Annotated in this window: 55 protein-coding genes and 5 tRNA genes (2 of these 60 running past the window's edge); 30 read left to right on the top strand and 30 right to left on the bottom strand. The window is 65.0% G+C overall.

Annotated features, from left to right (window positions below; all coding sequences use genetic code 11):
• Nucleotides 1-1082: the 5' portion of an asparagine synthase B gene (asnB, locus tag WAS25_RS06745; RefSeq protein ID WP_422310752.1), read on the bottom strand. Its footprint begins 631 nt before the window's first position; 1082 of the gene's 1713 nt are visible here — the first part of the coding sequence; its start codon is at nucleotides 1080-1082; the stop codon falls past the left edge of the window.
• Nucleotides 1083-1347: 265 nt separating this feature from the next.
• Here asnB and tdh point away from each other — a divergent pair, with 265 nt between their 5' ends.
• Nucleotides 1348-2379: an L-threonine 3-dehydrogenase gene (tdh, locus tag WAS25_RS06740; protein ID WP_422310751.1), complete on the top strand. Its 1032-nt coding sequence runs from the start codon at nucleotides 1348-1350 to the stop codon at nucleotides 2377-2379.
• 86 nt (nucleotides 2380-2465) lie between these two features.
• On the opposite strand, the gene WAS25_RS06735 is transcribed toward tdh, so the two are convergent.
• Complete coding sequence (locus tag WAS25_RS06735) at nucleotides 2466-3089, bottom strand: hypothetical protein (RefSeq protein ID WP_422310750.1); 624 nt, start codon at nucleotides 3087-3089, stop codon at nucleotides 2466-2468.
• Nucleotides 3090-3152: 63 nt separating this feature from the next.
• Here WAS25_RS06735 and udk point away from each other — a divergent pair, with 63 nt between their 5' ends.
• From udk to WAS25_RS06705, 6 genes are read left to right on the top strand one after another with little or no spacing between them, the layout of a single operon-like run.
• Complete coding sequence (gene udk / locus WAS25_RS06730; RefSeq protein ID WP_422310749.1) at nucleotides 3153-3806, top strand: uridine kinase; 654 nt, start codon at nucleotides 3153-3155, stop codon at nucleotides 3804-3806.
• On the top strand, nucleotides 3799-4119 hold the full coding sequence (locus WAS25_RS06725; RefSeq protein ID WP_422310748.1) for a rhodanese-like domain-containing protein: 321 nt from the start codon (nucleotides 3799-3801) through the stop codon (nucleotides 4117-4119). Before udk ends, WAS25_RS06725 begins: the two co-directional genes overlap by 8 nt.
• Nucleotides 4119-4724, top strand: a complete 606-nt coding sequence (locus tag WAS25_RS06720) for an NUDIX hydrolase (protein ID WP_422310747.1) — start codon at nucleotides 4119-4121, stop codon at nucleotides 4722-4724. The genes WAS25_RS06725 and WAS25_RS06720 overlap by 1 nt, the downstream gene beginning before the upstream one ends.
• Before the next feature lies 1 nt (nucleotide 4725).
• Nucleotides 4726-5793, top strand: a complete 1068-nt coding sequence (locus WAS25_RS06715; protein ID WP_422310746.1) for a hypothetical protein — start codon at nucleotides 4726-4728, stop codon at nucleotides 5791-5793.
• Between the two features lie 55 nt (nucleotides 5794-5848).
• A complete protein-coding gene (locus tag WAS25_RS06710; RefSeq protein WP_422310745.1) occupies nucleotides 5849-6346 on the top strand; it encodes a YajQ family cyclic di-GMP-binding protein in 498 nt (165 codons plus the stop codon).
• Between the two features lies 1 nt (nucleotide 6347).
• Nucleotides 6348-7343 carry a polyprenyl synthetase family protein gene (locus tag WAS25_RS06705; protein WP_422310744.1) on the top strand — a complete coding sequence of 332 codons (996 nt, stop codon included), beginning with the start codon at nucleotides 6348-6350 and terminating at the stop codon, nucleotides 7341-7343.
• 4 nt (nucleotides 7344-7347) lie between these two features.
• On the opposite strand, the gene WAS25_RS06700 is transcribed toward WAS25_RS06705, so the two are convergent.
• Nucleotides 7348-8913, bottom strand: coding sequence for a type IV pilus twitching motility protein PilT (locus WAS25_RS06700; protein WP_422310743.1), 1566 nt, complete (start codon nucleotides 8911-8913; stop codon nucleotides 7348-7350).
• A 105-nt stretch (nucleotides 8914-9018) separates the two neighbouring features.
• Between WAS25_RS06700 and sucC the strand changes: the two genes are divergently transcribed.
• The 5 genes from sucC to WAS25_RS06675 all read left to right on the top strand — a co-directional run bounded on the left by sucC (nucleotide 9019) and on the right by WAS25_RS06675 (nucleotide 13746).
• Complete coding sequence (gene sucC, locus WAS25_RS06695; protein ID WP_422310742.1) at nucleotides 9019-10176, top strand: ADP-forming succinate--CoA ligase subunit beta; 1158 nt, start codon at nucleotides 9019-9021, stop codon at nucleotides 10174-10176.
• Nucleotides 10177-10220: 44 nt separating this feature from the next.
• A complete protein-coding gene (sucD, locus tag WAS25_RS06690; RefSeq protein ID WP_422310741.1) occupies nucleotides 10221-11093 on the top strand; it encodes a succinate--CoA ligase subunit alpha in 873 nt (290 codons plus the stop codon).
• Between the two features lie 104 nt (nucleotides 11094-11197).
• Nucleotides 11198-11626, top strand: a complete 429-nt coding sequence (locus WAS25_RS06685; RefSeq protein ID WP_422310740.1) for an acyl-CoA thioesterase — start codon at nucleotides 11198-11200, stop codon at nucleotides 11624-11626.
• Between the two features lie 18 nt (nucleotides 11627-11644).
• A complete protein-coding gene (locus WAS25_RS06680; protein ID WP_422310739.1) occupies nucleotides 11645-12523 on the top strand; it encodes a radical SAM protein in 879 nt (292 codons plus the stop codon).
• Entirely contained in the window at nucleotides 12523-13746 is a 1224-nt protein-coding gene (locus WAS25_RS06675) for a CapA family protein (RefSeq protein ID WP_422310738.1), read from the top strand. The genes WAS25_RS06680 and WAS25_RS06675 overlap by 1 nt, the downstream gene beginning before the upstream one ends.
• Here the strand turns inward: WAS25_RS06675 and WAS25_RS06670 are convergent.
• From WAS25_RS06670 to WAS25_RS06645, 6 genes are read right to left on the bottom strand one after another with little or no spacing between them, the layout of a single operon-like run.
• Nucleotides 13743-14300 carry an HD domain-containing protein gene (locus WAS25_RS06670; RefSeq protein ID WP_422310737.1) on the bottom strand — a complete coding sequence of 186 codons (558 nt, stop codon included), beginning with the start codon at nucleotides 14298-14300 and terminating at the stop codon, nucleotides 13743-13745. The genes WAS25_RS06675 and WAS25_RS06670 overlap by 4 nt on opposite strands.
• Nucleotides 14301-14310: 10 nt before the next feature.
• Nucleotides 14311-15141 carry a tRNA pseudouridine synthase A gene (locus tag WAS25_RS06665; RefSeq protein WP_422310736.1) on the bottom strand — a complete coding sequence of 277 codons (831 nt, stop codon included), beginning with the start codon at nucleotides 15139-15141 and terminating at the stop codon, nucleotides 14311-14313.
• Between the two features lies 1 nt (nucleotide 15142).
• A complete protein-coding gene (locus WAS25_RS06660) occupies nucleotides 15143-15541 on the bottom strand; it encodes a response regulator (RefSeq protein ID WP_422310735.1) in 399 nt (132 codons plus the stop codon).
• A 31-nt stretch (nucleotides 15542-15572) separates the two neighbouring features.
• A complete protein-coding gene (locus tag WAS25_RS06655) occupies nucleotides 15573-16424 on the bottom strand; it encodes a PHP domain-containing protein (protein WP_422310734.1) in 852 nt (283 codons plus the stop codon).
• A 5-nt stretch (nucleotides 16425-16429) separates the two neighbouring features.
• Complete coding sequence (locus WAS25_RS06650; RefSeq protein WP_422310733.1) at nucleotides 16430-16738, bottom strand: EscU/YscU/HrcU family type III secretion system export apparatus switch protein; 309 nt, start codon at nucleotides 16736-16738, stop codon at nucleotides 16430-16432.
• Between the two features lie 22 nt (nucleotides 16739-16760).
• Entirely contained in the window at nucleotides 16761-18284 is a 1524-nt protein-coding gene (locus WAS25_RS06645) for a cellulose synthase family protein (protein ID WP_422310732.1), read from the bottom strand.
• Nucleotides 18285-18409: 125 nt separating this feature from the next.
• On the opposite strand from WAS25_RS06645, the gene WAS25_RS06640 reads away from it, so the two are divergent.
• On the top strand, nucleotides 18410-20314 hold the full coding sequence (locus tag WAS25_RS06640) for a serine/threonine-protein kinase (protein ID WP_422310731.1): 1905 nt from the start codon (nucleotides 18410-18412) through the stop codon (nucleotides 20312-20314).
• Nucleotides 20315-20401: 87 nt separating this feature from the next.
• Here the strand turns inward: WAS25_RS06640 and WAS25_RS06635 are convergent.
• From WAS25_RS06635 to WAS25_RS06570, 14 genes are all read right to left on the bottom strand, one after another.
• Nucleotides 20402-20473, bottom strand: a tRNA-Gln gene (locus WAS25_RS06635).
• A gap of 57 nt (nucleotides 20474-20530) precedes the next feature.
• Nucleotides 20531-20890: a septation protein SpoVG family protein gene (locus WAS25_RS06630; protein ID WP_422310730.1), complete on the bottom strand. Its 360-nt coding sequence runs from the start codon at nucleotides 20888-20890 to the stop codon at nucleotides 20531-20533.
• A gap of 52 nt (nucleotides 20891-20942) precedes the next feature.
• A complete protein-coding gene (locus WAS25_RS06625) occupies nucleotides 20943-21608 on the bottom strand; it encodes a polyphenol oxidase family protein (RefSeq protein WP_422310729.1) in 666 nt (221 codons plus the stop codon).
• A 7-nt stretch (nucleotides 21609-21615) separates the two neighbouring features.
• Nucleotides 21616-22455 (bottom strand): serine hydrolase, encoded by an 840-nt coding sequence (locus WAS25_RS06620; RefSeq protein ID WP_422310728.1) that lies wholly within the window; start codon nucleotides 22453-22455, stop codon nucleotides 21616-21618.
• Between the two features lie 74 nt (nucleotides 22456-22529).
• A complete protein-coding gene (locus WAS25_RS06615) occupies nucleotides 22530-23426 on the bottom strand; it encodes a UbiA family prenyltransferase (protein ID WP_422310727.1) in 897 nt (298 codons plus the stop codon).
• Entirely contained in the window at nucleotides 23423-24211 is a 789-nt protein-coding gene (locus tag WAS25_RS06610; protein ID WP_422310726.1) for a DUF116 domain-containing protein, read from the bottom strand. Before WAS25_RS06610 ends, WAS25_RS06615 begins: the two co-directional genes overlap by 4 nt.
• Complete coding sequence (locus WAS25_RS06605) at nucleotides 24208-25674, bottom strand: MlaD family protein (protein ID WP_422310725.1); 1467 nt, start codon at nucleotides 25672-25674, stop codon at nucleotides 24208-24210. The genes WAS25_RS06610 and WAS25_RS06605 overlap by 4 nt, the downstream gene beginning before the upstream one ends.
• Complete coding sequence (locus WAS25_RS06600) at nucleotides 25671-26462, bottom strand: ABC transporter ATP-binding protein (protein WP_422310724.1); 792 nt, start codon at nucleotides 26460-26462, stop codon at nucleotides 25671-25673. The genes WAS25_RS06605 and WAS25_RS06600 overlap by 4 nt, the downstream gene beginning before the upstream one ends.
• A gap of 4 nt (nucleotides 26463-26466) precedes the next feature.
• The gene (locus WAS25_RS06595) at nucleotides 26467-27243 is read right to left on the bottom strand and encodes an MlaE family ABC transporter permease (protein WP_422310723.1); all 777 of its coding nucleotides are present in this window, start codon (nucleotides 27241-27243) and stop codon (nucleotides 26467-26469) included.
• A 20-nt stretch (nucleotides 27244-27263) separates the two neighbouring features.
• Nucleotides 27264-28661, bottom strand: a complete 1398-nt coding sequence (gene glmU / locus WAS25_RS06590) for a bifunctional UDP-N-acetylglucosamine diphosphorylase/glucosamine-1-phosphate N-acetyltransferase GlmU (RefSeq protein WP_422310722.1) — start codon at nucleotides 28659-28661, stop codon at nucleotides 27264-27266.
• 58 nt (nucleotides 28662-28719) lie between these two features.
• Complete coding sequence (locus WAS25_RS06585; protein WP_422310721.1) at nucleotides 28720-29340, bottom strand: aminotransferase class IV; 621 nt, start codon at nucleotides 29338-29340, stop codon at nucleotides 28720-28722.
• 83 nt (nucleotides 29341-29423) lie between these two features.
• The gene (locus WAS25_RS06580) at nucleotides 29424-30635 is read right to left on the bottom strand and encodes a PdxA family dehydrogenase (RefSeq protein WP_422310720.1); all 1212 of its coding nucleotides are present in this window, start codon (nucleotides 30633-30635) and stop codon (nucleotides 29424-29426) included.
• A gap of 28 nt (nucleotides 30636-30663) precedes the next feature.
• The gene (locus tag WAS25_RS06575) at nucleotides 30664-31146 is read right to left on the bottom strand and encodes an LSm family protein (protein ID WP_422310719.1); all 483 of its coding nucleotides are present in this window, start codon (nucleotides 31144-31146) and stop codon (nucleotides 30664-30666) included.
• Nucleotides 31147-31340: 194 nt separating this feature from the next.
• Nucleotides 31341-33026: a two-component system sensor histidine kinase NtrB gene (locus WAS25_RS06570; protein WP_422310718.1), complete on the bottom strand. Its 1686-nt coding sequence runs from the start codon at nucleotides 33024-33026 to the stop codon at nucleotides 31341-31343.
• Nucleotides 33027-33062: 36 nt separating this feature from the next.
• On the opposite strand from WAS25_RS06570, the gene WAS25_RS06565 reads away from it, so the two are divergent.
• The 3 genes from WAS25_RS06565 to WAS25_RS06555 all read left to right on the top strand — a co-directional run bounded on the left by WAS25_RS06565 (nucleotide 33063) and on the right by WAS25_RS06555 (nucleotide 33740).
• Nucleotides 33063-33497 carry a Fur family transcriptional regulator gene (locus WAS25_RS06565; RefSeq protein WP_422310717.1) on the top strand — a complete coding sequence of 145 codons (435 nt, stop codon included), beginning with the start codon at nucleotides 33063-33065 and terminating at the stop codon, nucleotides 33495-33497.
• Between the two features lie 36 nt (nucleotides 33498-33533).
• A tRNA-Gly gene (locus tag WAS25_RS06560) sits at nucleotides 33534-33608 on the top strand.
• A 57-nt stretch (nucleotides 33609-33665) separates the two neighbouring features.
• Nucleotides 33666-33740: transfer RNA gene (locus tag WAS25_RS06555), tRNA-Cys, on the top strand.
• A 45-nt stretch (nucleotides 33741-33785) separates the two neighbouring features.
• Here the strand turns inward: WAS25_RS06555 and WAS25_RS06550 are convergent.
• From WAS25_RS06550 to WAS25_RS06535, 4 genes are all read right to left on the bottom strand, one after another.
• On the bottom strand, nucleotides 33786-34316 hold the full coding sequence (locus WAS25_RS06550) for a hypothetical protein (protein WP_422310716.1): 531 nt from the start codon (nucleotides 34314-34316) through the stop codon (nucleotides 33786-33788).
• A gap of 35 nt (nucleotides 34317-34351) precedes the next feature.
• Nucleotides 34352-35464 carry a tRNA 2-thiouridine(34) synthase MnmA gene (gene mnmA, locus WAS25_RS06545; RefSeq protein WP_422310767.1) on the bottom strand — a complete coding sequence of 371 codons (1113 nt, stop codon included), beginning with the start codon at nucleotides 35462-35464 and terminating at the stop codon, nucleotides 34352-34354.
• A 35-nt stretch (nucleotides 35465-35499) separates the two neighbouring features.
• Complete coding sequence (locus tag WAS25_RS06540; protein WP_422310715.1) at nucleotides 35500-37740, bottom strand: LptF/LptG family permease; 2241 nt, start codon at nucleotides 37738-37740, stop codon at nucleotides 35500-35502.
• Between the two features lie 74 nt (nucleotides 37741-37814).
• Nucleotides 37815-38693, bottom strand: coding sequence for a KpsF/GutQ family sugar-phosphate isomerase (locus WAS25_RS06535; protein ID WP_422310714.1), 879 nt, complete (start codon nucleotides 38691-38693; stop codon nucleotides 37815-37817).
• Here WAS25_RS06535 and WAS25_RS06530 point away from each other — a divergent pair.
• The gene (locus WAS25_RS06530) at nucleotides 38676-39461 is read left to right on the top strand and encodes an LON peptidase substrate-binding domain-containing protein (RefSeq protein WP_422310713.1); all 786 of its coding nucleotides are present in this window, start codon (nucleotides 38676-38678) and stop codon (nucleotides 39459-39461) included. The genes WAS25_RS06535 and WAS25_RS06530 overlap by 18 nt on opposite strands.
• Nucleotides 39462-39497: 36 nt before the next feature.
• Nucleotides 39498-39573 (top strand) — tRNA-Ile (locus WAS25_RS06525).
• Between the two features lie 107 nt (nucleotides 39574-39680).
• Here WAS25_RS06525 and WAS25_RS06520 read toward each other — a convergent pair.
• The gene (locus tag WAS25_RS06520) at nucleotides 39681-40397 is read right to left on the bottom strand and encodes a FadR/GntR family transcriptional regulator (RefSeq protein WP_422310712.1); all 717 of its coding nucleotides are present in this window, start codon (nucleotides 40395-40397) and stop codon (nucleotides 39681-39683) included.
• A 178-nt stretch (nucleotides 40398-40575) separates the two neighbouring features.
• On the opposite strand from WAS25_RS06520, the gene WAS25_RS06515 reads away from it, so the two are divergent.
• From WAS25_RS06515 to WAS25_RS06480, 8 genes are all read left to right on the top strand, one after another.
• Nucleotides 40576-42339 (top strand): L-lactate permease, encoded by a 1764-nt coding sequence (locus WAS25_RS06515; protein ID WP_422310711.1) that lies wholly within the window; start codon nucleotides 40576-40578, stop codon nucleotides 42337-42339.
• A gap of 99 nt (nucleotides 42340-42438) precedes the next feature.
• Complete coding sequence (locus WAS25_RS06510) at nucleotides 42439-45279, top strand: FAD-binding and (Fe-S)-binding domain-containing protein (protein ID WP_422310710.1); 2841 nt, start codon at nucleotides 42439-42441, stop codon at nucleotides 45277-45279.
• A gap of 11 nt (nucleotides 45280-45290) precedes the next feature.
• Nucleotides 45291-45854 carry a LutC/YkgG family protein gene (locus tag WAS25_RS06505; protein ID WP_422310709.1) on the top strand — a complete coding sequence of 188 codons (564 nt, stop codon included), beginning with the start codon at nucleotides 45291-45293 and terminating at the stop codon, nucleotides 45852-45854.
• The gene (gene ldhH / locus WAS25_RS06500) at nucleotides 45851-47983 is read left to right on the top strand and encodes an L-lactate dehydrogenase (quinone) large subunit LdhH (RefSeq protein ID WP_422310708.1); all 2133 of its coding nucleotides are present in this window, start codon (nucleotides 45851-45853) and stop codon (nucleotides 47981-47983) included. The genes WAS25_RS06505 and ldhH overlap by 4 nt, the downstream gene beginning before the upstream one ends.
• On the top strand, nucleotides 47892-48755 hold the full coding sequence (locus WAS25_RS06495; RefSeq protein WP_422310707.1) for a (Fe-S)-binding protein: 864 nt from the start codon (nucleotides 47892-47894) through the stop codon (nucleotides 48753-48755). The genes ldhH and WAS25_RS06495 overlap by 92 nt, the downstream gene beginning before the upstream one ends.
• On the top strand, nucleotides 48745-50178 hold the full coding sequence (locus tag WAS25_RS06490) for a LutB/LldF family L-lactate oxidation iron-sulfur protein (protein ID WP_422310706.1): 1434 nt from the start codon (nucleotides 48745-48747) through the stop codon (nucleotides 50176-50178). Before WAS25_RS06495 ends, WAS25_RS06490 begins: the two co-directional genes overlap by 11 nt.
• Nucleotides 50171-50833 (top strand): LutC/YkgG family protein, encoded by a 663-nt coding sequence (locus WAS25_RS06485; RefSeq protein ID WP_422310705.1) that lies wholly within the window; start codon nucleotides 50171-50173, stop codon nucleotides 50831-50833. The genes WAS25_RS06490 and WAS25_RS06485 overlap by 8 nt, the downstream gene beginning before the upstream one ends.
• Nucleotides 50834-50869: 36 nt before the next feature.
• Nucleotides 50870-50946 (top strand) — tRNA-Met (locus tag WAS25_RS06480).
• Between the two features lie 154 nt (nucleotides 50947-51100).
• Here WAS25_RS06480 and WAS25_RS06475 read toward each other — a convergent pair.
• Entirely contained in the window at nucleotides 51101-52006 is a 906-nt protein-coding gene (locus WAS25_RS06475) for an abortive infection family protein (protein ID WP_422310704.1), read from the bottom strand.
• On the opposite strand from WAS25_RS06475, the gene WAS25_RS06470 reads away from it, so the two are divergent.
• On the top strand, nucleotides 51998-52216 hold the full coding sequence (locus tag WAS25_RS06470; RefSeq protein ID WP_422310703.1) for a hypothetical protein: 219 nt from the start codon (nucleotides 51998-52000) through the stop codon (nucleotides 52214-52216). The genes WAS25_RS06475 and WAS25_RS06470 overlap by 9 nt on opposite strands.
• Here WAS25_RS06470 and WAS25_RS06465 read toward each other — a convergent pair.
• The gene (locus WAS25_RS06465; protein WP_422310702.1) at nucleotides 52206-52502 is read right to left on the bottom strand and encodes a hypothetical protein; all 297 of its coding nucleotides are present in this window, start codon (nucleotides 52500-52502) and stop codon (nucleotides 52206-52208) included. The two genes, WAS25_RS06470 and WAS25_RS06465, sit on opposite strands and share 11 nt — an antisense overlap.
• A 405-nt stretch (nucleotides 52503-52907) precedes the next feature.
• Between WAS25_RS06465 and WAS25_RS06460 the strand changes: the two genes are divergently transcribed.
• The 3 genes from WAS25_RS06460 to WAS25_RS06450 form a co-directional block, all read left to right on the top strand.
• Entirely contained in the window at nucleotides 52908-53288 is a 381-nt protein-coding gene (locus WAS25_RS06460; RefSeq protein WP_422310701.1) for an ArsR/SmtB family transcription factor, read from the top strand.
• On the top strand, nucleotides 53285-53554 hold the full coding sequence (locus WAS25_RS06455; protein ID WP_422310700.1) for a hypothetical protein: 270 nt from the start codon (nucleotides 53285-53287) through the stop codon (nucleotides 53552-53554). The genes WAS25_RS06460 and WAS25_RS06455 overlap by 4 nt, the downstream gene beginning before the upstream one ends.
• Before the next feature lie 72 nt (nucleotides 53555-53626).
• Nucleotides 53627-54756 carry the 5' portion of a TolC family protein gene (locus WAS25_RS06450; RefSeq protein WP_422310699.1) on the top strand. 46 nt of this gene lie beyond the right edge of the window, so 1130 of the gene's 1176 nt are visible here — the first part of the coding sequence; its start codon is at nucleotides 53627-53629; its stop codon lies beyond the right edge, outside the window.

Raw genomic sequence — 54756 nt, 5'->3', positions numbered from 1 at the left:
AAGATCTCGTCCGCGCCCTCGCCGGACAGCACCATCTTGATGCCCATGGCCCGGATCTTCCGCATGAGGAGGTACATAGGCGTCGAGGCCCGGATGGTGGTCACGTCGAAGCTCTCGATGTGGTGGATCACATCGGAGAGGGCATCCAGGCCCTCCTGAACGGTGAAGTGGATCTCATGGTGGATGGCGCCGATGTGCTCGGCGACCAGGCGGGCCGGCGCTAGGTCCGGCGCGCCTTTCAGGCCGATGGCGAAGGAGTGGATGCGGGGCCACCAAGCCGGGGCCGAGCCGCCCTCTTCTACGCGCCCTTCCCGGTATTGGGCGGCGATGGCCGAGATGAGCGACGAGTCCACGCCGCCTGAGATCAGCACGCCGTAGGGCACGTCGCACATGAGTTGGCGCCGCACGGCGGCCTCCAACGCCGCGCGAAGCTTCACGGGATCGTAGGGGTCCGAGGGGACATGGCCCGGGGCGGCCCAGTCAGGCTCGTAGTAGCGCTGGAACCCTTTGTCGGCCTCGTGGCCCAGGAAGTAGTGGCCTGGCGGCACTTCGCGGATGCGCTCACAGTGGCCTACCAGGGCCTTCATCTCGGAGGCCACATACAGGTGGTCGTGGCGGTCCCAGCCCACGTAGAGGGGGATGACGCCGATGGGATCCCGGGCGATGAGGTAGGTCTCGCGCTTGGGATCGTAGAGCACGAAGGCGAAGATCCCGTTCATGCGGTTGAGGAAGTCGCGGGGCTGGAGTTCGTCGTAGAGGTAGAGGATCACTTCGCAGTCCGAGAGGGTCTGAAAGTCGTGGCTCTCCCGCAGGCCGTGGCGCAGTTCCTGGTGATTGTAGATCTCGCCGTTCACCGCCAGCACCGTGCCCTTGAGGGTGTCGATCAGCGGCTGGGCCCCGTGCTCCACGTCCACGATGGAGAGGCGCTCGTGGACGAGGATCGCGCGGTCATCGCTGAAGATGCCGCTCCAGTCCGGGCCCCGGTGGCGGATCTTGCGGGCCATGGCCAGCGCCTGTCGGCGCAGGTCGGCCAGGGGGGACTTGACCGGATCCAGGTTGAGGATGCTGACGATGCCGCACATGGAAACTCCAAAAAGAAAGAACCCCGATCCGCCTTCGCGAATCGGGGTGGTCCGGGGTGTCAGGAATCTTAGGAGAGACCCTTGCCGGCCCACGCGCGATTCGCGCGAGGGAGCCGATTGGTATTGCGGTTGGGCCGCAGGGGGGAAAGGGTCATGGGTTACCTGGTAGAACCTTATCGGTCCTCTTCACGAATCGTCAAGGCTGGAACGGCAAAAGTTGGTCCGGCTTGCTCTTGATGATGAAATGATCCGGTTGGAGGAACCGATGAAAGCCCTGTTGAAGACCAAGCGCGAGGAAGGCATCTGGATGGGGGAGGTCCCCATGCCGGAGGTGGGACCCAACGATGTGCTGATCCGGGTCCACAAGAGTGCCATCTGCGGCACCGACGTCCACATCTACAACTGGGACGAGTGGGCACAGAAGACCATCCCCGTGCCCATGGTGGTGGGCCACGAGTATGTCGGCGTCATCGAGCGGGTGGGCACCGAGGTGGAGGGCTACCAGCCGGGGGATCGCGTCAGCGGCGAAGGGCACATCACCTGCGGGCATTGTCGCAACTGCCGCGCGGGCAAGCGCCACCTCTGCCGCAACACCTTCGGCGTGGGCGTGAATCGCACCGGTTCCTTCGCGGAGTATCTCTCTCTTCCCGCCTTCAATGTCTTCAAGGTGCCCGACAACGTGCCCGATGACGTGGCCGCCATCTTCGATCCCTACGGCAACGCCACCCACACAGCCCTCAGCTTCGATCTGGTGGGCGAGGATGTGCTGATCACCGGCGCCGGTCCCATCGGCATCATGGCCGTGGCCATCGCCAAGCACGTGGGGGCCCGGCACGTGGTCATCACGGACGTGAACGAGTACCGGCTCGACCTGGCCCGGAAGATGGGCGCCACCGTGGCCGTGAACCCCATGACGAAGAGGCTCCCCGAGGTCATGAAGGACCTGGGCATGACCGAGGGCTTCGACGTGGGCCTGGAGATGAGCGGCAACCGCAACGCCTTCGAATCCATGCTGGAGGCCATGCACCACGGGGGCCGCATCGCCCTACTGGGTATCCTGCCCGGTGACTGCGCGGTGGACTGGAGCCAGGTGATCTTCAAGGGGCTCATCCTGAAGGGGATCTACGGCCGGGAGATGTTCGAGACCTGGTACAAGATGGCCGCCATGGTCCAGAGCGGTCTGGACATCACCCCCGTCATTACTCACCACTTCGGCATCGACGACTTCCAGAAGGGCTTTGACGCCATGCGGAGCGGGCAGAGCGGGAAGGTCATCCTGGATTGGAGAGTGAAGTAGGCTTCTGTCCTGAGTCCTCTGTAAGGGCGCCCAAGGCGCCCTTATATTTTGCGCCGGTGAAGCCGAGCGCCACTGAGGCCTGAGGATTATCGGATCGGTTGCGGCTGCGGGATGGGCGGGAAGGCGCTCTCATTCAAGGGGACCCCATCCTTTATGAGGACATCGGCGGCCATGCCCTCGCCCCCGGGCTGTAGGTCCGTGCCCAGGCAGAGCAGGTAGTAGCCGTCGAACTTGGTGTTGAACTTCTGCCGCGCGGGTCCCCGCTTGACCTGGAGGTCCTCGATGGGGCGGGTGACGAAGGGGCGGTAGAGGAAGGGGTGGCCCCATGGCGCCTCGGGCACCTGGTCGAGGTATTCCGGAACCAGCTCCCCCATGGTCAGGGGATACTCGCTGCGCTTGGTCCGGTAGCGGATCAGCGCGTCGGTGATGCGCTTCATGGCAGCGCGAACCTGCTTCTGGCGGTCGGCGATGTCCCGGTTCACGAAGGCCTCGATGAGGTAGAGGTCCCGCTTCGCCTGCTGGGCGGCCTCGGATTCGGGATAGCGGGCGGTCAGCTGGTTCATCATTGCGCGGGCTTCGAGGCTCCGGCCCTCCACATTGAGCTTCCGTGCCTCCTCGTAGAGGTTGGCCGGCAGCCTGGGGTCCTCGGAGCTGCAGCCGGCGGCCAGCAGCAGGAGGGCCAGGGCAGGGGCGAAGCGACGATGGCGCATGGTCCGAACCATAGCAGAGGCGAGGCCCGGCTTGAAGTAGCATAGGACCCAAGGGAGGTCGTCATGACGGACAGGCCGATGCTGGTGGGCATCGTGGGGGGGTCCGGCAGCGGCAAGACCTCCGTGGCGGCCGAGCTGGTCAAGCGGCTGCGGGAGCAGGGGGTCGCCGCGATGTTGCTGGACATGGATGCCTATTACGCCCCGCTGGAGGTGGTGAAGGGACGGTTCGACGGGAGGCCCGTCAACTGGGACCACCCCCATGCCTTCGACCTTGAGCTGATGGCCGCCCATCTATCGGCACTGCACCGGGGGGAATCCATCCGCAAGCCCCGGTACGATTTCACCCTCTCGGATCGCACCGGCTGGGAGGAACCGATCCCCCCCGGCCAGGTAGTCATTCTGGAAGGTCTCCTCCTCTTTGCTCTGCAGGAGCTCCGGGACTTGCTGGACGTGAAGGTCTTCGTGGACACCGACGCCGACATCCGGATCATGCGACGCATCCGGCGGGACACCCGCGAGCGGGGGCGGAGCCTGGAGAGCGTCATGGATCAGTACGAGAATAGCGTCCGGCCCATGCACCTGGAGTTCGTCGAACCGAGCAAGCGCTGGGCCGACCTGATCGTCCCCACCGGGGTGGAGAACCGCACGGCGCTTGACATCATCACGCACCACATCTGCAGCCGGGTCATGAACCGGGAGGGGTTGTCCCATGTTTGAGGCCGGCCCCCACCTCGACGCGGCCGCTTTCCGGTCCCTGGATCCCGCCCTTGTGCAGATCCTCGATGTCCGGGAGCCATGGGAGTATGACCGGGCCCACCTGTCCGGGGCGCTGCTCATCCCTCTGGGCGACCTGGCAGACCGCGTTGGAGAGCTTGACCCGAACCGCCCCCTGGCTGCCTACTGCCACCACGGCATGCGCAGCCTGCAGGCCCTGAGGTTCCTGAAGGGAGCGGGCTTCACAGATCTGGCGCACCTCGCGGGCGGCATCGATGCCTACAGCCGGCTGGACCCATCGGTGCCGAGGTACTGATGAGGCTCCTCCATCGCCATCCCGAGGGGTTCGATCCGGCTGTCCCCTGGGTGCAGGAGTCGGAGAGCGTGCGGCAGGATTCCAGGCTCTTCCGCCAGATCGTCGCCCAGCGGCGGAGCCCGCACACAGGCCGGGAGCATGCCTTCTACCGCCTCCAGGGCCCCGACTGGGTCAATGTGGTGGCCTTCACCCGGACCGGAGAGCTGCTCGTGGTCGAACAGTTCCGGCATGGCATCGACGCGGCCACCCTGGAGATCCCCGGGGGCGGCTGCGACGCGGGTGAGACCCCAGCCGAGGCGGCCCAGCGCGAACTGCGGGAGGAGACGGGCTTCGTGTCCGAGCACTGGGTGCCCCTGGGTGCCTGCACCCCCAACCCCGCCACCCAGAACAACCGCTGCCACACCTTCCTGGCGATGGATTGTGACCCGGCCGGGGACCTCGAGCTGGATCCGGCGGAGGAACTCCAGGTCTGGGCCTATTCCTGGCCGGAATGGCATGGCCTCATGCAGCGTGGTTCGATCCACCATGCCCTGGTCCTGGCGGCCTTCCAGTTCCTGAGCCTCTGGGATGGCTGGCCCGACCTGCTTCGCCGCCTGGAGGCCTGAGGTGATCCGCCCCTACTGCTTGATCCTCGTGGCGTCCTTCCTGGTGGCGGAAGCCCCCGTGCCGACCATCCCCGCCTGCCAGATCGCCGGGGCTCCCAATGCCCACTTCGAAGCCGAGCTGGACGCCGCAGTCCGCGCCCTGGCTCCTCCAGACCGGAACCCATTCTTCAAGGCCCTGCGCACCAAGCAGCGGGAGCTCCAGGTGCGCATCTTCGAAGTGGAGCGGGGCCTTCTACAGGCCCAGTCCCTGCGGAATACGCTGGAACGGGAGGGCTCCGCGAACCTACCCCAGGCCCAGGCTCTGGTCGATGGTCAGGCCCGGATGCTGGCCGAGTTCCGCGAGATGGACAAGGTCATTGCCCGGAGGCGCTGGGAGGATGACCCCCTGAAGCTGGATGCGGATGAGCTCAAGGTGGACCTGTATGGCGGCTTCCAGTTCTCCAGCCTGTTCAGCGAGCAGGACCAGAAGGGCTCCTTCTTCTCCAAGTCCCGCCCCTTCGTGGCCCTGGACATCCGGCAGACCTTTCGGCGTCCGGCCCAGGACACCTGGTGGGAGGTGTTCAGCACCCTGGCCTTCCAGTCCTCCAGCTTCGAGACTTCGGAGACCCTCAACGTCATCACCTCGAGCGGCCATTTCCGGGGGGAGGTGGGGCTCTGGTGGATGAAGACCCTGACCGAACGGGTGAGCTGGGGTGTGGTGGGGTCGGCCGGGGTGGTGGGCTTCAGCCAGCCTGTGAACCAGTCGGATCTCACCACCACCTCCCGGGACGAGTTCCGGAACCGGTTCAAGGTGGGGGTCACCACGCGCCAGGAGGAAGGGGCCTTCAAGGGATCTTTCGCAGAGTGGTCATACCTCCGGGATCCCCTGTTCCGCTATCAGGACCGGATCTACATGCGGGGCCGGGTGGTGCTCACGCAGTTCGGCTCCCAGGGGGCCAGCGGCGATTTCTACATGGAGGGCTCCGTCAATAAGGGGGCCCACGGCAAGGACGAGGCTGTAATGCTGGTGGGCTTCCGCCTCAGCACTGTGGCCTTCTTCAGGAGCCTTGGCGGTGGCGCCAAGCCTTGATTCCATGCGGATTTAGGCGTTAGTCTGAACGACGGATTCCAATGAGGAGCGCCCCATGGCCAGCGAATGTTCCTTCGACGTCGTGTGCAAGGTGGACTTGGACGAAGTCAAGAACGCCGTCTCCCAGGCCATGAAGGAGATCGGCCAGCGCTTTGACTTCAAGGGCTCGGTCTCGAAGATCGAGCTGAAGGATGACAAGGTGCTCGTCCTCAGCAGCGACGACGAGGTGAAGCTCAAGGCTGTCATCGACGTGCTGCAGACCAAGCTGCACAAGCGCGGCGTCAGCATCCGCAGCATGACCTACGGCAAGCTCGAGCCTGCGGCGAAGGGCAGCGTCCGCCAGGAGGTCACCATCCAGCAGGGCATTCCGGTGGAGAAGGCGAAGGGGCTCATCAAGGCCATCAAGGATTCGAAGATCAAGGTGCAGGCCAGCATCCAGGGCGACCAGCTGCGCGTCAGCGGCAAGAGCCGGGACGACCTCCAGGAGGTCATCGCCCTGTTCAAGAAGGATGACCAGGGGCTGGACCTGCAGTTCACGAATTACAGAGGCTGATTTGTCGCGTCTGGACCTCTCCCGCTACTTCCTCCCCATTGCCCCCAAGCTGGCGGGGGTGGAGGCAGAGCTGCAGCGCATCCTGCAGAGCGATGTGGAGGTCGTCCAGAAGCTGGCGGATCACGTCCGGGGCGGGCAGGGCAAGCGCCTCCGTCCGGCCCTGGTGCTGCTCTCCTCCCGCTTCTGCGGCGTGCAGAACGAGGATGACGTCCGCTTCGGGGCGGTGTTCGAGCTGATCCACACGGCCACCCTGGTGCACGACGATGTCATCGACCACGCCCAGTTGCGGCGGGGGATGCCCACGCTCAACCGCCTCTGGGGCAATACGCTCACCGTGCTCTTCGGTGACGTTCTCTACCTGGTGGCCATGGGCGAGGCCATCGCCTGCCGCAGCTGGCGGATGATGGAGATCTTCGCCGAGGTCACCACCCGCATGATCGAGGGCGAACTCATCCAGAACGACGTCCTCTTCAAGCTGGACACCAGCCGCAAGGACTACTTCGACATCCAGGAACGGAAGACGGCCCTCCTCTTCAGTGGCTGCACTGAAACCGGCGCGGTCCTCACCGGCCGGAGCGAATCCGACTGCCTGGCCATGCGGGCCTACGGCCTGGAGGTGGGCCGGGCCTTCCAGCTCGTCGACGACCTGCTGGACTACACCGCCACCAGCGCCCAGTTGGGCAAGCCCGCCTTCAGCGACCTGCGCGAGGGGAAGCTGACGTTGCCCATGCTCACGCTGCTGGAGAAGGCGCCGGACGAGGTGCGGCCCCTGATCCGGACCATCTGGGACCGGGGTGAGGAGGTGCCCATTCCCGAGGCGGAGGAGGTCAAGCTCCGCGCCCTCATCGACAGGCACGATGCGCTTGCCGAGACCCGGGACCTGGCCACGCGGGCCTCGGCAAACGCCGTGGCCCACGTGGTGGGGCTGCAGGGTGACTCCACCACCGGGGAGCTGCTGCGAGAGATTCCCGAGGCTCTGCTGTCGCGGAGCATGTAGAAGCTCAGGCGTCCGCTTCCCCCAGCCGCAGGTCGAAGGGGATGCCAGCCCGCTTGCAGGAGGCGATGAAGCTCTCCTTGTCGGGGCACTTGAGGTAGGCCTCCATGGGCTCCACCTTGCGTCCCTGGATCAGCTCGACCAGGGCGTCGTTCATTAGGCGCTGGCCATAGCTGCGGCCGGTCTGCATGGCGCTGGGGATCTGGAAGTTCTTTCCTTCGCGCATGAGATTCGCGATGGCCGGGGTCACGAAGAGGGTCTCCAGGGCCGCCACCCGACCGCCTCCGATCCGCTTCAGCAGCACCTGGCTGACTACGCACTTGAGCGCGTCCGCCAGCATCACGCGGATCTGCTGCTGCCGGTCAGAAGGGAACTGGTCCACGATGCGATCGATGGTGCCGATGGCGCTGCTGGTGTGCAGGGTGCCGAAGACGAGATGCCCCGTCGCGGCCGTCTCCAGGGCGATGGCGATGGTCTCCAGGTCGCGCATCTCGCCCACCAGGACCACGTCGGGGTCCTCGCGGAGGGCCGCACGCAGGCCGCTCTTGAAGCTGTCTGTGTGGGTGCCCACCTCCCGCTGGTTCACCAGGCAGCCCTTGCGGGGATGCACGAACTCGATGGGATCCTCGATGGTCAGGATGTGGTCCCGCCGCTTCTGATTGGCGAGGTCTACGATGGCCGCGAGGGTGGTGGACTTGCCGCTGCCGGTGGGGCCGGTGACCAGGACCAGTCCCTTGGACAGGGTGGCCAGCCGGCGAACGGGATCGGACAGGCCCAGCCGGTCGGGGTCGGGCAGCTGGTTGGGAATGACCCGGCACACCAGCCCCGGGCCGACCCGGTCGTGGAAGTAGTTGACCCGGAGCCGGCAGCCGCCGGCTTCGTAGCTGTAGGCGAAGTCGGCGTCGTGGTGCTCTTCGAAGCGCTGCCAGATGGCGGGGGTGGCCAGGGCCTCCATCATCTCTAGGAGGGTGGCCGGGTCCAGGCTGTCGAAGCCTTCCAGCTCCTTCATGTCGCCATGGATGCGCACCAATGGGGGTTCGTGGGTGGTGCAGTGCAGGTCGGAGCCCTGCCGCTCCACCAGGGCGGCGAAGAGCCTCTCGGCCAAGGGGTGGGTCTGGGCCTTGCGGGTCATGGGTACGGTCCTGGGAGTCTCTGGCCGGGGCGGCGTCGAAGGGGCGGGGGCGGCTGCCGCCCCTGGCCCTTTCGGGGCGGGTGCCACCTCCACGGCTGCGGCGGGTTTGGGGGTGGGAACGGCCGACGCACGCGAGGGACCCTGGTGCTCCGCCTGGATCTGGGGCAGGTCCATATACCGGCTGAGGCGGATGCGGAAGGATTGCCCGGCCAGGTCGTAGTCGAACTCGGCCTGGCCATCCTTCTGCCAAGTGGCCTTCAGTTCCGGAGGGACCACGTCCCCGGCCAGCACGTCCACCATCACGGTCGGCAGTGGATTTGGCAGCAGGTCGATGGCTTCGCCCGATTTCATTTCGAGGCGGGGTTTCTTGTCGGCCTTCACCTCCAGGCGGCTGCCTGCCTTGGTGATGACCTGGGTGAGCAGACGATCCAGTTGGGCCATGGCGGTATTTCCCCAGCTTCAAAGGATGCCACGGGTCACAGCCTTCAGGGTTCGGGCTTGGGCACGCAGCTTGTAGACTGTTGATCGACCCTACCTGGAGCGAGCATGAACATCCACGAATACCAAGCCAAGGAACTCCTTCGGCTCTACAAGGTGGCCACGCCGGACGGCAAGGTCGCCCAGGACGCGGAAGAGGCCCGCATGATCACCAAGGAATACGGTGGCGCCAGTGTGGTGAAGGCCCAGATCCATGCCGGTGGCCGCGGCAAGGGCGGGGGCGTGAAGTTCGCGAACGATCCCGACAAGGCGGCCGACCTGTTCAAGGCCATCTTCGGCATGCAGCTGATCACCAAGCAGACCGGGGCCGAGGGACGCAAGGTTCACACGGTGTTCATTTCCAAGCCCGTGGACATCGCCCGGGAGCTCTACCTGAGCTTCCTGGTGGATCGCGGCTCCAGCCGGGTGACCATCCTCGCTTCCACCGAGGGCGGCGTCGAGATCGAGGAGGTCGCGGAGAAGACCCCCGAGAAGATCGTCAAGGTGGCCGTGGATCCGGCCCTGGGCCTCTGCGGCTTCCAGGCCCGCCAGGTGGCTTTCGCCCTGGGCCTCGAAGGCGATACCTTCAAGCAGGGCGTGGTCTTCCTCCAGAACCTCTACCGGCTCTTCATGGAGAAGGACTGCTCCATGGTGGAGATCAACCCCCTGGTGATCACCAAGACGGGTGAGGTCACCGCCCTGGACGCGAAGATCGGCTTTGACGACAACGCACTGTTTCGCCACCCGGACGTGCTGGCCTTCCGCGACCTCAACGAGGAAGCCGAGGAGGAGATCGCCGCCAGCAAGTTCAACCTGAACTTCATCAAGCTGGATGGCCAGATCGGCTGCATGGTGAACGGCGCGGGCCTGGCCATGGGCACCATGGACATCATCAAGTACCACGGCGGTTCCCCGGCCAACTTCCTGGATGTCGGCGGTGGAGCCACCGAGGATGCCGTGAAGAACGCTTTCCGGATCATCCTCCAGGATCCCGCCGTGAAGGCCGTGCTGGTGAACATCTTCGGCGGCATCATGCGCTGTGATGTGGTCGCCGCGGGCATCGTCAACGCCGCGAAGGAAATCGGCATCAAAGTGCCGGTGGTCGTGCGGCTGGAAGGCACCAACGTCGAAGAGGGCAAGAAGATCCTGGCCGAGAGCGGCCTGAACCTCATCGTCGCCGCCGACCTGAAGGATGCCGCCGAAAAGGTGGTCGCCTCCATCAAATAGCCCATCCACGGAACCCGACAGAGACCATTTTTGCGAGGTATGACATGGCTGTTCTCGTGGGCAACCACACCAAATTGATTGTTCAGGGCATCACCGGTCGCGAAGGCCTCTTCCACGCCAAGGGCTCCCGCGACTACGGCACCAACGTGGTCGGCGGCGTCACCCCCGGCAAGGGCGGCACCGAGATCGAAGGCTTCCCGGTCTTCAACACCGTCCAGGATGCCGTCGCCAAGACCGGCGCCAACGCCACCATGATCTTCGTGCCCCCCGTGGGCGCGGCGGACGCCATCCTCGAGGCCCTGGAAGCAGGCATCGAGCTCATCGTCTGCATCACCGAGGGCATCCCCGTCCTCGACATGGTGAAGGTCAAGCGCGTCCTCCCAGACTACCCCAAGAGCCGGCTCATCGGCCCCAACTGCCCGGGCATCATCAGCCCCGGCCTGGCCAAGATCGGCATCATGCCTGGCCGCATCCACAAGCAGGGTCACGTGGGCGTGGTCAGCCGCTCTGGCACGCTCACCTATGAAGCTGTGGGGCAGCTCACGGCGCTCGGCATCGGCCAGAGCACCTGCATCGGCATCGGCGGCGATCCCGTCAATGGCACCAGCCACATCGATGCCCTGCGGCTCTTCCAGGATGATCCGGACACCCACGCCATCATCATGATCGGCGAGATCGGCGGCAGCGCCGAGGAGGAGGCTGCGGAGTTCGTGAAGCAGTACGTCACGAAGCCCGTGGTGGCCTTCATCGCCGGCCAGACGGCCCCTCCAGGCCGCCGGATGGGCCACGCGGGCGCCATCATCTCGGGTGGCAAGGGCACCGCCGCCGAGAAGATGAAGGCCCTTACCGCCGCGGGCATCACCGTGGTGCAGAGCCCCGCCGACATGGGCAAGGCCCTTGCCGAGCGGCTGAAATAAATGAGATAAAACTCTAACCACGAAGATAGGAAGACCACGAAGGGGAGCGGTAATCACCTCCTTTCTTCGTGGTCTTTGTGGTCTTCGTGGTTCATGATTTTGAAATGCTCATATCCCGCGAAATGGTCCTGAACATGGACATCGCCCTGAACGAGGCGATGTTCGGCGGGGACATGATGGCCCGCATGGACAAGGTGGCCGGCATCACGGCGTCGCTCATGTCCCGCAACCGGCGTTTCCTCACGCTGAAGGTGTCCGAGCTCCGTTTCCACAGCCCCGTGCGGGCCGGGGAGATCATCGAATTCTTCGCGGCCATCGCCCATCAGGGAACCTCGAGCATGACCCTCCGGATCAACGTGCAGGTCTATGAGCCCGTGTCCGATCGCCGGCGGGATGTTACCAGCGGAGAATTCGTAATGGTGGCGGTGGACGAAGTCCTCCGACCGGAGCCCATTCTCTGGAAGCCGGACATGGTCCAGGCCTCGGCTGGGACTCACGATGGGCCTTCTGGGTTGCGGGCGGACTGGTCCTGAATCGCGTATGCTGGTGGCATGACCGATCTCATCAAGGCCCACCTGGATCATCGGCGCGTGTGGCGGGACTTCGACTTCTGCTACCCCGTGATCTCCCGCCGGAGCAGAGGGGTCAGCCTGGGGGTCAACCTGAACCCGGACAAAGTCTGCAATTTCGATTGCGTCTATTGCGAGGTGGATCGGGTCATTCCCCCCAAGCGGAGGGATCTGGACCTGCAACTTCTGGAACAAGAGCTGGGATTGCTTCTCGACCTGACCACCAGCGGCGAGATCTACCAGATCCCGCCCTTCGACTCCGCGCGGCCGGAGCAGCGCCGCCTCAACGACATCGCCTTCAGCGGGGATGGTGAGCCCACGACTGCGCTGGAGTTTGCAGAGGTGGTGCAGCGGGTGGCCCGACTGAAGGTGCAGCGGGGTCTAGAACTTGTGAAGCTGGTGCTGATCACCGATTCCAGCCGGCTCCAAGCACCGAATGTGGTGGCGGGCCTGGAGACCCTCATGGCCCACCATGGCGAGGTGTGGGCCAAACTGGATGCGGGAACAGAGACCTATTACCAGGAGATCTGCCGGAGCCAAGTCCCCTTCCAGCGCATCCTCGACAACCTGCTGGCCACAGCCCGCCGCTGGCCCATCGTGATCCAGACCCTGTTCCTCGACTGGAAAGGGCAGGGCCCGAGCGAGGCCGAGCTCGAGGCCTACTGCGAGCGGCTGGAGCACATCCTCGCCAATGGTGGGCAGCTACAGGCTGTCCAGCTCTACACGGTGGCCCGCCCGACTCCGGAGCCGGATGCCAGGCCCCTCTGGCACCTGGAGATGGATGCCATCGCGGCGAGCCTGCGCGGCCGACTGCCGGGGCTGCCCGTCGAGGTCTACTACGGTCCGGAGGAATGGGCCTGATGCGTCAGCTCCACCTCGGTACCGCGCTCCTGGTGGGGCTCGGCCTGGTCGGTTGCCGCTCGCGGAAAGTGGAAGCACCAGCCCCGCCCCCGGCGAGCCTCACGGTGGTGGCCGTGGGCGACATCCTGATGCACCAGGACGTGAAGCGGTCCGCCGAGCTGGACCCCGAGGGGCTCCCCTCCCTCTGGAGCGACCTGATCCCTCTGTTCAAGGAGGCGGATCTGGCCTTCGGCAACCTGGAAACGCCTATCGCCCCGCGAACTGGCAGGCCGGGGGTGCCCTTCCAGTTCAATGCACCCGAGGCGCTGCCCGCGGCGCTGCGGGCCAGCGGCTTCACGATCCTGTCCACGGCGAACAACCATGCCTTCGACCAGGGAGCCACGGGTGTGCGAGAGACCCTGGAGCGGCTCAGGGCTGAGCGGCTGGTGGCCGTCGGGAGCGGCGAGGACCGGGCCCGGGCAGAACATCTTCAGGTCCTGGAACGCCATGGCATCAAAGTGGCGTTTCTCGGCTTCACGGACCTCTTCAACCTCGACCTGAACCGTCGCGCCTCGGAGCCCTGGGTGCGTCCCCTCGACCTCGAACCCGCCCTGCAGGCAGTCCGGGAAGCCAAGGGGCAGGCCGACCTGGTGGTGGTGAGCCTCCACTGGGGCAATGAATACCAGCACGCACCCACCCGACGCCAGAAGGACATCGCCCGGGCCCTGGTGGCTGCGGGCTGCGATCTCCTCCTGGGGCACCATCCCCATGTGCTCCAGCCGCTGGAGCTGCTGGAATCAGGTGGCCGGAAGGCCCTGGTGGCCTATTCGCTGGGGAACTTCATCAGCAACCAGGACCGCATGTACCGGGCGGACCTCTTTCCCGTGGCCGGGGGGGACAATCGCGATGGGGCGGCGCTGAAGGTCCGCTTTGAACGCCGGCCTGAGCTGGATGGCCGGGACCGAGTGGTGGTGGCCGAATGCTCGGTCGAACCGCTCTGGACCGAGAACAACTGGGGTGCCCCCGCCCCCCGCAGGGAGATCCGAGTGATCCGGGTGGCGGCCGCAGAGGCACGGGTCCGCGCCGACCTGGAAAAGCTTTCCGATGCGATCGAAGGCCCCAGACTCCAGCCGGACGAGGCCCAGCGCCGAAGGGCCATCCTGGACAAGCAGGAGTACCTCCGCACCCTGATCCTGCGCCGGAAGCGGGTCGCCGAGGTCGTGGGTGAGGCCTTCGTACCCTAGGCCAGGCCCAGCTCTGCCCCGTGTTCGTGCAGCACCCCGATGATGCGGGCCAGGTGCTCATCTTCGGTACCGCCCACGGCCCCGATCAGCATCCGCAGGCCTTCAGCCACTTCATGGCGGTCCACGCCGGCGGCGAAGGCCTTGTCCTTGAGCTTCTTCTTCACGCTCCTGGGTTCCAGGCCCTCGGTGCGGGTGGGACGCACCAGGGCACAGGCCATGATGAAGCCGGTGATCTCGTCCGAGGCCAACAGGGCCTTGTCCAGCAGGCTCTCGTAGGGGACGTTCCACCGGGTGTAGTGGGCGCTGATCGCGTGGGCCAGGTCCTCGTCGCCCCGTTCCCGTAGCCAGGCGACAATGCGGATGGGATGCTCGGCCGGCCACGAGTCGTAGTCCGCATCATGCAGCAGCCCCGCCAGGCCGAACCGTTCCACGTCCTGGCCCAGGCCCGTGGCAAGGTCCCGCATCACCAGCTCCACGGCCCGGGCGTGGGTGCGCAGCTTTTCGGAGGGCGTCCAGTCGCAGAGCAGCTGCCAGGCTTCGTCGCGGGTGAGCATGTGGGCGACCTCAGGGGATGAAGAGGGTGGGCCTCGGCGGTCCGGGCTCAGGGTCTCCGGAGTAGCGCACGGCTTCCAGGAACAGGCCCGAGGAAGGCGCGGCCTTCGCGCCCCAGTAGAGGTTGGCGGCTTCGGTGGGATTCCGGAGGTCCTCCAGCACCCGTCGGGGTTCCTCCTCGCCCAGGGCACAGGCCACGGAGGCGCCGACCATGCGGCGCACCTGGCGGCGATAGAAGTGCGTGGCACGGACCCGGAGCAGGACGAGTGAACCGGATTCAGCGACTTCGCAGCGGAGCATGCGGGCCCGGCCATCCTCTTCTGCATCCAGGTCGGCGAAGGCGGCCACATCCTGGTCGCCCTCGAAGGCGGACCAGGCATGCCTGAGCCGGTCGAGATCCAGGTTGCGTTTCACCCACCAGATCCAGGGTTTGCCAAAGGCGCTGCGCCTGGGGCTGATCTGGTAGAGATACGTGCGATCCACGGCGTCATGGCGGGCGTGGAAGCGGGGGGGGCAGGTGCGCACATCGCGGACGGCGATGTCCTGGGGCAATGCACCGTCCATGAGGCGCCTCAATTCCCCGGGGCGAGGGGCTCCCTTGGCCTCCAGATGGAGGTGGGCGACCTGACCGAGCGCATGGACGCCGGCATCCGTCCGGCCCGCCCCACCGAGATACACCAGGTGGAGGCCGGCCTCGTGGAGGGCGTGCTCGAGGCTGCCCGCCACGGTGCGCACGCCTTCCCGCGATTGCTTGGGACCCTGCCGCTGCCAGCCCTGGAAGCGGCTGCCATCGTATTCAAGCAGCAGCCGGAAGGCGGCGATGGGCGGCGCTTTTAGGACCATATCAGGGCTCGATGACGGCTCTGACGGCCGCGATCAAGGTGGCGGGGTCATGGATCGGCTTGGCGATGTAGCCTTCGGCCCCGGTGAGCTCGAGATACTTCTCGCGGTCACCGAACATGGCGTGGGCCGTGGCCAACAGGACCGGAATGTCACGCGTGGCTGGGTCCTTCTTCAAAAGCTGGGTGATGAAGATGCCGTCCACCTTGTGGCCCTCGTAGCTGGAGCGGGAAAGGCTCACATCCATGATGATGGCCGCCAGGTCAGCCTCCTGGGCCAGGCGGAGGATCTCATCCACTTCTTCCGATACCAGCACCTCGTATCCGCCCTTCTTGGCGAGCACGGTCTGGATGAATTTCACATTGATGGGGTCGTCCTCCACCAGGAGGATCCGTTTGGACATGAACGCCTCGGCCTTCCCAGCCTATCGGCAGTCAGTGGTAACGGCCAATTCTTTGTTGGGTTTCCAGTCGATCGAGGAGGTCATCGGGGACCTGGAGGCCCCCTCGGCCGCGACCCAGGCGCAGGCCGGGCTTGTTGGCCCCGTGGTAGTCGCTGCCGCCGGTGACCACCATGCCGAGCCGGGCGGCCAGGGTCACGAAATACTTCTGCTCGGAGGCGCGATACTCGCCGTAATACGCTTCCAGACCTTCGAGTCCCTGCCGTTGCAGGTCCGCCATGGCATCGTCCCAGCGGAAGCCACCGCCGATGAAGCGGCCGGGGTGCGCGACCACGGGCACGCCGCCGGCCTCGCGGATCCAGCGGGCAGCCTCTGTGGGGCTCAGTTCATCCCGGGGCACGAAACCGGGGCAGTCATCACCGATGAGGCGCTCGAAGGCTTCCGGAGCACGCCTGACAAAGCCCCGGGCAGCCAGGGCCATGGCGAAATGGACCCGGGAGAGCAGGGGCGTATCCGCCTGGGCCTGGACATCTTGCTGTGTGATGGGACACCCCAGTTCCGCTAGGCGCAGGAGCATGCGCTGGTTCCGGTCCTCCCGGCGCCCGCGCAGATCCTCAAGCCTGGACTGGAACACGGCATCATCCGGATCCACCAGCAGCCCGAGAACGTGCAGCGATTGCCCCAGGAAGCGGCAGCTTAGCTCGGTACCCACCAGGAGCCGCACCTTTACCTGGGGCTGCATGGCGAGAAACTGGGGGATTCCCCCGAGGGTGTCGTGGTCCGTGAGGCAGAGGGCCGACAGGTGGGCGGCCTCGCCGAGCAGGGCGAGCCTCTCGGGCGTATCCGTGCCGTCGGAATGCAGGGTGTGGCAGTGCAGATCGATCATTCGGGTCAGGGCGCCGGAGGGGCAAGGGACTTGTTGGCCCGGTAGAGGGCGGCAAGGAGGATGGCCACGGCCTGGAACAGGTCAGGTGGGATGAGTCGGTCCAGGTCCAGAGGTTCCAGGGCGGCCAGCAGGTCCGGATCCTTGGTGATCGACACGCCGTGCTGCTTGGCCAGTTCAAGGATGCGCTCGGCCAGGAGCCCCTGCCCCTTGGCAATGAGCCTGGGCGCCGCATCCTGGAACGGAGCCTCCGGCCGATACCGCAGCGCGGCAGCGCGGGGCCGGGAGGAACCAGGACGGGACGCAGGACGAGCCATGGTCCCGTATCGGACGATTCGGCTACTGAACGAAGTTCGAGGCGCTCTGTGCGTCGTCGGCGGGCTCATCCATGGCCAGGCGGCGGAACAGCTTCACGTCGGCCAGGGACAGGATGCTCATGTAGGAGAAGCCGCTGAAGAACAGCCAGAGGAAGGGCACGGAGGCCCACTTGCGGATGTAGATGGCCACCAGCACCGCACCGAAGTAATAGATGGCGAAGCCCAACTCCAGGAAGGTCATGAGGCTCTTGGGCACCTTGTAGGCCCGCTTGGTGACGGAGTTGCCGTTGGCGTCCACACCATACTTGGGGGTGCGCTTGAACTCCTTGTCGTCGGTGAAGAAGCCTTCCAGCACGGCTTTGGCCTGGTTCAAGGCAAGGCCGATGCCCAGACCCATGAGGCCGGGGATGTATTTCAGGCGTTTGGTCCAGCCGGTGTTATCCGTCAGTTCCTTCTGGGAGAGACCGAAGTAGAGGCCCACGCTGACGGCATTCAGCAGGAAGAAGGGGCCGTCGGTCAGTAGCAGGATGTGCACGGGCGTGCCGGCCCGGAAGACCATGGCGGGCACCATGATGACGGAGAGCACCACCATCAGCATGTAGTTGCAGTTGGCCGTGAGGTGGAACCAGCACTCCAGCTTGGTGTGCAGGCTCTCATTGGACTTCCAGATGGTCACCATGAGCTTGCGGATGACCTGGGCGTTGCCCTTGGCCCAGCGGTGCTGCTGGCTCTTGAAGGCATTTACCTCCACGGGCAACTCGGCAGGGACGACGAGATCCTTGAGGTAGACGCCCTTCCAGCCCTTGAGCTGGGCCCGGTAGGACAGGTCGGCATCCTCGGTGATGGTGTCGTGCTCCCAGCCCCCGGCATCGGCGATGGCGGCCACACGCCACATGCCGGCGGTACCGCTGAAATTGAAGAAGGCCTTGGAGCGGTTACGGGCGGTGTGTTCGAAGACGAAGTGCCCGTCGAGCAGGATGGCCTGCACTTGGGTCAGCAGAGAGAACTCGCGGTTGAGGTGCGCCCAGCATCCCTGGACGAAGGCGACCTTGCCATCGGCGAAGTGGGGTACGGCCTTGCGAAGGAAGTCCACGGTGGGCAGGAAGTCGGCGTCGAACATGGCCACCAGCTCGCCCTTGGCGACCTTGAGGCCTTCGGACAGTGCGCCGGCCTTGAAGCCCGTGCGATCGGTCCGATGCAGGTAGTGGATGTCAAAGCCCAACGCCTTGTAGCGGTCCACCACGGCACTGGCGACCTTCACGGTGTCGTCCGTGGAATCGTCCAGAACCTGGATCTCAAGCTTCTCCTTGGGCCAGTCCATCTTCACGACGTAGTCCATGAGCCGCTCGATGACGTTCATCTCGTTGAACACGGCCAGCTGCACCGTGACCATCGGGAGGTAGCTCGCATCGCCCACGGGCTGGGGCACATCCTTCTTGTGACGGTAGTAGAGCAGCAGCATCCAGAGGCGGTGCGCCCCATAGATGCTCAAGATGGTGAGCAGCGTGAAGTAGGTGACAAGTACGACAGATTTGACAACTTCCATCACGGAACAGACCCTCCACAGCCCAGGTCAAGGGCTTGCTTTATTGTGTCACAAGTTCTTGGAAAATCCATGAAAAACATAACAATCTACCGCTTCATCTCCGATGGGTTCGGTAGGATGCTGACATGGGCGACCTCGACAACTCCAACTTCCCCAGAATGATCGGCCGCTACCAGGTTCTTCGTCTGCTTGGCTCGGGGGCCATGGGGAGCGTTGTCCTGGCCGAGGATCCACGGATCAAGCGCAAGGTGGCCATCAAACTCATGAAGCTGGATGCGGTTCGGACCGAGGCCGACCAGCACGAATACCTGGCCAGGTTCCAGCGCGAGGCTGAAATTTCCGGCCTCCTGAACCATCCGGGCATCGTGGCCATCTACGACGTCGGCGAGGTCGAGGGCCACGGGCCCTTCCTGGCCATGGAGTACGTGGCGGGCCGGCCCCTGGACGGGATCATGAAGTCCGGGCCACCTCCGACCATGAAGGACAAATTCAGGATCATCGTCGGGTTGGCCGAGGCCCTGGACCACGCGCACGCCAAGGCCATCGTCCACCGGGATGTGAAACCCGGGAACGTGATGGTCAGCGAGGACGGCCGGCCCAAGCTCATGGACTTCGGGATCGCCAAGCGGGAGGATGCCAGCCTCACGCAGACGGGGACCTTCCTCGGCACCCCGAGCTATGCCAGCCCCGAGCAGATCAAGGAGGGCACGGTCGACAACCGTTCCGACATCTTCAGCTTCGGAGTGCTGGTCTTCGAGTTGATGAGTGGGCAGTCGCCGTTTCCCGGATCCTCCATCAACACCATCCTCTACCGCATCGTCAACGAGCCGCCCGTCGAGGTCCAACCCCCGGTGGTGGGCATGCTGCAGGAAGGCTGGCGGCGGGTTTTCGATCGAGTGCTGGCCAAGCGGCCCGAGGATCGGTACCCCACCTGCACAGCCTTTGTCCGGGAGCTGCTTGATGTGGTGGTAGAACTGGGCAAGGAGGACCGGCGGGAGGTCCTGAGCCTGATGCGGATGAGCGGCGAAGCCCCTCTGCCGGAGATCGTCTCCACCTCCTTCGACGAGACCATGGTTGTGGCCCGGTCCAAATCGAGGTCGCAGGGATGGCCATGGATCGGTGCCCTGACGCTGGTGGCCGTCCTCGGGCTGGGCTGGTTCCTCTTCCGGGGGCCCAAGGGCACGCGCCTTCAGATCGACTCCCAGCCCGCCGGGGCGAAGGTCTTTGTGAACGATCTGGCCGTGGGCACCACGCCCATGAACCAGGCACTGGAAGCCGGCGACAAACTGCGGCTCGAGCTCAAAGGACACCGACCCGTTACTTACGAAATCAAGCCCGGGGAAGCCCCACGGACCTTCCCCCTCCCGCCCGTCATCAGCGAGGAGCTCATCGACTCGATGCCCAAGGGGGCGACGGTGGTCATGGATGAGAAGCCACTGGAGGGAGTGACGCCGCTCACCGTCCGCTGGAACCAGGGGCAATCCCACCGCCTGACCCTGACCAAGGAGAAGTTGGGGCATGCCTCGGACTTTGGACTGGGCGAGGTGCCCGGGGGCCGGGTCTTTGAACTCAAGGAGGCCACCACGGCCGAAACCCGGCAGGAGCCGGCCCTGAATCCCCATGAACCAGGGGCTCTCAAGCTTTCAGGGGGCTTCAGCGTGCGCGTCAAGGCCGATGGCAAGGACCTGGGCGAGCTCAGCCCGGGTGGCAGGCTGCCGCTGCCCCCCGGGACGCATCAACTGGAGTTGCTCAGCGCCCGTCACTTCTATAAGGACACCCGGGCCGTCACCGTGGGGGCCGGCCAGACGTCGACCCTCACGGTGCCCGGACTGGCCTCCCTCACCGTCAACACCTTCCCCGGGTCCGGAAAGGTCTTCGTGGATGGTATGGACACAGGGACCGAAAGCGATGGCAGCAGCCCCATCCGGGTTGCCCTGGGTCGCCACACGATCACTGTCCGTGGACCCAAGGGCAGCAAGACCGAGACCGTGGACGTAACGGATGACAAGCTGTTGAGCTTCCAGCTCTGAGGCCTTGCCCTACCTGGGCGCCATCCCTGACTTCGAATCCTTCAAGCCTCCCCAACGCAAACGGCCGCCTGACGGCGGCCCTTTGCGTTGGGGAGGAAGGATTCGAACCCTCGGTACGCAGGATCAAAACCTGCTGCCTTACCACTTGGCTACTCCCCAGGCGGAAAGGCAAGCATAGCGCGGGTCCACGTCCTGCCCAAGCCCCGGGATCCGGCCTCAGGGATTGGCCTTCGGCGTGAAGCCGAACTCCTCGACGCCCAGCAGGTCGGGGCGCACCTGGGCGGCCTCGCCCCGCTCGATGCGGCTCAGGGCGCGATGCCCGGTGGCCGCCTCATAGGCGAGCAGGACCTTCTCCTCGATCACTTCGCGCAGCGTGTTGTTCAAGGGATAGGCGATGTCCTTGAAGCTGCCGTCGCGCTTGCGGCGGCTGGGCATGGCCACGAAGTAGCCGTCCTCCCCCTCCACCACCCGGAGGTCCCCCACCAGGAAACAGTCCTCGATCACCAGGGCGGCGAAGGCCTTCAGCTTGTCGTCGCCTTCCACCTTGGTGATCCGGATGTCGGTGATGTTGAGCATGGCCGTCCTCGTGCGTTGATCCTCGGTCTTCAGGAGCGAGGCAGCATCCAGATTAGCCGATCTCGATCCAGCCCCACTGGCGGCCGGTGGCATCGCCCCGGCGGTAGGAGTAAAGCAGATCCGGCCGGCACATGGTGCAGAGGCCGACGCTGCCGTCCTTCGCGGGATCCATGCCCAGGTCCAGGGCCTGCGCCTTCAGGAAGCCGCGCAGGTCCAGGTGGGCCTTACCGCTGGGTCCCGTGGACCGCAGGCCTTCCCGCCAGGCGGGGTCCTGGCGCGCGGCCTCGATGACCTCGGAGCCCACCTCGAAATGGCAGAGCTGGATGGCGGGTCCGCAGGCCCAGGCCAGGTCCCGGGGATTGCCGCCCACGGCTAGAAACCTAGCCACGCCCCGGCGCAGGATTCCGCCCCCGGGCTCAGGATCCCCGTGGCCAGTGGCCCCACGCCATCCGGCATGCAGGGCCGCGACCCAGGGGGTGCCGTCGATCAACGGCCCGGCCAGCAGCACTGGCACACAGTCCGCCACCCTCACGCCGATGCGGACGCCTGGCCGGCTTGTCCAGAGGCCGTCTGCCTCGACCACGGCGTCGTGGGCCTCCACCACGCCACAGCGGTGCACCTGGCGCAGGCGCGGTTCCGGCAGGGATTCCGGTGCATCCAGGCGCGTGGAGAAACCCCAGCGGAGCGGGAAGGGGGGTGGGACATCAGGAGTCAGCACTGCCGGATCAGCCCTTCGACCCCGAGCGGGTTTCCAGCCACTGCTTGATGCGATTGGCGTCCCCCAAGCGGGTGTACTTGCCCCAGGAATCCAGGAGAATGACCAGCACGGGCCGGTTGCCCAGCATCGCCTGCATTACGAGGCAGCGGCCGGCTTCCTCGATGTAGCCGGTCTTGGACAGCCCGATGGTCCACCTGGGGTTGCGCACGAGGGCGTTGGTGTTCGGGAACTGGATGGTGCGCCGCCCCGCCTGGATCGAGGTTTCGGGCCGGGTGCTGAAGTCCCGGATCTCGGGATAGCGGTAGGCAGCCTGGATGATTCGGGCCAAATCCCAGGCGGTGGCCACATTGCCGCTGGAAAGGCCGGAAGGATCCTCGAAGTGGGCCCCACTGAGACCAAGCTCCCGGGCTTTGGCATTCATGGCCAGGACAAAGCTGGCCAGGCCGCCCGGATAGGTGCGCCCAAGGGCATGGGCCGCGCGGTTCTCCGAGGCCACCAGGGCCAACAGGAGCGCCTGTTCCCGGGGGAGGCGGGTGCCCACGGGCAACCGCGAGCGGCTATGGCGGAGGGAGTCCTTGTCATCGCTCGTGATGGTGAGCAGTTCGGCCGGATCGAGGTGCGCGTCGAGCAGCACCATGGCCGTCATCAGCTTGGTCAGGGAGGCGATGGGCACCACGGCCGCGGCCTGCTTCTCCACCAGTGCTTGGCCCGTGTTCTGGTCGAGGACCAGGGCCGAGGCAGATTTCAGGGAAAGCCGCGTGGACGCCTGTGGCGAGGCCGCGCCCAGCGCCACACCCAGCGCCGCCAGTGCGCCTACCGTCCATCCCTTACCCCAGCTCAGCACCATGCCGACTCCAGAAGATTTCGACTGTCATCACTTCTTCCCAGTCTATCGGATCTGGAGGTCCAATACTCAAGGGATCATGGCCACAACAGGGCCAGCAGGGTCAGATCGGTGATGGCCCAGGCGCCCAGGCCCCAATACATTCCTGTTTCATGCTGCTGGTCGGTCCAGGTGCGCCAGCCGCGCAGCCAGGGCAGTAGGACGGCCAGCCAGGCCAGAAGCGAGGGAACGAGGAACCGTGGCTCGCGCCCCAGGGCCAGGACACCAGCCAGGAAGAACCCATGGGCGACCAGGGCGGCGAGAAGCGCCAGGCCCAGGCTGCGGCCCACGCCCACTTGGATCACCAGGGTCCGGTCGCCCCGGCGACTGTCCTCGGCGACCTGGTAGATCTGGGTCATGGGATAGAGGGTGGCGAACAGGAAGGCGAAGCCGACGGATGCCAGCAGGATGGGGCGGCTGAAGGTCCGCCCGGTGAGGGCCCAGCCGGCCAGGGGGGTCAGCATGCCGAACCCGATGCAGTTGATGAGCAGATCCCAGCCGGCCCTGGCCTTCAGACGAGGCGGGGGCACCGAATACAGCACACTCATCACGACGCAGGCCAGATTGATGAGGGCGAAGGGCAGGGGGAGCAGGAAGCCGAGGAGTGCCGAAAGGCCCAGGAGTATCGAAGAGAAGGTCGCCAGATGCCTCGGCGGCTTTGGCGGCGCCTTCAGGTAGCCTATGTCCCCCTCATCCTGGTCGAAGGCGCTGTTGATGGCCAGCGTTCCGCCGTTCATGAGCGCCACGAAGATGAACCAGCCCAGGAGGGTGGGCCGGGCACTCAGAGCCCAGCCCGTGGCCTGGAGGGTGCCCAGCAGGAAGTGGGCGGACATGATCGGCCACTCCAGGGGGCGGAGGTGCAGCAAGTAGGGCATAGCCCTTGGGCCGATGATCGTTTCGAAGAAGCGCCGGACGGGGAAGCGGCTCTCCGTCATGCGATGCCCTCATGGCGCAACGCCTGGATCTCCCCGGGGGGACGGCGGGGTTCCACCAGCGTCTCCATGGCCGAAAAGAGATGGGGCACGCTGAAGTCCGTGTCGACGCACATGCCGTGGGGCAGGACGAGTGGAATCACGTAGCAGGGGATCTCAGGCATTTTCGTGAGCCCCTTCAGCAGGCGGTCGGTGCAGCTCACGGCCACCACCAGGTCGGGGCGGTATTCTCGGGCTTCACGGTAGGCCTTGTGGCTGCGGTTGGTGATGCGCCCCTCCCACCTGTTCAGCAGGGCCGCGTTCATGTAGTCACCCACGGGGCACAGGCCACAGTCGTAGCAGGCTTGCAGATCATCGAGGATGCCCGCCTTGCAGCGGGACATCTGGATGCAGTGCGGCAGGAGGATCAGGGCGCGTTTGGCCCGCCGACCCGCAAAGGCTGCGCGGACGCGCTGGTTGTTGTAGCCGCAGAAGGCGAGAATCCAGGCGTCCTCCAGGCCCATTCGCCGGGCCACGGGCAAGAGGGCATTGGCCCACCGGCTGTCCTGGCGCATGATCGCGGCCCGGTTCCGCAGGAAGGCCGGACCGCTGAGGAAACTGGGCCAGGCGGCGGCCAGGGCGCCGACGCCCGCCAGCATCCACCAGCCCCGGCCTGTGGCGTGCAGGGTCGCGGCCACGAATGAGATCCCGGCGAAGGCGAGCGGGACTCCCCGGCGGACCAGGAGGAAGGCCAAGCCCCGCTCATCCGGCAGGGGACCGGTGAGGGCGGGGAGACGGGGGGCCTTCACTTGGCGACTCCGGCGAGGCCCACCATCTTCTTCAAGTCATCGTCCTTCCAGCGCAGGCCACCTCCGAAGAAGATGGTGCGCAGGTCCTTGTTGCCGATGTCCTGGACGCCAGCCTGGATGTAGGCACCCTTCCAGAACTGGTAACTGCTGGTGAAGCGGTACCGGGGGTTCGGCTTGTCGTCACGCTTGGTGAAGTCATAGGCCAGGAAGCCGAGCCGAAGCCGGTCCTCATCCAGCAGGCGGAGTTCCAGGCCACCGCCCCCCTTGTTCTCCACGATGCCTGCCGAGAAGATCGCAGGGCCGAGGCGCTTGGCGAACTGGGCAGAGGCCGTGAAGGCCTGGTCCGTGGTCACAGTCTTGGTCCGCTCCAGGACACTCACGGGCTGGCCTGTCACGGGATCAAGGGTGGTGACGATGCGCGAGCTCTCGGCGAGCTTGCCATCAGGTGTGGAGGCGAAGCCCAGTGAATACCAGTAATCAGGTCGGGGGGCGATCTCGAGTCCCAGTCCAACGCGGCTGTCCTTGCGCTTCTCCCACTGGGCTGCGTTCATGTCGAGGCGGAAGTCCATCTTGTTGAAGCCGCCGAGCATGTTGTTCACGTTGTCCACGGCCTCGTTGATCTTCTTGACCGTCGACTCATCGTTCAGCAGCTTCCCGATGGTGCCTTCGCCCTTGTTGATGCGGTCGGTGAGGGTTTTGAGGTTGTCGGCCGAGCCCTGGAAGCTCTGGGCCAGCTTGCGCACATCGCCCACAACGCCCTTCAGCTCAGGACGGTTCTCCTCGAGGATGGCATTGAGGTTCTTGCCCACGGCCTCGAACTGTTGGGCCAGCTTGGGCAGCTTGTCCCGCAGGTCCAGGGAGAGGGCTTCAACGTTGGCAAGGGTGTGGTTGATGGCCCCGTGGTTCTCTTGGGCCATGGACCGGAACTCGGCGGTCAAGACCCGGATGTTGTCCACGATCTCGTCGAGTTTCTGTCGGCCCTGCTCGCCGCCGATGGACTGATTGAGGGCCTGGGTAACACCCTTCACGTTGGTGCCGATCTCGGACAGGGTCTCCATGAGGTTATCAAGGCTCACCCCGGCCTTGCTGGGGATCGGGCTGCCTTCCGGGAAGGGACCCTTGGCGCTGTGGCCAGGGTCCAGGTCGATGAACTTCTCGCCAAGGATGCCGATGGACCCCAGCGAGACCACTGCGTCGGCATAGACGGGGACCTCGTTGGAGAGGCCCACCACCACGCGAGCCTTGCCGTTCTCGAGGGCGATGGTCCGGACGTCGCCGACCTTGACGCCGGCGATGCGCACGGCGCTCTGCAGGTTCAGGCCCGCGACCTGTTGGAAGTAAGTGAACCGCTCGGTCTGGTTGCGCTTGCCGCCGAATTCCAGCTTTTCTGTCCGGAAGATGAGCACTGCCATCAGGACGATGCCGCCGGTGAAGAAGAGGCCGACCTTGGTTTCGAGCTTCATGAATGGGCCTCCTGAATCTTGCGCTTGGGGGGGGGAGGGTCCTGAAGGAAGGGACCATCGGCATCCCCCCGGAGGAACTGCTGGATGACGGGGTGCGGATTGACCTTGAAGTCTGCAGGGGCTTGGCAGGCGATGCACTCGCCCCGGAAGATCAGGGCGATGCGGTCGGCGATCTCGAAGGCGGACTTGAGGTCATGGGTGATGGTGATGCTGGTGATGCCGAGCTCGTGCTTGAGGTCGAGGATGATGCGCCCGATGACGTCGGTCATCACAGGGTCGAGGCCCGTGGTGGGTTCGTCGAAGAGCAGGATCTTGGGCTTGAGGGCGATGGCCCGGGCAAAGCCTACGCGCCGTTTCATGCCGCCCGAGAGCTCCGCCGGCTTCAGTTTCTCCGTCTCCTTCATGCCGACCATGGACAGGCACTCTTCCACCCGGGCGCGGATCTCTGTTTCGGACATCTTGTGGTGGCGGCGGAGGCCGAAGGCCACGTTCTCGAAGACCGTCATGGAATCGAACAGGGCCGCCATCTGGAAGCACATGCCGATGCTCTGGCGGACGGAGAAGAGGTCGTCCCGCGAGAGCTGCGCGATGATCTTGCCTTCGACGGCCACATGGCCCGAGTCGGGCGTGAGCAGGCCCATGATGTTGCGGAGCAGGACCGTCTTGCCCGTGCCGGAACCGCCCAGCACCACGAGGCTTTCCCCCTCCTCCACCTGCAGGTTCACATTGGACAACACGACTTTTGGCCCGAAGGCCTTGGAAAGGTTGACGACGTCGATCACGGCCATGTCGTCAGACCAACAAAAGCTTAGTCAAAAAGAAGTCGGAGACGAGGATCCACAGCGAGCTGGTCACCACGCTGCTGGTGGGAGCGTTCCCCACGCCCTCGGCGCCGCCGTGGGTTCGGTAGCCCTTCCAGCAACCGACCAGAGCGATGATCATGCCGAAGACGAAGGCCTTGTACAGGGCGATGCGGAGGTCCCGGAAGGCCAGGAGCTTGTAGAACTCGTTGCCGTAGACGTAGGCGCTCTGGCCCTCAACGCCCACCAGGATCAGGTAGCCACCCCAGTACCCGATGTAGATCGAGACGACCGTTAGGATCGGGACCATCACCATGGAGGCCAGCAGCCGTGGCACGAACAGGTAGTGGATCGGGTCCGTGGCCAGGCACTCTAGGGCATCGATCTGCTCGGTCACCTGCATGGTGCCCAGCTCAGCGGCCATGGCGGAGCCGACGCGGCCAGAGAGCATCAGGCCGGTGATCACCGGCGCCAACTCGCGCATGATGGCCAGGCCCTCGACTTGGGAGGCCAGTCCCTCCGCCTGGAACTGCTTGAAGCCATAGGCGAGCTGCACCGCGAACACCATGCTCACGGCCAGGCTGGTGAGGGCCACCACGGGAATCGAGTTGACCCCCACGGACTGGAACTGGTTCAGCAGGTTTTTGCCATCGAAGGGGCGCTTGAAGATGGCGGCAAAGGTCCGGCCTGCCAGGACTGCGAAATCACCGAACGTATCCGTGGCCTTGAGCACGCCTGCGCCGGCCTTGTCGAATAAAGTCAGGATCATGGGGCTCCGAACCTAAAGGACTAGCTTAACCCAGTCCCCTTCCTCTGCCGGGTCCTGAGCCTAGGGGCACCGCCTTCGCGGTTCACCTGGGGCGCTCGGCTCAGGGCCAAGGCGTCGGCGGGTACATCCTTGGTGATGGTGCTGCCGGCCCCGATGAGGACCCCGTCCCCAATGACCAGGGGGGCCACCAGCTGGGTATCGGACCCGATGAAGACGTTCCGCCCGATCAGCGTGCGGTGCTTGTTCACGCCATCGTAGTTGCAGGTGATGACCCCCGCGCCGATGTTGGTGCCCTCGCCCACTTCGGTGTCTCCGAGGTAGGCTAGGTGATTGGCCTTGGCGCCGCGTTGGAGCTTCGCCTTCTTGGTTTCCACAAAATTCCCGATGTGGACCTTTTCAGCCAGTTCTGTGCCTTCCCGAAGCCTGGCGAAAGGACCGACCTTGGAGCCTTCGCCCACAAGGGCCCGCTCGATGACACAGTAGGGGCGGACTTCGACCCCGGGACCCAGGGTCGAATCCGTGATCACCGTACCTTGGCCGATCTGCGTGCCTTCACCCACGACGACGGCCCCTTCCAGCCGCACACCTGGTTCTAGGATTACATCTTGGTGCAGGTGGACCCGGGGACCCACCAGGATGGAGCCGGGATGCAGGAAGGTCACGCCCTCGGCCATCCAGTGTCGTTCGATGCGGCGCTGCGCAGCGGCCTGGAGCGCCGCTTGATCGTGCCGCGAGTTCATGCCCGCCAGTTCCTCGGGCTCGCAGACTTCCACGGCCACCGGGATCTCCCGGGCCACCCCCACGACGGCGTCCGTCAGGTAGTACTCTCGCTGGGCATTGTCGTTGGTCAGTCCTAGGAGCGCCAGACGGAGGGCGGGCCAGGGCAGGGAATAAGCGCCCCCGTTGACCCGCTGCACCGCCAGTTGTTCGGGGGTGGCGTCCTTGGCCTCCACCAATCCGGCGAGCCGCCCATCCGGATGCTGGAGCACGCGGCCGTAGGCCCCGGGAGTTTGCAGGTCCATGGCCAACAGCAGGGCCTCCGAGGCGCAGAGGCGCTGAACCGTGCCTGGGGTCGTGAGGGGGACATCGCCACAGAGAATGACCACCTGGCCAGCCCCGAGCCGGTCAAGTTCAGGGATGCAGGCCTGCAGTGCATGACCGGTTCCGAGGGGCACGCCCTGGTCCACGGTGGAGATGGGGCAGGGCAGGAGCCCCGCGGTCTGCCAGGCCCCGATGGCCCTTTCGACCTGCTCCTTGCCGTGATGGACCACCACGACCGCACCGCCGAGGTCGCTGGGAAGGGCACGGAGGACCCAGAGCAGGGAGGGATCGCCGAGGATGGGATGCAGCACTTTGGGAAGCCGCGATTTCATGCGGGTTCCGAGGCCCGCCGCCAGGATCACTGCCACCGTGGACATGCCACCTCCCGCATCCAGCCTACAACAGCCGGGTGCCCGGTCTATGGTGGGGAGGGGATCAAGCCAGACTGGCCAGCCAGAAGCCACGCAGGGCGTTCATGCACCAGAGACGGCCCCCCATGACCGAGGGGACGGATATGTCGGCGACTTCGATGCGGAGCCCCCTTGCCCTGGCCCAACCTGGGAGGTCAAGCCGCTCTGCCAGGCTCGCCACCCGGCCCTGGGGCGGAGGGACCAGAAGGGTGTCCCCCTGTTCCAGAGCCACGGAGGCGATGGCGGTTTCCGCCAGTGTCCCGTCGTCCCAGAGGAGCAGGGCGTCCTCGGCGCCCGACTCTCGGGCTGCAACCAGCACGGCCTGGCCCCAGGGACCCGCCAGGCCTTTGTGCACGATGGCGACGTCCTGGCGCCGCTCCCGCAGCGGGTGGGGAAGAACCTTCAGACGGTAGGAATGGGGAACGGCCGGTAGGGGCTCCAGACGGGCCGAGAGCCGGGCGACCTCCGGCTCGAGCACCAGCCGCAGGGCAGCGTCCGACCGTGGTGTTTCCTCCCTCACCCAGGTCTCGATTTCCGCTTGAGACCCGAGCAGCCAGGGGAGGCCCCAGCCCAGGGCCGAGGCCCCGGCCTGAAGGCGACCCAGGTGAGCTAGCAGGTGGCGAGGCACCCCGCCATGGATGGTCAAGGCCGTCCGCGGCAGCGCGGCCAGCAATTGGTCAGCCCGATCGAGAGGGACCGCTCGGCCCGGGCCGAAATGACACTCGGTGCTCATGCGCCGGGTGAAGGCAGGGGCAGGCCTGACTGACCGGCCAGGCGGATCGCGAGGGCCGCTGCGGCTAGAAAATTTCGGGAATCTGCGACCCACTTTCCGGCCTTATCGAAGGCCGTTCCGTGGTCGGGGCTGGTGCGGATGAAAGGGAGGCCCAAGGTCAGGTTTACAGCCCTGGTCGGCTCGAGGAGCTTGATCGGGATCAAGCCCTGATCATGGTAGAGGGCCACGACGAGGTCGAATTCGCCTTGAGAGGCACGCTGGAAGACACTGTCGGAGGGCAGGGGCCCAAAAAACAGTGGCGTGGGGCGGGACTGCTCCGCGCCCGCTGTGGAGAAAACTTCCACTCCGCGCTGGCCCCCTGAAAGGCGCTGCCTGTGGCCGTCTGGTCGGGTTACTGGGGCATCGCTTGCGGCACTTGCGGGGAAGCTCAGGAAGGCGGCCCCAGCCTGCATGATGGCCTCTTCGAGCAATCGTTCCTCCTCGCCAAAGGCCCCCTGCTCTCCGCCATGGGGATTCAGGGCGCAGAGTGCCACCCGCAGATCGGTCTTCCCGGTGAGGTGGCTGAACCGGTCGGCCGCGAAGATGAGCGTCTCGGCCACCCCATCAGCCGTGATGGATTCCACGACGGAACGCAGGCTCTGGTGGACCGTGTGGAGGACCACGTTCAGCTGGGGGCTCACGAAGGCCATCCGGGTGATGGCGGATCCCGACAGATCCCGAAGGAATTCGGTGTGTCCGGGGAGGTCATAGCCGGCCAGGTGAGCGGCGGACTTGGCCATGGGGAGGGTCACCAGGGCGTCTGCGGCACCGGCCATGGTCATCAGGGCGGCGGCTCGGACAGCCTCCACCGTGGCCCGACCGGAGGCTGCAGACCCCTCGCCCAGGTGCAACTGGTTAGCCTTGATCTCGGGGGTGGGATCCAGCCACAGGGCTTCGGCCAGCACCCTTGGCGAAGCGTCCCCGAGGGACAGCACCTGAAGGGTCTGAGCCTTGGCCTGGGCGATCGCGACCACCTTCGCCTGGGTCTCCACCCACCGCCAGGCCACCCGGGCGCCCGGCAGTCCTTCCAGCAGATCCACCCCTGCCTTGCTGCCCACAACCGTGACCTCCGCCCAGTCCAGGAGGCTGGGGAGACTGCTGAGGAGCAGCTCGGGCCCGATGCCACAGGGGTCACCTAGGCTGACAACGATGTGGGGACGGCGGCTCATGGTGCTCCGTGCGCGGCATGGCCGGGGCTCAGTCGTAGATCGGAATCTCGACCTCGGCCGCCACGGGGTCGTCCTTCTTCGCGGTGCGGCTGCGTCGGATCCTTGGTTCCTCTTCCTGCTTGTAGATGTACTTGATGTTGTGCTTGGGCACGAGGACGTTCGGCTCCTTGACCCGATTGATCTTCAGGCAGTGCTTGTCGTACCACTCGATGACGCCGCGCACCTTCTCATCGTCCTGGAGTACGATCACCATCGGCGTCTTGGACTGCATCTGCTTGAGGTAGTAGAAGCTCTCGGCATTCGTCTGCTCAGGCGGCGCGATCTTGCGCCGGGGACTCCCCAGTCCCTGGGGCGCCGTGGCCGCCGCGGGGTTCACTGCGGGGTTGGGCTCCCCCCCCGCGGTCACGGCAGGCGGAGCGGGGGTCATGACTTCAACGCCGCCGCCTTTCACGGGGATGCCTAGCCTGTCCTTCAGTTCACTGAGGTTCGGTCGGATGAGTTTCCGGTTCATGGAGAATCCTGGTCCAGCGGGCAGAGCGGGTTGTCAAAGGCATCGACCATGAGTCGAACCCCACCCAGATCCGTGGAGCCAGACCCAAAGGGGGCGGACTGAACGCGCTGAGAGGGGATGTACCACTGTGGCAGGTGCCAAGTGGACCGTGCAAGGGTGTATGCCAGGTTGGATGCTTGAAGGCTGGGAAAAGTTTACGCCTGATCAGGGGCCGACGCCATGGACTCTTCCTCCTGGTGCAGCGGCAGGAGTATCCGGATTTGAGTGCCCAGACCCAGGGTGCTCTCGACCTCGATCCGCCAATCCATCGCTTCGATGAACTTGTAGACCAGGCTCATGCCGAGGCCCGAACCTTCTTCAAAGCTCCCGGCGAAGGGCACAAAAAGTCGGTCCAACTGCTCGCTGGCCATGCCGCAACCGTTGTCCGAGATGGTGAGGCAGAGGCTTGTCTCCGATACATGACAGGACAGCCGTACCGTGGGATCGGGGCGATCTTTCACGGCCTTGCGGGCATTGCTCAGGAGGTTCATCAGGGATCGGTGCAGGCCGGTGGGATCCGAGCGCAGACTCACCGTCGGGACAGGATCCGTGACCAGGGGCAGGCCAGCGGTCCGGGGGTCCATCTCCCAGCTCGATTGGACCTCCTGGATGACCCTCGGCAGGAACAATGCCATTCCGGTTGGAGGTTCGGGACGGGCGAAGTCCAGGAAGTCGGACACGATGTCCCCCACGCGCTGGGTCTCCCGTTCCAGGATGCCCATGACGCGGCTGCGGACGTCTTCGGGCGCCCCCTCATTCTGAAGGAGCTGCACGCAACCACTGATGGAGGCCAGGGGGTTCCGGAGCTCGTGGGCAAGTCCGGCGGCGAGCTGGCCGATGGCCGCGAGCCGCTCGCTGATCCGCGTGCGTTCCTCCAGCGCCTTGAGATCGGTGAGGTCCTGGAACAGCAGCAACTGGCCGGACTCCCGGCCGGAGGCCCCGCGCAGAGAGGCCAGGTGACCACCGAGAATGCGCCTGCCCCGGCCCTCCACGTTAAATACCACCTCGAAGCGATGTTCGCGGCCCTGGCGCAAGGCCAGCGGGTCGCCGAGTTGGAGTAGCTCCTGAATCGCGACCCCCGCCTCGATGGCGCCCCCCAGGATGTCCCTGGCGGCAGGGTTGGCAGACGTGACTCGTCCCTTCAGGTCCAGAGTGATCAACCCTGAGTTCAGGGACTCGACGACCCTCTGGTGCAGGGCGGAGATCTCGTCGACGGCCGCCTCGCTGACACTGAGGTCAGTCCGAAGCCGGTCAAGGTTTCGTCGAATCAGGACAACCAGAAGCGTCGCTGCGAAGACCTGCAACGAAGCTCCACCCAGCAGAAACGAGAGCCGACCGGGATCGGGGTCGAGCACGCTGCTGGACATCCCGAAGGGCGGGATCACGCCAAAGGTGAACCCAAGTACCAGGATGATGTGCGAGAGCGAAGAACCGACGCCCACCCAGACGATCTCCACCGTGCCCAGGTAGAAGGCCGAGGCCAGCACGGGGAAGATGTAGAGGGTCGCGAAGCGGTCCTGCACGACCCCCTGGAAGGCGATGACGAGCGTCACCAGTGCCAAATCGAGGACCAGGTTCCAGCGTATCCAGGGCAGACGGGGTGTGGGAAACAGCCGGTCCATGGCCGTGAGCCCGCGCCCGGACTCCCAGAGTGCCTCCAGGAACATCAGCAGGAGGGCGGCCAAGTAGGCCTGCTCGCCGGGCCCCGAGGCCCGGATCTCCACAGGCAGGGCGAGGTGCAGCACCAGCAGGCCGAAGCTGGCGAAGAGGCGGAAGGAGAGAGGGAGGAAGGGGGCGCTGGCATCCGATACGCCCAGCCGTCCCCAGGTACGCTGGAGCATGTGAACCATGGTGCCCGAATCTGCCATCCTAGGGCCATGGCCGACCCCGCCGCCTCACCGACCCCCTCCCTCCGTGCTGCCGGCATGCGGCAGACGCCCCAGCGGGAGGGCATCCTCCAGGTTTTACGGGATTCAGACCGGCCGCTCACGGTCGAGGAGATCTGGGAGCGCATGCCCGAGCGGCGGTCGGGGCTTCCCACGGTCTATCGCAACCTTGAACGCTTCGTTCAGGAGGGCTGGGCGGAAAGCATCCTCGGTGCCGACCAGGTGATGCGGTTCGTCCGCTGTGAATCTCGGCACCACCACCACCACCTCCAGTGCGAGCGGTGTGGCCGCACCGTGGAGGTGGATGCCTGCGGCCTCGACGAGTCGCTGCGGCACCTGGAAGCGCTGTCCGGATTCAGGATCACGCGCCATCAACTCCAGTTGTTCGGGCTCTGCGCGACCTGTCGATCCGAAAAAGACCGTTGACCGGACCACGCGCCATTGCTAGGCTTGATGTCTCACGCGGGTGTAACTCAGTGGTAGAGTGCAACCTTGCCAAGGTTGAAGTCGTGGGTTCAAATCCCATCACCCGCTCCACTGCCCGGGCCGCATCAGCGGCCCGTATTGGTTCAATGTCAAACTGCATCAGCGCAAGGCGCCGTCGCCAAGTGGTAAGGCCCGGGACTGCAAATCCCGTATACATCGGTTCGAATCCGATCGGCGCCTCCAGCAAAGCCCCCGCAAGGGGGCTTCCTTTTGGCGAGCCTGCCATGACTATGTGCGTGAGTCAGCCAAGCCCAGGATGACCCCAAGGGCCAGGGACCAGAGGGCCGCCAGGCCGATCTGGAACTCGGCCGGCAGGCTAAAGGTGAGCGTGTGCGCCGGAATCCAGAACCAGACGAGGGTCCGGATGGCCGGTAGCATGCCATCAAACCCCTTGCGACGCAGGATGAAGTTGTCCTCCAGCCGGTGGAAGAGCATCATCTGCGGCCCGAAGAAGAGGTTGGTCAGGGTTGACAGAGAGAGGGCCCACCCAAAGCCGGATGCCAGGAAGGCCGGGAGGATCTGGTGATCGATGAGGGCACGGGTGAAGCCCTTCATCCCCACGAAGCCGGCTTTGATGACCAGCCCGAGCAAGGCCCAGGCGACCACCTTCAGGAGCGCTTGGATGGGGGTGCATGGGAGCGTCGGACGGCGGGCCTTCAGGGAGGCGGCTCCGAACTCGCCCAGGGTGCCGAGCAGGCCGAACTGGATGGCGGCGGAGAGATAAGGGTGGGCGAGAACCCAGAGTCTGTAGCTGTTCATCCAGGAAGGCTAACCAGGGCTGGGGAGGGCAGGGGTCACAGGGTTGTGGAGCCTGTGCGGCCATCGATCCAGCCTCCACCCAGCACTTCGCCCTCGCGGTAGAAGACCACGGCCTGGCCCGGAGCGATGGCGCGCTGGGCCTCGGCAAAGGCGACCTTCACCCGGCCGTCGGGGAGGGGGATGACCATGGCCTCAGCCTCGGGAGCACGGCTGCGGATCCGGGCTTCGCAGACGAGCGGACCCTGGGGGATGCCATCGACCCAACTCAAGTCCCGGGCCACGAGGTCCCGCGCCATCAGGTCTGATTCGACCCCGACCCAGACGGTATTGCTGCCCGGTTCAGTCCTGATCACATAGAGGGGTTCCGAAAAGGCCACGCCTAGGCCGCGCCTTTGGCCCACGGTGTGCCGCCAGTACCCCTGGTGGCGTCCTAGGACGCGACCGTCTAGGTGGCGAATCTCTCCTTCGCCGACGCGGGGGTCCAGGCCCTCAGCCTCGATGAAGGCGTCATAGCGGTCCTGGGTGACGAAGCAAATCTCCTGGCTTTCGGGCTTATCGGCGAGGTGGAGTCCCAACTCCGCACCCAGGCGCCGGACCTCAGGTTTGGTGAGATGGGCCAGGGGGAACAGGGTGCGCGCCAAGGTCGCCTGGCTGTGGTGGAAGAGGAAGTAGCTCTGATCCTTGGCAGGATCTGAGGCCTTCCGAAGGTGCCAGCGACCCCGCTCATGGGTGATCGTCGAGTAGTGGCCTGTGGCCACGAAGGGTGCCTCCATCGATTCAGCCCGTTCCATGAGGGTGGAGAACTTGAGGTGTTGATTGCAACGAATGCATGGACTTGGGGTTTCGCCGTCCAAATACCCCTGGATGAAGCCCTCAATCACGGTCCTCCTGAATCGATCTTCAAAGTCCATGACGTAGTGTGGGAAACCCAGTTGTTGGGCCACTCGACGCGCATCGTGGAAGTCATCTAGAGTGCAACATTTCCCATCGGAATTTTGACTACTCTTCTTGTCGAAGAGTTGCATGGAGATGCCGACCACCTGATAACCAGCCCTGTGCAGGAGTGCGGCCATGACGGAGCTGTCCACTCCTCCAGACATCGCCGCCAGCACCCGGTCCCCGGTGCGGAGGGTAGGGTGCTGGCCCAGGGGAGCCAAAGCCCCGTCTAGAAGGTCACTCACGGTCAGGTCCTAAGTCGGCGCAGGCGGAGGAGGGAGATCGAGAGGAGCAGGAGCAGGGGGGCGGCAACCCCCCAATAGGCCGGGATCTCCGAGGCCCGGGCCGCCCCGCCGAAGAGGGTCTGTAGGCCGAGGAACACCAGGCCCGCCACCAACCCGGCACCCATGGCCTGCCCCCGACCCTGCCTGGGCCCGGGAAAGGCGAACGAGAGCATGGCCAACACCAGGCAGGGGCCCGCCAGCCAACCCAAAATGCGGCTCCAGAGCATGTATGCGCGCTCTGGATCCGGTGCCCACATCTGCCAGCGGGCCAGGTCGAGGGTCTGGGCCTCTTCTGCGCTGGCTGAGCTTCGGAGGGCCCGGGCAGGGAAGAGCCGCTCTGCGGGTGGTCCCTGGATGAGCTGTGAACCACCCCAGGCCAGGGCCTCGGAATGGGTCTCGCCGATCCGCCAGCGGAGAAGAATCGGGGCCTCACCCGGTGACTTGAGCGGAAAGCCCCACCGTTGCTCGGCCTGAAGATGCCAGAGGACGCCCGTGGAGCCGAGGTAGAGCCAGGGGCGTGAGGAGAATTGGCCCTCAGGCCGATTTAGGATTTGCCTGTAAAGCTGGTTAGCTTTCGTCATAGCTCTTGGAGCTAAGCCGACCTGAAGCACCAGCGTGAGGGCTGCGACCAGGCCCCAGGCCCAACGACTGCTCCACAACCAGCGCAGTAGGCTGACGCCCCCCGCCCGGAGTGCCAGCCATTCACGGTTGAGGGCGGCCTCTGACAGGGTGAGAAGCGTGCCAAGCAGGAAGGAGATGGGTAACGCGACCACCAGGAAAGGGGGGAGATTCCAGAACCAATACTGAATAAAAACAATGAGTTGGACACCATTTTTTGACAGGTCGCCCGCTAGGCTGGCGTACTCCACAAGGAGGTTCAACACCAGCAGGCTGCCCATGGCAGAGCCCCAGTTCCGCCACCAGGCGAGGGTGGACCAATGGCGGAGAATCCCATGCCGGGTCCCCTTGCCGTGCAGCCACGCCGCGAGGGAATCCCGGCGATGTCTCAACCCTCCAAGCAGAGGTTCCCAGCTCATCCGAATGGGCCGGAGGACCAGGCTGAGGCGGCCTTCCATAGGGTTTGACCGATGGGGTTTCAGCCGTTCCCTGAGGAGCAGCCATCCGGCAAGCAGGAACAGAAACGGCAGGATGAAGAGAGGGAAAATCGTTTTAATTTTTCCATTCATCCACATGTTTTCAATGTACTTCATGAGTAGGTAGTAAAGCATGATGATGCCGAGGCTCTTGAGGATGGCTCCCCCTCGATGGAATCTGGGGTGGCCGAACCCTGTCGCGATGCCCAGCAGAAGGAGGGCAGCTGCGGCCAGGGGTAGGGTCGTGCGTCGGCAGAATTCCATGGCCGCCTTGAGTCTCAACTCCCTGATCCCAGGGGTGGTGTCCGCCAGCGTCGTCTGCGCCCGGAGGATGGTCAGCAGGGCGGCTGAGCTTTCATAGCGCAGGGGGGTGGGGGGGAGTAGCCGCGCTCCTGCCGGAATGGCAAACCGGAGGACCTGCTTCTCCTGGCTCAGGTGGACGACACTTCCATGGCCTGAAGTCTGGAAAAGCGCCCCCTGAAGGCCTGTGAGGTGAAGCTGCAACTCGGAGGAGCCATCCGGTTTGGCCTCCAGGGCATAGGTCATGCTGGAGGCCGTCAGGTGCTGAACACCCTGTGGTGTGGATTCCATGATGTGGATCTGGCCTTCGGGGGACACCCAGAAGGCTGAGTTGGGAGCCCCAGGAGGGAACCAGGGCGGCGCCCCAGGTCGGAGAAACCTCGCCTTGGCGTCTTCGGTCATCCGGACCCTCACCGTCCGCTGGAGCCGAGCTGCTGCAGGTACCAGGACGTGGGCATTCAAGGTGGCCAGGAAGACCAGCCATACAGCCATTTTGAGCCAAGGCGCGGTCCAGGTCCGGCGCCCCGCTCCCAGTCCCTGGGCGGCCACCAGCTCGGAGCCTTCCATCAGCTGCTGCGTGCCGATCAAACCACCGAGGACGGCGGCCATAGGAAGCACCAGCCCCAGGTTCTCCGGCATGGAAGTCAGCAGCATCGGCAGCAGCCAGCGTAGGGGCGCCCCCTGGGAGAAGATCTCCTTGGAAATGGTCACCATCTCCCAGGAGAGGAGAAGGAATCCATAGAACAGCAGGGCACCCAGGAATGGGGTCGCCCAGCGCCGGAGGACGTATTGAGAGAGAACGGAGCTCACTTTGGGGTCCTGATTTAGTTTCGATAATGTATATTATGTAACCCTAACTATCCAATAACGCTCGTCTGAACAACTCATAGGACCTTGGCGGCCAAGAGATCGTGGATGTGGAGGACACCGCAGGGGGTGCCCTGCCGCATCACCACAAGGAAGGTGATCTTCCGGGTCTCCATGATGCCGGCAGCCTCCAAGGCCAGGGCCTGGTCCTCAATGGTGGCGGGATTCAAGGTCATGAGCTGCTCGGCCTGGAGGTCCAGTGGGTTCCGTCCCTCCAACTCGGCCTTCTCGAGGGCGCGACGGAGGTCCCCGTCTGTGATGACGCCAACGAGTGCCGATCCTCTAAGAACACCCGCCATCCCGAGCCGCCCTTCGGTCATGGCCTTCAGGACCTGGGTGAGCGAAGCCTCAGGCCCGACGATGGGCCAAGATTCGTGCATCAAGGTCATTACTCTCAAAAGCTTGGCACCCAGACTTCCACCAGGGTGATTGAGGGCGAAGAGGTCCCGGGTGAACCCCTTCCGCTCCATCAGGCTGCCCGCCAGGACATCACCCCAGATCAGCTGGAGGGTCGTGCTGGCCATGGGGGCCAGATCGAGTGGGCACCCCTCGCCCTCGGGGAGTCGATAGGTAAAGGCCCAATCTGCCGCCTGGCCCAGGCTGCTTTCTGGCCGGGACGTGATGGCCGCAATGGGAATGCCCAGCCGGAGCAGGCTTGGAAGGAGGCGCACCACCTCCTCGCTCTCGCCGCTGTTCGAAAGCGCCAGAATGGAATCCTCGGGTGTCACCATGCCCAGGTCCCCATGCAGGGCTTCCGCGGGATGGAGGAAGAATGCAGGACAGCCGGTCGAGGCAAGGGTGGCCGCGATCTTCTGGGCGACGAGTCCCGACTTTCCCATCCCGGTCGATATGACCCGACCGCTTCTGCCCATCACCATGTGAACCCAGCCGTCCACGACCTGCGGATCCCAGGTTTCCCTCAGGTCCCGGAGGGCTTCCTGGGCCGCACCCAGCACGGCATTTCCGACCTCGAGCGCTCCTGCGGCCTCGTTCTCATCCTTCACTGTTTCGACTCCGATGCGTTGGCGAGCAAGGTGTTCATGCTACCAGCCATTCTCCCCCTCTTCCCCCTGCCCCAGGTCGTGCTGTTCCCGCAGACCTTCCTGCCGGTCCGGATTTTCGAGCCCCGTTATCAGGAGATGACGGTGGAGGTGCTGAACTCGCACCACCACCTGATCCTCACTCTGATGCGGGAGACCCCGGATCCAGGCTCCCTGGGGGAGACCGCGCCGATCTTCGAGACGGGCTGCCTGGCCGAAGTGGTGCGGGCCGAACCCCTCACTTCGGGGCGCTGGAACCTCCTTCTCCAAGGGAAGGAGACAGTGCGGATCCTGGAGGAACTCCCCGGGAAGCCCTTTCGCCAGTGCCGTTACGATGCGATCCCATTCAATGCCTCGATGCTCTGGCCCGGCCCCCATCGCCGCCATCTCATGGAATCCCTCCACGCCTACGCGGCTGCGGAAGGCATCGAGGTCCAACTCAAGGAGCTCCTGGATCTCCCGCTGGAGGATGCGGGCCGCCTGAACACCTTGGCCATGGCCCTGGACTTCGAGCCCACGGAGCGCCAGTTCCTCCTCGAGTCCGAGGATCTTCCGACCCTCGCGGACCGCATGCTGCAGCTCCTGGATTTCGCCTTGGGTGGCCGCTCCATCCGCGGGCTGTGACCCGGTAGTCCGGACTCCATTTGCTACACTGCCTCTGGCCCTGTAGCTCAGTGGTCAGAGCTGGCGGCTCATAACCGCTTGGTCGTGGGTTCGAACCCCACCGGGGCCACCATTTGCCAGGACTGCCAAATCGGACGGAATCGCCTACGGCGATTCCGTCCGAAGGGCGAGGGCACAGGACGTGCCCTAGTCACAAGGCGAGCTTGCGGCACTCCGCGCCTAAACGATCCACTTCCTCAGTTCGCCCTCCGCAAAGATCAGGTGCCCGAGCATGGCCTCCGAGGCGGCCTTTGGGGACCGGGAGCGAATGGCTTCAAGGATCTCCGAATGCTGGTCGATGATCTTCTGGGCATTCTGGATGTTGTCGTGGTAGAGCTGGCGTCGGGCCACGGAGTTGGCCTTGGCGAATTCCTCGGACACGGTCTTGAACAACTTGGTCAGCAAGCTGTTGTGTGTGGACTCGGCCACCGCGTAGTGGAATGCTGCGTCATATTCCTCACCCTTCTCTGGGTCAAGAACATTCAGCCGCTCCCGCATCTTGTCGAGCATGGCCTCGATGTGATCCAGTTCCTCCTGTGTGGCCCGCTCGGCCGCGAGCGCCGCCGTGGCCGTCTCGAAGATGCGGCGCATCTCGAACATGTCGAGGAGTGAACTTCGCTCCACGGCAAGAAACATGGCCAGGGGGCGGATGATGTCATCAGTCTCGGTGCCCCTGACAAAGGTGCCCTCGCCGGGTCGGATGTCGATGACGCCGAGCATCTCCAGGGTCCGGATGGCTTCCCGGACCGAGGCACGACTGACCTGGAACTGCTCGGCCAATTCCCGCTCCGCGAGAAGACGGTCCCCCGGCTTCAGCCTCCCATCGGTGATGAGCTGCTTGATCTGCTCCACGATCTCCTCGTAGAGCCGTTTGGTTTTGATGGGTGAGAAATCCATGGGGGTCGCTTTATGAAAAAATATAAATGTTGAAAAAAATACTACATGGAAAGTGTGATCAAAAATACCATTCTTCGCTATGGTCTGACCACTAGACCCATTGTAACCTTCGCCCAAGATCTTTTCCAAAACTCTACCCCCCCATCTTCTTCCACCCCCCCCCCCTTCTGGAGGCTGCATGACCCCCTGGACCCAAGTCTATTCCCCCGTCATGGGGAATATCTTCATTTCCGCACTGGTGGCCGCCTTGCCGGTCTTCGTGCTGCTGGGCTTCCTGGCCAAGCATGTGAAGGCCCACTATTCGGCCATCCTCGGCCTGATCACCTGTCTGGCCGTCGCCATCCTCGTCTACAAGATGCCCGCAGGCATGGCTAGCATGGCCGCCGTCCACGGCGCCCTGTTCGGTCTCCTGCCCATCGGCTGGATCGTTCTGAACGCTATCTTCATCTATGACATCACGGTGAAATCCGGTGATTTCGAGGTGGTGAAGCACTCCATCGCCGGTCTGGCCGGGGATCGCCGCATTCAGGCCCTGCTGATCGCCTTCAGCTTCGGCGCCTTCATCGAGGGCGCGGCCGGCTTCGGAACGCCCGTGGCGATTTCCGCCGCCATGCTCATAGGTCTGGGCTTCCGGCCCCTCCAGGCCGCCGGCCTGGCTCTCATCGGCAACACCGCTCCCGTGGCCTACGGTGCCCTGGGTAGCCCCCTCATCGCCTTGGCTGGCGTCACCGGCCTGGACCTGAATCTGCTCAGCGCCGCCGCGGGCCGCATCCTGCCCATCTTCTCGCTGATCGTGCCCTTCTGGATCATTTGGACCATGGCGGGACGCAAGGCCATGATGGAAGTCTGGCCCGCCTGCCTCACCGCGGGTGGCAGCTTTGCCATCGCCCAGTTCCTGGTGAGCAACTACCACGGCCCCTGGCTGGTGGACATCATCGGCGCCATCATCTCCATGCTGTCCCTGGTCGTCCTGCTGAAGGTCTGGCAGCCCAAGACCATCTGGCGCTATGAGCATGAGCGCGAAGAGGCCCATGCGGCGGTGGTCGATCAGAGCACCGGCAAGGTCGTGAAGGCCTGGATGCCTTGGGTTCTCCTGTCCGTGTTCGTGTTCGCCTGGGGCACCCCCCAAGTCAAGACCTTCCTGAATGGCGGCACCAAGACCGCACCCAACTTCCTTAGCGGCTACACGGTCAAGACCTTTGAAATCCCCAAGCTCCACAAGATGGTCATCAAGGCCCCTCCCGTGGTCGCCAAGCCCTCGGCCGAAGCCGCCGTCTGGACCTTCAACTGGCTCTCCCTCACTGGTACCAGCCTCATGCTCGCCGGCATCGTCAGTGGCCTGCTGGCCGGGTTCAGCTTCCTGGAACTGGTCAAGATCTGGGGCAAGACGGTCAATCGCGTGAAGATCTCCCTGCTGACCATCGCGGCCATGCTGGCCCTGGGCTTCGTCTCGAAGTCCGCGGGTCTGGACGCCACCATGGGCCTGGCCTTCGCCAGCACTGGTGTGCTCTTCCCCTTCTTCAGCGCCATGCTGGGCTGGCTGGGCGTGGCCCTCACGGGCAGCGACACCTCCTCCAATGTGTTGTTCGGTGGCCTCCAGAAGATCACCGCCGAGCAGCTGGGTCTGAACCCGATCCTCACCGCCGCGGCCAACACCACCGGCGGCGTCATGGGCAAGATGATCGACGCCCAGAGCCTTGTGGTGGCTTCCGTCGCCACCAACCAGCAGGGCGAGGAAGGCACCATTCTCCGCTACGTGTTCTGGCACAGCCTGGCCCTGGCCGCCATGGTTGGTGTCGTGATCTTCCTCTACGCGAAGGTCCTGCCCGCCAACTGGATGCCCCAGCAGCCCCCGCCGGCCCCAGCTGCTGTCGCGCCTGTGACCGCACCTGCCACCCCGGCTGTTCCCACAGCTGCGCCCGCCCCTGCCCCGGCCAAGTAAGCCAGCCGGGCGGATGACCGACGAATGACCTGGGTCCCGCCGACAGCCTGATCGTCGGCGGGACTTTTTCAGCCCCAAAGCAGGGAGAGGATGTTTCTCATGACCACTGCCACCGCCACTTCCCTCAGGGATTCCCTTGTCGCCATCCTGGGTCCGGACCGCGTGCTGGACCGGCCGGTGGACCTAATTGCCTTCGCCTCCGACGCCAGCTTCTACCGACTGATCCCCAAGGCTGTGGCCTTCGCGGGAAGCATCGAGGACATCCGCGGGCTCTTCCGGCTCAGCCATGAAGCGAAGATCCCCATGACCTTCCGGGCCGCAGGCACCAGCCTGTCGGGCCAGTCGGTGTCGGACGGCATCCTGGTAGAAGTGGTCCGCAACTGGCGCGGCATCCAGGTGCTGGAGGGCGGGGCCAAGGTGAAGGTCCAGCCCGGCGTCATCGGCGCCCACGTGAACCACGCCCTGAAGTTCTTCAAGGCCAAGATGGGTCCAGACCCGGCCTCCATCAACACCTGCACGGTGGGCGGCATCCTGTCTAACAACTCCAGCGGCATGTGCTGCGGGGTTACCCAGAACGCCTACCACACGCTCGAGTCGCTGACCTTTGTTCTGCCCTCCGGCACCGTGATCGATACCGCCGCCCCCGATGCTGACGCGCGCTTCCGCGAGGCGGAGCCCGAACTGGCGCAGGGACTGCTGAATCTCAAGGCCAACCTCCTGGCCAACCCAGCCCTGGCCGAGCGCATTCGGGCGAAGTACAAGATGAAGAACACGACGGGCTATTCCCTCAATGCCTTCATCGACTTCGACCGACCCGTGGACATTTTCCGCAACGTGCTGGTGGGCTCGGAAGGCACACTGGCCTTCATCGCCGAGGCCGTGCTGAAGTCCGTGCCGGACCTGCCCGTGAAGGTGACGGCCTTCCTCTTGTTTCCGGATCTGCACGCGGCCTGTGCCGCCATCATCCCGCTGCGGGATGCGGGCGCGGCTGCCCTGGAACTGCTGGATCGCGCCTCCCTTAAATCCGTCGAGAACCAGCCCGGCATCCCGCCCGCCATCAAGTCTCTGCCCGAGGGCGCCGCGGCGCTACTGGTGGAGTTCCACGGCCGTGACGAGTCCGTCCGCGCCGACCTGGAACGCACTGCCCTGGCCACCACCGCCGGCCTCAAGCTGATGGAGCCCGCCCGGTTCACCCATGACCCGGTGGAGCAGGCCCTCTTCTGGAAGATCCGCTCAGGCACCTTCCCCTCCGTGGGCGCGGTCCGCAAGCGCGGCACCACGGTGCTCATCGAGGACGTGGCCTTCCCCATCGAGAGCCTGGCGGACGCCGCCGTGGACCTCACCAAGCTCTTCGCCAAGCACGGCTACGACGAGGCCATCATCTTCGGCCACGCCAAGGACGGGAACCTCCACTTCGTCATCACCCAGTCCTTCAACGACCAGGGCGCCGTGGACCGCTACGCGCGCTTCATTGATGACGTGGTCGAGCTGGTGGTGAAGAAATACGACGGCGCCCTGAAGGCCGAGCACGGCACGGGCCGCAACATGGCCCCCTTCGTCGAGGCCGAGTGGGGCCACGAGGCCAAGGCCGTCATGGAGAAGCTCAAGGCCCTGGTGGATCCCCTGCATCTGCTGAACCCGGGGGTCATCATCAACGCCGACCCCAAGGCCCACCTGGCGGACCTCAAGCCCATGCCCGGCGTGGAGGAGGAAGTCGACAAGTGCATCGAGTGCGGCTACTGCGAGCCCAAGTGCCCCAGCCGTGAGCTCACCCTCACCCCCCGCCAGCGCATCGTCGTGCGCCGGGAGATGGCGCGCCTCGAAGCCAACCACGAGAACCCCGCCCTGCTCGCCTCCCTCACCGGGGCCTTCGACTACATGGCCGTGGAGACCTGTGCGGCTGATGGCCTCTGCGCCACGGCCTGCCCCGTGAGCATCGACACGGGCCAGCTCACCAAGCGCTTCCGCCGGGCCAGCCACAGCCGCCGTGCCCAGAAGATCGCCCTCTCCGTGGCGCGCAACTTCGCCACGGTGGAGCCGGTCATGCGGGTCGCCCTGCGGTCCGGGCACATGGTCCAGAGCCTCTTCGGGCCGAAGGCGATGCCGTTCATCACCCGGGTCATGAAGGCCTTCGGCGCCTCACACCAGTGGAGCCCTGAGATGCCCAAGGCCGCCAAGGCGCCGCTGCCCGTGACCTCCATGGAGGGCGCCCAGGCCATCTACTTCCCAGCCTGCATCTCCCGCATGATGGGCCACCTGCCCGGCGAATCCGAGGAGTTGAGCCTGGTGGAAGCCCTGGTCAAGGTCTCGGCGCGGGCCGGGGTGCCAGTCCACATCCCCCTGGACGTCGAAGGCACCTGCTGTGGCGTGCCCTTCTCCTCCAAGGGCTTTGACCTGGCGCACAAGCACACGGTAAACCACGCCATCGAGAAGTTCTGGGAGTGGAGCCAGGAGGGCCGCCTCTCCATCGTCATGGACACCAGCCCCTGCACCTACGGCGTTGTCACCAGCCGGGCCTACCTCACGCCCGAGAACCAGGCGAAGTTCGACAAGCTGAAGATCATCGACAGCACCGCCTTCGCCTACGATGTGCTGCTCCCCAAGCTACAGATCAGCCGCAAGGTAGGCTCCGTGGTGCTCCATCCGGTCTGCTCGCTCACCAAGATGAACCTGCTGCCCAAGTTGGAGGGCGTGGCCCAGGCCTGCGCCGACAAGGTCGTGGTGCCCCGCGACGCTGGCTGCTGCGGGTTCGCGGGGGACCGCGGCTTCACCCACGCCGAGCTCACCGCCTCGGCCACGAAGCATGAGGCGAAAGAAGTGAAGAGCCAGTCCTTCGACGGCTACTACGCCAGCAGCCGCACCTGCGAGGTGGGCATGACCCGCTCCACGGGCGAGGTGTACCGCAGCTTCCTCTACCTGTTGGAAGCGGCCACGCGCTGAAAGGAATCCCCATGAGTGCCACCCTCGAGGCTTTCAAGATCAGGGCCGAGGCCGTCAGTGCTGAAGTCCACCGGTTCGCCGGTCGGACGGAGGCGCTGGCCTTCGTACTGGGGTTCCTCCAGGAGACTGGGGTGTCGGACGCGCCTGGTTGCGGCGCCGTGTGGGCAGCGGGGACGTTCCTGGATGGGGCCGAAAGGGAAGCACTGAGATCCCAGGTGCCGGGCCTTGAGTTCAACGTTACCCAGGCGGCCTCGGCCGCCTCCAGGGTGGGGATCAGCCAGCTGGATTGGGCCATCGCCGGCACGGGCACCTTGGTGCAGGATGCCACGGCGGTGGACAAGCGCCTGGTGTCGACCCTGCCACCCATCCATATCGCGTTGCTCGGCACCGAGCGGATCCTCGCAGACATGGGCAGCGTGCTCGAGCGCCTCCGCCCGGAGCAGATCAACTACATCTCCTTCATCACAGGGCCCAGCCGCACCGCCGACATTGAGCGGGTGCTCACCATCGGCGTGCATGGCCCGGGGAGACTCATCATCGTCGTGGTGGATTCATTTGATCAGGTGCCCTCATGACGACCCAGTTCAAAGAATCCATCGAAACCGCCCTGCACAATCCGAACCTCACCGGCGCCTTGGGCCGCTTCTCCGAGGCCTACCGCATCGGTCGAGCCAAGGCCTATGAAGGCATCGACTTTGAGGCGGTGCGGGATCAGATCGCCGAGATCAAGTGCAGCGCCTCAGCGAATTTCGAGGCCTTGGCCGAGCAGTTCAAGGCCCAGGCGGAAGGCCGCGGCGCTAAGGTCTTCCGGACCTCCGATCCGGCCCAGGTAAAGCAATACATCCTGGATCTCGCCAAGGACAGGGGCGTGCAACGGGTCGTCAAGTCCAAGTCCATGGCCTCAGAGGAGATCCATCTCAACAAGGCCCTTGAGCAGGCCGGCATCGAAGTGGATGAGACAGATCTGGGCGAGTGGATCATCCAGCTGGCCCACCAGACGCCTTCGCACATGGTGATGCCCGCCATCCACATGACCAAGGAGGAGGTGGCCGAGGTCTTCAGCCAGGAAGTGGAGGAGGGCCAGGCACCTGATATCCCCAAGCTGGTGAAGTTCGCTCGCGCCAAGCTCCGCCCCAAGTTCCTGGCGGCCGACATGGGCATCACGGGCGCCAACATCGCCGTGGCTGAAACCGGCAGCCTGGTCATTGTCACCAATGAGGGCAACGCCCGTCTGGTCTCCACCCTGCCTCGGATCCACGTGGCCATCGTGGGCATCGAGAAGCTTGTGGCCCTGGTCAAGGACATCGAGCCGATCCTCACCGCCCTGCCCCGCAGCGCCACTGGGCAGCTGCTCACGAGCTACGTGTCCATCCTCTCGGGCCAGGTGCCCAACCCCGACGGCTCCCCCAAGGAACTCCATATCATCCTCATGGACAACCACCGCTCGGACATGGCCAAGGACCCAATGTTCAAGGAGGCGCTCCAGTGCATCCGCTGCGCCACCTGCCTGAACGTGTGCCCGGTGTTCCGGCTGGTGGGCGGCCACGTCTTCGGCAAGACCTACACGGGTGGGATCGGCACGATTCTCACGGCCTGGTTCGATGAGCTCAAGAAGGCCGATGACATCCAGGGGCTCTGCATCCAGTGCGGCAGCTGCGTGCCTTTGTGCCCGGGCAAGATCGACATTCCAGGACTGATCCTGGAGCTGAGGCGGCGCCTGGTGGTCGAAAAGGGCCAGTCCCTGGCCATGAAGGCGATCTTCGGCGTCGTGAACAACCGACGGCTGTTCCATTCCATGCTGCGCATGGCCTCAGTCACACAGAAGCCCTTCAAGCAGGGCCGGTTCATCCGGCACCTGCCCCTGTTCCTGTCGGACATGACCGACTTCCGGAGCCTGCCGGCCGTGGCGGCCGTGCCCTTCCGGGACCAGGTCAAGAGCATCGTCCAGCCCAAGGGCGGCGAGAAGGTGGCCTTCTACGCAGGGTGCCTGATCGACTTCTGCTATCCGGAGACGGGCGAATCCCTGGTGAAGATCCTGAACAAGGCCGGCATCGAGGTTGTCTTCCCTGACGATCAGACCTGCTGCGGCGCCCCAGCTCGTTACAACGGCGCCTACGAGGTGGCCGCCCAGAATGCCCGGGACAACATCAAGGCTCTCCTGGCGGAGGATGTCACCCATGTGGTCTCGGCCTGCCCCACCTGCACGGTGGCGCTGAAACACGACTTCATCGAGACCTTCAAGAGCCTGGGCGTCACGGACGCCATGGAAGCGGCCAGGACCCTCTCGGCCAAGACCATCGACTTCTCCAGCCTGGTCAAGCAGTTGGTCGATGCGGGCCGTCTGACGTTCAAGGAAGGCGAGGCCCTGGAAAAAGTCACCTACCACGACTCCTGCCACCTGAAGCGGACTCTCAAGGCCAGCGATGAGCCCCGGGAACTCCTCAAGGAAGCCGGCCACGAGATTGCCGAGATGTACGAGTGCGACACCTGCTGCGGAATGGCCGGATCCTACTCCCTGAAGCTGCCGGAGATTTCCGCTCCGATCCTTGAACGCAAACTGAAGCACATCAAGGAAACAGGGGTTTCGAAGGTCGTCATGGACTGCCCCGGCTGTGTCATGCAGATCCGGGGGGGCCTCGACAAGGACGGGGCCACCATCCAGACGACCCACACAGCCGAGCTGCTTGCAGAGCGTTTCCTGTAGGCTTGCGCCAAGACCATTGAGACCATCGAGGAGGTGCGGCGTGCGAGAGGTGTACTTCTACGGCACCTGTCTGGTTGACCTGTTCTTTCCGGACGCCGGCATGGCGGGCATCCAGCTGCTTCGCCAAGCTGGCGTGAAGGTGATCTTTCCCGAAGGCCAGACCTGCTGTGGCCAGCCAGCCTTCAACTGTGGCTACTGGGAGGAGGCCCGGGACGTGGCCCGCACCCAGGTGGCGCTGTTCCCCAAGGACCTGTCCGTGATCCTGCCCTCGGGCAGCTGCGCCGGCATGATGAAGGTCCACTACCCGGAGCTCTTCCACGGGCAACCCGACGAGGCCCAGGTGCGCGCCTTCAGCGCCCGGGTCTACGAGCTGACCCAGTTCCTGGTGGACGTGCTTGATGTGAAGCTCGAGGACCTGGGCGAGCCCGTGAAGGTCACCTGGCACAGCTCCTGCCACGCCGTGCGGGACTTGGGCCTAAAGGGCGAGCCCCAGGCCCTCATCGGCCAGCTGGCCAATGTGGAGCTGGCGCCCCTGACCCGCGAGCATGAGTGCTGTGGCTTCGGTGGGACCTTTTCTGTACGCCAGCCGGAGATCTCCGGCGTCATGTCCTGCGACAAGGCGGCGGATGCCGAAGCCACCGGCGCTTCCGTGCTGCTGTCCACGGATGGCGGCTGCCTCCTCAACGTGAACGGCACACTGGAGGCGAAGCAAAGCCCGCTCCGCGTCCAGCACATCGCCGAGTTCCTCTGGGAGCGCACCCATGCACGCTGAGACAGAAATTCTCTTCCGCGACTCAGCGTCGAAGGCCCTGCTTGATCCCCAGCTCCGGGCGAACTTCCGCAGGGCCATGGACGGCCTCATCACCAAGCGCCGGAACCAGTTCCCGGATCCCCGCGATCTCCAGGACCTGCGTAATCTCAGTACGGCAATCCGCTCGCGGAGCCTGCTTAGCCTGCCTGAATTGCTGGAGCAGTTCGAGGCCAACTGCACGAAGAACGGCATCCAGGTGCATTGGGCCGAGACCTGCGACCAAGCCAACGAGCTGATCCTGGGCATCCTCCGCTCCAAGAACGCCAAGACCCTGGTCAAGGGCAAGAGCATGGTCTCGGAGGAGATGCACCTCAACGCCTTCCTGGAGTCCAAAGGCATCGAGGCCCTGGAGTCCGACCTGGGCGAGTACATCATCCAGCTCGATGGCGAGACCCCGAGCCACATCATCATGCCCGCCATCCACAAGAACAAGGATCAGATCGCCCGGCAATTCAGCCAGAAGATCAAGGATGCGAAATACACCGAGGACGTGGACGAGCTCACCGCCATGGCCCGGAAGGTGCTCCGCGAGAAGTTCCTCCACGCCGATGCGGGCCTCTCTGGCGTGAACTTTGCCGTGGCCGAGACAGGAACCCTCTGCCTGGTGGAGAACGAAGGCAACGGTCGCATGAGCACGCACGTGCCGCCCCTCCACATCGCGGTGATGGGGCTGGAGAAGGTCGTGGCCTGCCTGGAGGACGTGGCGCCGCTCTACGCCATCCTCACCCGCTCAGCCACCGGACAGGCGGTGAGCACCTACTTCAACCTGATCAGCGGCCCGCGGGGCACGGACGAGAAGGACGGCCCCCGGGAGGTCCACCTCGTCATCCTCGACAACGGACGCTCCCGGATGTACGCCGACCCCCAGCTCCGCGCCACCCTGCGCTGCATCCGCTGCGGCGCGTGCATGAACCACTGCCCGGTCTACACCCGCATCGGGGGTCATGCCTATGAAGCCACCTACCCAGGTCCCATCGGCAAGATCCTCACGCCGCAGATGGAAGGCGTGGGCGTCCGCCACGACCTCATCCACGGGTCGAGCCTCTGTGGCGCCTGCGCTGAGGTCTGTCCTGTGGAGATCCCCATCCCTGAGATCCTGGTGCGCCTGCGCCGGGAGGCCACCCACGAGGACGTGGGCTCGAACGTGCTCGGCCGGGGGACCGGCCGGACGGCCACTGAGGACTGGGCCTGGCGCCTATGGGCTGGCGTCCTGAAGCGGCCGGCCCTCTACCGGGTCGCGGCCTGGTTCGCCACCCGCTTCGGCAAGGCCCTGCCCGCCGGAGCCCCCCTGATCAAGAACTGGACCCGCACCCGCAGCAAACCCGTTCCGGCCCGCCGCTCGCTCAGCGAGCGGATGCGCGCCGAGGGAGGCTCCCATGACTGACGCCCGCACTGCCATCCTTGGCCGGCTCCGCGCCGCCGGGGGATCAGGCCCCCTGCCAGACCTCGACACGGCCGTCCTGGAGCGCCGCCAGTGGCCCGCCGCCGAGCGGATTGAGCGCCTCCGCAAGGGCATGGAGGCCGTCCACACGGAGTTCCTCGAGGCCACCCCGGCCACCTGGCCCGCCGTGGTCCGCGCCCTCTGCGACCGCGAGGGCCTGAAGAACCTGCTCTTCGGCCCCAGCTGCGAGGCCGGGGCGGAGCTGGCCAAGGGCTGGGCACCTGGGGGCACCCAGCTGATGCCCTACGACCGGCCCGTCGAGGCCTTCAAGGATGAGCTCTTCACGGGCGTGGACGCCGGCTTCACCAGCACCGTGGGTGGCGTCGCCGAAACGGGCGGCCTGCTGCTGATGCCTGGTTCCGCCGAGCCGCGCCTCATGTCGCTGGTGCCCCCCATCCACATCGCCCTGCTGCGGGCCTCCACCATCCAGGACACCTTCTGGTCCGCCGTGAAAGCCCTGGGCTGGGGCCGCAGCCTGCCGCCCAACGCCCTGCTGATCTCCGGCCCCAGCAAGACCGCCGACATCGAGCAGACCCTCGCCTACGGCGTCCACGGCCCCAAGCGGCTCATCGTGGTGCTGGTGCAGGATCTCGCCTAGACCCCGATACACGCCCGCGCTAGACTGTCCCTTCGTGGCTGGGTAGCTCAGGTGGTTAGAGCGAGGGTCTCATAATCCCTAGGTCGGCAGTTCGAGTCTGCCTCCAGCCACCAACAATGACCCCCTAGATTGAGCAAATCTAGGGGGTTACGTCTTTCAGGCCGCACTCCGGCGCAGTGCGGCAAAGTGCTTCGCAGTGCTAAATACTGCGGAAGGGTGAACAAGAACTGAAACGCCCCCCCCCGAGCACCACCGGGGGTGGTGTGCCTACTTCCCGCTGAGCATCTCCTCCGATGTCTCCTGCATGAAGACAGCCAAGGTGGTTGCCGCCCCGACCGCCAATCTTGCGTGACGGGCACTCAGCCCTCGTGTTTGGGCAGACTTGCCATGCCCGGTGCCATAGCCATTCCGAAGCTCGGCCAACCCGTTGGAGATCGTGGCGAGGTTCATGAGCAACCTCTTGATGATGTCCGACGCGTGCACCTTCTCGGGGATGTCATCAGGGACGAGGCGTAGCTGCTTCAGCGCCGCCCGCACCAGCTTGGGGAAGTCCAGATCCTCTGGGACCACCTCCCCATGGTCCAGCAGGATGGTCTTCGCCAAGGTCTCGACCAACTCCTTGGCGGTGCCGATGGCCTGCTCGGGATCCTTCTCCAGGGCGCCCTCGATCCGCTGGATCTGCCGGTGCACATAGGCCGCGTCTGCCCGTTCCGCCATGCCCTTGGCTGCGTTAAGAGCTGGAAGGACCGGGATACCGGCGTTGCGCGGACCGTAGACCGGCAGCTCGGCCAGCGTGGCAGTGACTGCGAGTTCCCACCCCTCCCTGCGGAGGATGGGGTTGATCAGGTCCAGGATGGCGCCCACTTCGTCCGGGTTCGACCGGACCGTCGGGTGGAGCATCATGGCCAAAAAGGCCAAGAACTCGGTTTCGGGGCCGTGGAGGAGGTCGAACCGGGTGTCTGTGAATACCCAATCGTCTTCCCAGTCGTGGTTGTTGACCCTGTGCTGGAAGATGTCGCCGCTGGCATCCCGGAACCGACCATCGTGGGATGGGAGGTTTTTCATATCGTAGAGCCGCCCGAGGAAGTCCACTTCTTCCAGGCGTCCGTTGTAGCTGATCCCGCTGAGGGTCAAGGCGTCAATGACATCTCGCCGGGTGAGTTCATGGAGCACGATCGGAGCCTCCTACTGGGACAAGTCCTCAGTCTAGAGCCAGCGGAGAATCACGACACGGTCCTGAAGACCCACCACGCCCAAGGCCGGGACCACTACACCGTTAGTGATGTGGTCCAGGCGGCTGACTGGTTCAGGGGATACGGCGGGCTCGACAAGGCCCGCCGTGTCCCCCACCAGGCATCGGCTCTGGGCATGGTCAATCGGTGAGGTATTCATCCTCAGCGAGGATCGCGGAGTCCTTCGCATAGGTGATCAACTCACCCAGGGTTGTGAACCAGGATCCAGCCATGCTGGTGTAGATATCCTGCTGGTAGTAGCGACCGAGGTTGTGATACCCCTGGCTGGGGTAACGACTGACGCGGAGGACCTTCCCTTCATGAGCGAGGATCCGGTTGATCCGACGGATCAGGGCTCGTTCGGTCACGGGTTTGACCGTGGTGGGGGCACCGGTGGGGCTGGTGTCGGGGTTGGTGGGGGTGATGGTTACAGGCATGGGATCTCCTGCGGCTCGTGGCCGCGAATGGGGTGGTTGTGGGTTCCGAGGACACCTGATTGTTCCCCGTTTGAGCCAGACCACCTTGCGCCAGCTCCCATGCCTTGCATCGCCTTCAGGAGGGCGAGCGAGGGAATGTTGTCCCTCATCCAGATGATACCCAGCAGCACGTTCCAACCCTTGGACCTCCCCGATTAGGTAGGCAGGCCCCGACCTAAGTCCACCGCAGGATCACAACCCCGTCCTGAAGATCCGCGACACCCCGGGCCGGGACAACCTCTCCGACGGTGAACCCCTGGCCCCGACGGCGGAACACACTTGGGCGGCGCCCCATCTTCGTGGCCCCCATCACAAGCACAGAGCTATAACGCAGGATATTACATTGATTCGTGTAGTATCTCTTTGATGGCTAAGTCGCCCCAAAAGCTCCCCGCCTGCCCCCCCAAGGCGCCCCTCTCGGAGCGGCCTTTGCTGGGCCTGGGTGAGTCTGCTGAGCTGGCCCGGATATTTGACGTGCTTGCCTCCGACACACGGCTCCGTCTGCTTCACGCCCTGGTGCTTCTGGGCGACCCGTGCATGTCTGACCTCGCCGAAGCCGTGGGTATGAAGCCCCAGGCTGTTTCCAATCAGCTCCGGCGCCTGGTGGACCTGGGCATCCTCGCCACGCGGCGTCATGGGACCCATATCCACTACACCATCGTCGATCCTTGCGTCATCCGCTTGATGCACCATAGCCTCTGCCTCAATGAAGAAACCCGCGACCACGCGAAGTTGGACGCGTCATGAGGCGCTGGGCTGCGATCCTCCTCCTCTGCCTGGCTTCCTTCTACCTGGGCGCGACGTGCCTGGACCAGTGCGCCGAGGGTGCGAACGACGACTGTGCGCCCATCTGCCATATCTTCTGCGCAGATGGCTGTGCCACCGTCCCCGTTCCTGAAGCCCCCGTCCCGCCTGCCCCAGATCCGTTGCCGCGCCTCCGCTACGAAGCCGAGCGGGCCGAGAACCTCGTCAGCCTGGTTGTCGAACCCGAGAAGGATCCTCCCCGGGTCTGAGCGATCCGAGCTCCGAATCCACGGCTGGGCCTCGCCCTGCCGTGCCATCCACTCGAACCGACTGAGGCTCCCATGCGATCTCTCCTTCTTGGGGTGATGCCCTGCCTGCTCTTCGCGCAGGCGCCGCCACTCTCCTACGACGACATTGTCCAGCGGGCGCGAACCAGCCCCGAGCAGTTCCGGACCGAGGCCCTGCTTGCCGAGCGGCACCGGGCCCTGGCCAGCACACGCGGATTCTTGCGCGAGGGACCTGCCCTTGGCATCTCTGCCGGGCCCCGCACGAACCCCATCGCCCCGACTACTACGGACCAGACCGTGGATCTGGATTTGCCGTTGTTCTTGTCGCAGGGCACCCGGAGCCGCCTGGAGACATCCCTCGGACAAGCCGACCCCGCCCTTCGTGGCGCCGCCAAGGTCGAGGCCCGGTTCCGCCTTCGCCAAGGTTACTTGGACGCCTGGCTGGCCGAGGAGATCCTGCACCTCCGGGAGGCGGATCTCCAGACGGTGCAGGCATGGTTCAAGGCCGCACAGGTGCGACTGGAGGCCGGTGCTGACCCCGCGTTCCAGGTGACCTTGGTCGAAGGCGAACAGCTCCGCGCCCAGGCGGATCTGGACGAGGCCCGCCGCCAGCGGCTGAACGCATGGGCCGTGCTGCGGTCTCTTGCTGATGTGCCCCCAGCACCAACTGTTTTGGCGGCCCCGGGGGACGCTTCACTGCTACCCGTCGATGGCCTCCAGTCCAAGTTCGACGCCAGCGCCCTACGCCGGGCCATCCAGGATCGCTTGGATCTGGAGGAGCAAGCCCTCCGGCACCAGGAAGCCATCGCCACCAGTCGGTGGAGCCTCCGAGGCAGCTACGGCAAGGAAGGAGAAGACCGCATCGGCAAGGTGGGCTTCGCGTATCGCTTCCCCCGCCCCGGTGAAGGCCAGGCCGTCAGGCGAGAGACGGAGGCCACTTTCCAGGCCACCAAGCGTGAGCTGGAGACGGCCTTGCTGGAACTGGATGCCCGCTTCCAATCCGCCTTAGCAAGGCTTCAGACCGCCACGCCACCCCTGCCCTTCACGGGTTTTGAGCAGTCCCTCAAGGCCATCAGCTTGCGTCTCAGCGAGGGCAAGGAACGGCCTTCCGAGGCCCTTCCCATCCGCCGCCAGCTCCTGGAGGCGAAGGCCGCTTCCTTCCGCCGCCTCCACGCCGCCCACCT

The sequence above is a fragment of the Geothrix sp. genome (assembly GCF_049292215.1).
Classification (GTDB): domain Bacteria; phylum Acidobacteriota; class Holophagae; order Holophagales; family Holophagaceae; genus Geothrix.
This window is presented reverse-complemented; position numbering and strand designations above follow the sequence as displayed.

What these genes read in the sequence shown, in the direction of transcription:
- WAS25_RS06710 (WP_422310745.1), top strand. Translation starts at nt 5,849, where the DNA reads ATGGCCAGCGAATGTTCCTTCGACGTCGTGTGCAAGGTGGACTTGGAC.
- WAS25_RS06565 (WP_422310717.1), top strand. Translation starts at nt 33,063, where the DNA reads ATGGCCGACCCCGCCGCCTCACCGACCCCCTCCCTCCGTGCTGCCGGC.
- tdh (WP_422310751.1), top strand. Translation starts at nt 1,348, where the DNA reads ATGAAAGCCCTGTTGAAGACCAAGCGCGAGGAAGGCATCTGGATGGGG.
- WAS25_RS06720 (WP_422310747.1), top strand. Translation starts at nt 4,119, where the DNA reads ATGAGGCTCCTCCATCGCCATCCCGAGGGGTTCGATCCGGCTGTCCCC.
- WAS25_RS06615 (WP_422310727.1), bottom strand. Translation starts at nt 23,426, where the DNA reads ATGACGGAGAGCCGCTTCCCCGTCCGGCGCTTCTTCGAAACGATCATC.
- WAS25_RS06645 (WP_422310732.1), bottom strand. Translation starts at nt 18,284, where the DNA reads ATGGAAGTTGTCAAATCTGTCGTACTTGTCACCTACTTCACGCTGCTC.
- WAS25_RS06735 (WP_422310750.1), bottom strand. Translation starts at nt 3,089, where the DNA reads ATGCGCCATCGTCGCTTCGCCCCTGCCCTGGCCCTCCTGCTGCTGGCC.
- WAS25_RS06550 (WP_422310716.1), bottom strand. Translation starts at nt 34,316, where the DNA reads ATGAACAGCTACAGACTCTGGGTTCTCGCCCACCCTTATCTCTCCGCC.
- WAS25_RS06685 (WP_422310740.1), top strand. Translation starts at nt 11,198, where the DNA reads ATGCTCATATCCCGCGAAATGGTCCTGAACATGGACATCGCCCTGAAC.
- WAS25_RS06510 (WP_422310710.1), top strand. Translation starts at nt 42,439, where the DNA reads ATGACCACTGCCACCGCCACTTCCCTCAGGGATTCCCTTGTCGCCATC.
- WAS25_RS06485 (WP_422310705.1), top strand. Translation starts at nt 50,171, where the DNA reads ATGACTGACGCCCGCACTGCCATCCTTGGCCGGCTCCGCGCCGCCGGG.
- WAS25_RS06650 (WP_422310733.1), bottom strand. Translation starts at nt 16,738, where the DNA reads ATGGCTCGTCCTGCGTCCCGTCCTGGTTCCTCCCGGCCCCGCGCTGCC.
- WAS25_RS06455 (WP_422310700.1), top strand. Translation starts at nt 53,285, where the DNA reads ATGAGGCGCTGGGCTGCGATCCTCCTCCTCTGCCTGGCTTCCTTCTAC.
- WAS25_RS06515 (WP_422310711.1), top strand. Translation starts at nt 40,576, where the DNA reads ATGACCCCCTGGACCCAAGTCTATTCCCCCGTCATGGGGAATATCTTC.
- WAS25_RS06460 (WP_422310701.1), top strand. Translation starts at nt 52,908, where the DNA reads ATGGCTAAGTCGCCCCAAAAGCTCCCCGCCTGCCCCCCCAAGGCGCCC.
- WAS25_RS06670 (WP_422310737.1), bottom strand. Translation starts at nt 14,300, where the DNA reads ATGCTCACCCGCGACGAAGCCTGGCAGCTGCTCTGCGACTGGACGCCC.
- WAS25_RS06725 (WP_422310748.1), top strand. Translation starts at nt 3,799, where the DNA reads ATGTTTGAGGCCGGCCCCCACCTCGACGCGGCCGCTTTCCGGTCCCTG.
- WAS25_RS06675 (WP_422310738.1), top strand. Translation starts at nt 12,523, where the DNA reads ATGCGTCAGCTCCACCTCGGTACCGCGCTCCTGGTGGGGCTCGGCCTG.
- WAS25_RS06665 (WP_422310736.1), bottom strand. Translation starts at nt 15,141, where the DNA reads ATGGTCCTAAAAGCGCCGCCCATCGCCGCCTTCCGGCTGCTGCTTGAA.
- WAS25_RS06505 (WP_422310709.1), top strand. Translation starts at nt 45,291, where the DNA reads ATGAGTGCCACCCTCGAGGCTTTCAAGATCAGGGCCGAGGCCGTCAGT.
- WAS25_RS06660 (WP_422310735.1), bottom strand. Translation starts at nt 15,541, where the DNA reads ATGTCCAAACGGATCCTCCTGGTGGAGGACGACCCCATCAATGTGAAA.
- WAS25_RS06700 (WP_422310743.1), bottom strand. Translation starts at nt 8,913, where the DNA reads ATGGCCCAACTGGATCGTCTGCTCACCCAGGTCATCACCAAGGCAGGC.
- WAS25_RS06600 (WP_422310724.1), bottom strand. Translation starts at nt 26,462, where the DNA reads ATGGCCGTGATCGACGTCGTCAACCTTTCCAAGGCCTTCGGGCCAAAA.
- sucC (WP_422310742.1), top strand. Translation starts at nt 9,019, where the DNA reads ATGAACATCCACGAATACCAAGCCAAGGAACTCCTTCGGCTCTACAAG.
- WAS25_RS06490 (WP_422310706.1), top strand. Translation starts at nt 48,745, where the DNA reads ATGCACGCTGAGACAGAAATTCTCTTCCGCGACTCAGCGTCGAAGGCC.
- WAS25_RS06470 (WP_422310703.1), top strand. Translation starts at nt 51,998, where the DNA reads ATGGAGCACGATCGGAGCCTCCTACTGGGACAAGTCCTCAGTCTAGAG.
- WAS25_RS06640 (WP_422310731.1), top strand. Translation starts at nt 18,410, where the DNA reads ATGGGCGACCTCGACAACTCCAACTTCCCCAGAATGATCGGCCGCTAC.
- WAS25_RS06655 (WP_422310734.1), bottom strand. Translation starts at nt 16,424, where the DNA reads ATGATCGATCTGCACTGCCACACCCTGCATTCCGACGGCACGGATACG.
- glmU (WP_422310722.1), bottom strand. Translation starts at nt 28,661, where the DNA reads ATGTCCACGGTGGCAGTGATCCTGGCGGCGGGCCTCGGAACCCGCATG.
- WAS25_RS06620 (WP_422310728.1), bottom strand. Translation starts at nt 22,455, where the DNA reads ATGGTGCTGAGCTGGGGTAAGGGATGGACGGTAGGCGCACTGGCGGCG.
- sucD (WP_422310741.1), top strand. Translation starts at nt 10,221, where the DNA reads ATGGCTGTTCTCGTGGGCAACCACACCAAATTGATTGTTCAGGGCATC.
- udk (WP_422310749.1), top strand. Translation starts at nt 3,153, where the DNA reads ATGACGGACAGGCCGATGCTGGTGGGCATCGTGGGGGGGTCCGGCAGC.
- WAS25_RS06595 (WP_422310723.1), bottom strand. Translation starts at nt 27,243, where the DNA reads ATGATCCTGACTTTATTCGACAAGGCCGGCGCAGGCGTGCTCAAGGCC.
- WAS25_RS06630 (WP_422310730.1), bottom strand. Translation starts at nt 20,890, where the DNA reads ATGCTCAACATCACCGACATCCGGATCACCAAGGTGGAAGGCGACGAC.
- WAS25_RS06570 (WP_422310718.1), bottom strand. Translation starts at nt 33,026, where the DNA reads ATGCTCCAGCGTACCTGGGGACGGCTGGGCGTATCGGATGCCAGCGCC.
- WAS25_RS06605 (WP_422310725.1), bottom strand. Translation starts at nt 25,674, where the DNA reads ATGAAGCTCGAAACCAAGGTCGGCCTCTTCTTCACCGGCGGCATCGTC.
- WAS25_RS06580 (WP_422310720.1), bottom strand. Translation starts at nt 30,635, where the DNA reads ATGAGCCGCCGTCCCCACATCGTTGTCAGCCTAGGTGACCCCTGTGGC.
- WAS25_RS06575 (WP_422310719.1), bottom strand. Translation starts at nt 31,146, where the DNA reads ATGAACCGGAAACTCATCCGACCGAACCTCAGTGAACTGAAGGACAGG.
- WAS25_RS06680 (WP_422310739.1), top strand. Translation starts at nt 11,645, where the DNA reads ATGACCGATCTCATCAAGGCCCACCTGGATCATCGGCGCGTGTGGCGG.
- ldhH (WP_422310708.1), top strand. Translation starts at nt 45,851, where the DNA reads ATGACGACCCAGTTCAAAGAATCCATCGAAACCGCCCTGCACAATCCG.
- WAS25_RS06465 (WP_422310702.1), bottom strand. Translation starts at nt 52,502, where the DNA reads ATGCCTGTAACCATCACCCCCACCAACCCCGACACCAGCCCCACCGGT.
- WAS25_RS06520 (WP_422310712.1), bottom strand. Translation starts at nt 40,397, where the DNA reads ATGGATTTCTCACCCATCAAAACCAAACGGCTCTACGAGGAGATCGTG.